Below are 57,671 nucleotides of genomic sequence, written 5' to 3' on the forward strand. Positions count from 1 at the left end.
CCGGCCCCTCTGAAGCAGATAGCTCACCGGGCTCTTCGGAGTGACCCTGCCGAGCGTTACCAATCGGTTGCTGAGATGCGTGATGACCTCCGCGCGTATCTACGCAGTCTCCGCCAGCCTTTCGGCGCATCCGAAGCAGCGGCGGAGCTGGCCGACATCTTCAAGAAAGCATCCGCCCTCAAGCGGAAAGCAGCGCACCCTGTCGAGATTGGAGTCCTCCCGTGGCCGAAGGCGCTGAGCGTCCAGTAACCCCTGGACCGAGCAGAACGCGCAGGCAGAACGAGAAGAAGAAACTGATGACCCACCTGGCAGCGGTCGTGCGCGAAGCTCGCAAGAAGGCTGAGCTGACCCAGGCGGATGTCGCGGATCGCGTTGGAATCGTCACCGAGGTTTTCGGTCGGCTGGAGCGAGGATACCTACTCCCGAGCGTTGCGACCTTTCGCAGGTTGTGCCGCGCCCTGCGCCTGGACGCCAACATCGTCCTGGGACTCGATGTCGAGAAGGCTCCTTCGTGGCTGAAGGAGCCTGAACCCGAGGCAGATGATCCGCCCGAGCTGCGCCGACTGGTGAGAACGATTCGCCGCATGGACGCTGCACAGGTATCCGTCATGCTCAGCACTGCCAATGCGCTGGTGAGACACACAGCGCAACAGCCAGACGATCAAGCCGAGTAGGCGGATGGCTCTACCTGGTTCAATCCTCGAAGGACGAAGCAAGTACGGTCAGAACCTTGCTGAGCACCTTCAAGCGCTTCGGCGACCACGTCCGGAGTTGGTGGAGGATGCGCCGCAGCTCCGGCGAGAGGTTCCCTTCTGGGGGAGCTTCATCCACCGTGGCCGCAACCTGAGAAGGGCTCACTCCCATCAGCGCGTCGGACGAGATGCCCAGGACGATGCTGATTCGCCGCAGGCTCGGGACGGATGGCATCATGTCGCCACGCTCGATCCGTCCGTAGACTCCCGGAACGAGCCCCACCTTCTGAGCAACCTGAGCCTGAGTGAGACCGAGGCGTTCTCGTGCAGCGCGAGCTACTTCTCCGAGAGAGCGCTGAAGTTCTTCGTCCATGGTGGCCGTCTACCACGGTGGACGGGGGCCGGGACTTTCGGCGTGCAGCTCGTTCTCCACGAGATTGGTAGGCTCCGCGTTCTCGGAGGTGCGTCGTGGGATTGGCCTACAGGTTGCCGGAAATCGGAGAGATGGTCGGGGACTACCGCATCGTCGAGAAGCTCGGCAGCGGCAGCTACGGCCACGTCTACAAAGCCGAGCAGGCCGGGCGCTTCTATGCCCTCAAGCTCCTCCGTGGTCGCCTGTTGAATGATCGGGCCAAGCGGGAGATCGGCATCCTGAACCACCTGACTCATCCCGATGTCGTCCGCTTCTTTGGATGCGGATTCTGGCCGGATCCATTCGTCGGTCACCCCTACATCGTCATGGAGTTCGCTGGGGGCAGGACCCTGGAGACGTATGTCTCGGAGGAGAACCCCTCGGCCAGGAAGTCCGCACGCATCGTGCTCGATATCGGGCTGACGCTCGGAGAAGTGCTCCGGCAAGGCGTCATGCACAGGGACCTCAAACCGGACAACGTCATCATCCGGGACGGGAACGCGAGGCCGCTCCTGATCGATTTCGGGGTGGGCACGCTCATGGGCTCCCCAGCCCTCACCACTTCGCGTCTTCCGCCAGGAACCATCGAGTTCCGCGCGCCGGAGGCGTGGCGCTTCAGCAAGGAGAACGACTCCGCGAGCTATAACTACGGCCCAGCGGACGAGCTTTGGGCCCTCGGAGTGTCGTTCTATTGGCTGCTGACGGACATCCTTCCGTTCGGAGACCGGGAGGACGAAGAAGAGGGCGGGCTCGCAGAGCGCATCCTCCATCAGAGTCCTGTTGCACCGCACATCCTCAACCCAAGGGTCCCACGAGCGCTCTCCGACATCTGCATGCGGATATTGGAGAAGGACCCGGCGGCGCGCTACGGGAGCGTGGTCGAGTTCTGCGCGGCGCTCGATGCAGCCATGACCGAGGCCGAGGCTGATGCAAGCTGGGACCTCCCGCTGTTCGAGCCGGACACGCCCCACACCAGGACGACGGAGGAAGATCCAGCGCTGGTGGATGTAGCCGACTCGAAGCGCTGGCTCCGGCGTTGGCTGAAGAAAGAGCGTCGGAGAGGACGGAAGCCACCGGACAAGGCTCCTGCTCCCGAGGTCGAAGTCCTCGCCGCTGTCCCGGAACAGAAGGCGCCCGCTGTTGCTGTGGTGCCTGCGCCGGAGCCGGTTTCACCGAAGCCGGTGCTTCCCCCTACATCCCAAGCCCCGGCCCCTTTCGAAGCGCCACGAGCGGCAGCAGCTCCGACCCCTCCGGTGTCGCGTCGTCGCTCTCGCTTCGCAGCAGCAGCGGGACTCGCGGCTGTGATGCTCGGAGCGTTCCTGTTCGCCACGTCGTTGCGCTCTCGCCCTGGGGCGGTGCCACTCCACACGTCATCCGAGGCCGCTCCCACCCGACAAGCCGAGTCCGGTCGTGAAGTGGCGCAATCCGCGAAGCCGCTGGATCCTCCAGGCGGAGAAGGCGCCGAGCCCGCGATGGGTTCCATCTCTGCGCCCGTAATGATCACGATGCTTCGCAAAGACGACAGCAGCGAGAAGCTCCAGGAGAAGAAGACAAAGGTTCTCGGACGCACGGGAAAGGCGCTTGGTTCAGCGGCCCTCTGTACGGCGCTGTCTGGCTGCCCAGCGCCACAAGTGCGGCCCACTCCGCAACCTGCTCCGTGTCCGGCGGGTGCGGTCGAGGCCATGGCCGACAAGCTCGGCGTCCGCATTGGGGAAAAGTTTTCGGCATACCTTAAAGAAGAAGGACCCGAACAGGACATCAGCGTCCACGACGGTTCCACCTCCGCCCAGTTGGGTCCCCGCCAACCGGGTGAATCAGGAGGCCGCATCTTCCTGTCCGGAACACTCACCATCGGAGAGGAGCGCGTGTACGGGCGATTCACCGAAGCGCGTGACCTCAAGGGAGATGGCCAGCCGTTTCCGGTGTGCTTTGAGATGTGGGACTCGTTGAAGGGTGGGAAAGGTGCCATCCGGGAACGCAACGGCAGCTTGGATTCTGCTCGTATCTACTCCACGGTGCGTGTGAAGGCCGTACGTAGCTTCGAGTGAGCGCCGGACAAGCGGACGGAAGTGGAAGGACTGGGCCCGAGCACAACCGGGTCCGGAGACGTGATAGAGGCGGGCACCGTTCCTGCCCTGGAGTGGGTGTCCCGTGTTCGCTCCGTCGATTGCTGCGTTCCTGATGCTGCTTCTCGCGGGGACTTCCGCCACCGCGCAGACATGTCCTCCTCCCGGAGAAGCGGAAGGCCGCTGCATCGAATTGACGGCGGACGAGACCAACGAGGTCTCCGAGGTACAGATCAGCCCGGGACAGCCCACCACCTTCGACTTCGACTCGGACGTGCGTGCGGACGGGCTGACGCTGGAGAATCGCGAGCGCTTCAAGGTGGCGCCCGGAATACGCCTCATCACGCTCGTCCCATCGGAGAAGCTGCGTGGTGAGAAGCCCAACGAAATGACGGTGTGCTTTGAGGATGGCGCGGCTCCTGACTGCGCCACGTTCCGACTGGTCGTCCATCCGGCGATTGGCGAGCGGCAGGTGACGATCTTCCGCCACGCGCGCCCGGTTGATTCCGTTCAGGCCGAGTTGAAGAAGTCTTACGAGGAGAACGCGAGACTGCGCGCGGAGATCCAACAACTGCGTGCGGAACGCGATGGGCCGGACGGACTCACCGGCTTGCTCGCTTCCGGCATGATGGGCGAGAAGGGCATTCCCTGCTCAACGGTTCGTAACGTTGAGCGTCCGGGAAATGCGCTGACCGCGCGAGATGTCACCACCTGCCGTGCTCGCGGGCGGATGGCGGTGCGCTTCGATTTGAAAAACGAGGGCACGGCCCCCTGGACTGCGCAAGGAGCGAAGCTCGTGGGTCCGAAGGGTGAAGAGTTGGAGGGGTCCATCTGGCCGCAAAAGCCCGTTCTCCCAGGTGAACCGCTCACCCTATACATCGAAGTGCGGGATGAGGACGTGCGGACCACTGGTCCCTTTGTCCTGAAGCTCTGGGACGCGGATGGACTGCGGACCGTCACACTCGGCAGCGTGACCTTCCCGGCTCTGACTGAGGGGCCGGGGCCTTGATGTGAGCCCGTCCGCGCGTCTCGACGCGGGAAGGCCCATCATCAGCAGGAAGCCCCGGCGCGTGAGTCCCGAATCGGGAACATCACATGTGCTTCCTCCAGTAGTCGTCGTGGCGCGGCCCGAACCAGAAGTTCTCCGGGTTGGCTCGGTCCATCAGGAGGGACGGGGTGAGGGTATCTGTCCCCGTTCTTCAAACCCATGGACCCCCATGTGGACAGGGGGTTCAACCTGGGATTCGTGGCACCCTCACCCCGTCCCTCTCCCGGAGGGCGAGGGGAAATGGGCGCAGTGTCCGCTCATGTTCCCAGGGACCTGGGCCGCTACCAGTGCCGGGCGAGTCCCAGGCTGCCTCGCACGGTGAGCGCCGCGGCGGACCGGCGTCCCTCGGGAGTCAGCTCCGGGAAGAGAAACGTCTGCCCGGCCAGCTCCAGCAGGAAGGCGAAGCCGAAGGGAAGGTCGTACGTGGCCCCCGCGCTCACCGCGAGCGTCCCCGCCATGGCCGTCCGGTCCGGAGCCTTCCCCATCGTCACGAAGGATTGGTGGAGCACCGCCGCCCCCGCCGAGGCCCCCACGCTCACCGTCACCCGGGGCAGATCCCACGCGTGCACCACCCCCAGCTCGGCGCCGAGCTCGTCCATGCGCGCGCTCAGGTTCTCGTTGCGGAAGCCACCCCGGCACACGCCTACCCGCGGCACCAGGCTCAGGTGCTCCAGCTCGATGGCCCACGCGGCCCAGGGTCCCTGGCAGTTGGACGCTCCCTGCCACAGCGCCGTGTGCACCTGGTAACCCACCTGGACCGCGTGCACGGCCCGCGCCTCCGCCTGTCCCTTGCGCACCAGCCGCGCGTAGTCGAAGCGCTCCAACTTCCCGTCCTCCACCGCCGTCACCGCCGAGGGCTTCACGGCCACCGTGCCCTCGAGCAGGAAGTCCGCGCCCCGGCCCCGCACGAAATAACGGCCCGCGCGCACGTTGATGCGGCGGACCCGATCGTGTGCCCCCACCTCGGCCACCACCGAGCCCGCCGAGGTGTCGGTGAACAGCAGGTACGTGCGCCCCTCGGGAAACACGAGGCTCCCCCGCCGCTCGGCGCGCCGGCCCAGGTCCGTCAGGATGACGTCCCCCTGCCCCTTCAGCTCATAGCGGAACGTCGGGTGCTGCGTGCCCGACAACGTCCGGCTCGAGGCCCGGAGCGTGTTCTCGTAGGAGAACCGGTACGCCTCCTCCAGCGCCACCTGCCCATCCTCGTTCCGGTCCGCGGCCCCCAGCAGCCCGGACACAAGGTAGTGCGTGAAGAAGGAGCCCCGCAGCGCCTCCGACTCCTGGGCGGACTCGCTCGCCGAACTCGAGGTGAGGAAGACCACGCCCTCCCCCGCCAGCTGTTGATCCAACCGGAGGAAGAACGGCGGCGCGCTGGTGCCTCCCTTCACCCGGGTGAGCGCACCCGAGCGGCACGCATCGAGCACCAGCACCCGGAAGGCCGCCGCCGAGCCTCGCACGAGCTGCTCCAGCTCGGAGATCTCCAGCGGTGTCGTCCCCAGGTGAAGCGCCTGCGCGTCCGCGTGGCCCGAGTAGTAGACGAGCAGCATGGCCTGCGTCCCCGGCCTGCCCGCCACCGAGCGGATGCGATCATTGAGCGAGATGAGCGCCCGGCGCGCCGTCGCCGCGTCCTCGCCGGACAGCATCACCAGGTTCTCGGGCGCGAAACCGCCGAGCTCCCCCAGCACGTCGCGCACCTTGCGCGCATCGTCCTCGGCGAACCGCAGCGGCTCCTCGCCGGCCTCGCCGAGGTTGTTGCCCATCACGAGCCCGAAGCGGACCACCTCCGCCCCGGCCGGACTGGCCACGCTCAACACCCCGGCGAGCGCCAGGAACAATGGGACCGCCCTCATGGACCCTCCTGCTTGTCCAGCTCTACCACGTCCACGTCGCAGCCCTCGGCCGGGGGCGGCCGGGATGGCTCCCGTTCCAGTGCCGAGACCAGAGGCTCCAGCGGAATCGGCGCCGGGCAGGCGAGCACGTAGACCGTCTCCAGCCCCAGCGTGTCATCGAGCACGGTGGACAACGGCAGGGGCACGTCCTCGCCCGCGGGCTGCAAGGCGGCGATGAGCTCGGCCGGGTAGTAGAGGCTGGCGCGCCGTGCACCATCGACGCTCAGCACCGCCACGTAACCCGGAGCGCTCAGCGACGTCGTGAACTGGAGCGCATCCCCGGGCCGGACGACCTCGCCCGGACCGCCCTCGCGCACCACTCCCTGGTGACGCACGTAGAACCCGGACCAGCCCGCCCCCTTCGTCTGGCCCACTTCGATCCCCTCGCGAGACGGCCTCCCCACCAGGACCACCAGCGCCACCGAGGCGGCCAGGGCCATCGCACTGCCCACCCACGCGGCCCGCCGGGGCGCCAGACGGCGCGGGGGCTCGGGGGCACGCAGGTCCAGCGGAGCCATCGCGGTCTGGAAGGCCTCCCGGTCCGCGTGGAGCTCGTCATACCGGGCGGAGCAGTCGGCACAGGTGGCGAGGTGCTCGCGCGCCCTCCCCTCTTCACCGTCGGCGAGCGCACGTCCCAGCAACAGGTCCAACTGGAGATCCGACAGGCACCCTTCGCGGCGGCTCATGACCTCTCCTTGCCAGACGCACCACCGAGGCGCAGCACCTGCTCGCGGACGCGCTCCAACTGGTTGCCCACGTGCCGCCGGGAGCAACCCATCACACTGGCGATCTCCTCGTGCGTCATCTCATCGAAGTAGTAGTAGACGGCCACCTCGCGCAGCTCCTCGGGCAGACGGGACAGAAGACTCCGCGCCTCGGCGAGCCGCTCCGCCCGAGGGGGCTCCACCTCGGACTGGCGCGGCGCCATCACCTCCTCCACCAGCTTCAACCGCGTCCGCCCATTGCGCAGCCGGTTGAGGCACAGGTGGGTCGTCGCCGAGTAGAGAAAGGTGATGGCCTGACTGCGGCCCTGGAACTGACCGGACCGGTGCAGCAACGAGGTGAACAGCTCCTGCAACACGTCCCGCGCCTCCTGCTCCTCGCCGAGCACCTGACGCGCCCGGCGCAGCACCAGGTGTCCGTGCTCGCGGTAGAGCTGCTCGATGTCCCCGTTGCTCCTCATGTGCCGACCGGTCCTCCGTGCCTCGCGAGCGCTCAGGTGAAGTTGGGCAGGCGCAGCTTGCTCGGGTCCTCGGGGATCCGGACATGGATGCTCGTGTTCAGACCCTCCTCGACCACGGACAAGTCGTCGAACGGGTCGGGGCAGGCATCCCACTCCTCGCGCGTGGTAGCCTGCCGGAGGCATTCCTGGCGCTCGAGGCGCTCCGCATCGGTCATGCGTTCGACGTGGATGAGGTGGTAGCCAGCCGGGATGGCGCGCGCGCCCCCATCCTGGTCGAGGAACTTCGAGATCTCGCTGCCCGCCTCGACGGGCTCGGGGAGATAGGCCAGCAGGTAGTTCTCGGAGCCCCCGAGGAAGCGCCGCGCGCTCTCGTCGAACACCCCGATAAAGGCGATGCCAAGCCGCCCATACGCGCTCTGGACGAGCGCGCTGTCGTCGGGAGGGCGATGGAGCGAAAGCGTGAAGTGGCTCGGGAACTGACCCTCCACGGGCACTGAATCCGTGACGATCGTCTCCTCACCCGCTCGGGGGACGAGCCAGACGAGCTCGACCGTCGGGGACGGCAGCGGCTCCGTCCGCTCGCTGGTGACGGTGCCGCTCAGGGTGAGCAGCGGCTCCCCGGGGTACTCCGGCGTGGCCAGGGGCTCGCCACACGCGGAGAGGACGAGGCCCGCGAGGCCGGTGATGAACATCGAACGCAGCATGCGCTTCATGGTGTCTCCCAGAGGAGAACGGGCCGGGAGGACCCGATAGGGGTCCGCCGCCCGTTCCATCCCTTGGGACCGCGAGCCATTATTTTCCGGCACGGAAAAATGAGCTCAGAAGCCGGACATCTTCGAGAGGATCTCCTTCATGACCTCGGAGGTGCCGCCGCCGATGGTGATGAGGCGGATGTCGCGCCAGGCCCGCGCGATGTGCGTCTCCTCGATGTAACCCATGCCTCCGAAGAACTGCTGGACGTCGTAGGCCACCTTCTGCGCCAGGTCTCCCGCGAACAGCTTCGCCATGGAGATCTCCCGCACCGGGTTCTCCTTCGCGTCGAACAGCGCCACCGCGTGGTACGTGAGCCGCTTGGCCGCCTCGATGGCCGCCATGTGCTCCACCAGCTTGTGCCGCCACACCTGGAAGCCCAGCAGCGGCCTGCCGAACGCCTGCCGCTCCTTCCCGTACTCGAGCGCGTCTTCAATCATCCGCTCCATCCCGCCCACCGCCGAGAGGGCTCCCACCAGGCGCTCGCCCTGGAAGTTCGTCATGATGTGGTAGAAGCCCTGGTTCTCCTCGCCCAGCACATAGCGGCGCGGAATCCGGCAGTCCTCGAAGTAGAGGATCGCCGTGTCCGAGGACAGGTTGCCCACCTTGTCGAGCTTCTTGGACACCGTGAAGCCCTTCACGTCCGTGGGGAACGTCACCAGCGAGATGCCCCCGTATCCCGGCCCGCCCGTGCGCACGCCCAGCGTGATGAAGTCCGCCCGCGTGCCGTTCGTAATCCACATCTTCGAGCCGTTGATGACGTAGTCATCCCCATCCACGCGCGCCGTCGTCTGCATGTTCGCCACGTCCGAGCCCGCTCCCGGCTCGCTCACGCCCAGCGCGGCGATCTTCTCGCCCGCGAGCGCCGGCGCGAGGAACTCCCGCTTCTGCTCGTCCGTGCCGATCTCGTTGATGATCGGCGTGGCCATCTGGCTCTGCACCAGCAGCGCCATGTTCACGCCCGCGTTGCGGCTGCGCGTCAGCTCCTCGGTGAAGGCCGTCACGTACCAGTAGTCCAGCCCGCTGCCGCCGTACTGGGGATCGTGGTTGATGCCGAAGAAGCCCAGCTCGCCACACTTCTGGAAGATCTCCCGGGGGAAGATGCCCGCCCGGTCCCACTCCAGGGCGTGCGGCGTCATCTCCTTCTCCACGAACGTACGCACCGTCTTACGGAAGGCCTCATGCTCCTCGGTGAACGGGTTCAGCATGGTCGCTGTGGCTCCTCGGGATGATTGATTGGAGAGTCGATAGTACAAGGGTCGTCCTCGCGGACAAGGACACCCATGACTTCTGTCACCCTGGCGCTGCTCGCGCTCCTGTCGGCCGCTCCGGCCGCACGCCCCTCGGCCGAGGAGGTGCTCCGCACGCAGTGCCGCACCTGGGCCGCGGACCCGAAGAACCCCTGGGCGCTCGCCCATGGCATCACCGCCGAGGGCCGCTCCTTCAAGGCCCGCGATGGCCGCCGCGCCGCGGACGTCATCGTCTCGGACTTCATCCTCCGAGAGGGCACGGACCTCCGCTTCGACGCCTTCGCCGCCGACGGCACGCCCGTGGAGCCCCACCCCAACCTCCTCGTGAAGACGCTGCTGCTCGCGGGCTTCCCGACCTCCCAGTCCTTCCGCGCCAGTGGTGGCTCCGTCACCCTCGGTGCGCTCGTGGAGGACCTGAAGCGCGATTTCCGCCGCGATGCCGCCCTCTCGCCCCACGGCGCCTGGACGCTCGATGCCCTCTCCCACGCCCTGCCTCCGGGCGCCACCTTCACCACCGGCGCGGGTGAAACGGTCCGCCTCGACACGGTGATGGACGAGGCGCTCGCCCTGCTCGAACGTGAGCAGGCGGAGCTGCTGGCCGGAATGAAGGCCGGACTGCCCCAGGTGCCCAAGCGCAAGCAGGGCATCTACGCGCACCCCTGTGGGGGACTGCACCTCTTCCAGGCCGTCGCCAGCCACGCGCGCCACCCCGCGGTGCGCAAGGCCTGGGGCTCCCGCCTCGACACCCAGGTGGACGTGCTCGTCTACCGGCTCGGCTCCGAGTCCCGCCAGTACGACGCCGCCCTCACCTCCGCTCCTCCCGCGTACCGCCTCCCCGTGCTCGTACAGATGGTGAAGTTCTACGGACACTTCCTGGAGGCGCTCGGCCGCTACCGCGAGGAGACGGGCTGGAAACCCACGCCCGAGCAGGCCCGGGCGGTGGAGCAGGCCCTCGCGCTGCTCGATGGCGCGGTGCGTCGACTCGATGCCTCGGGGGCCTTCCGCGACATGGCGTCCGTGAAGGCGGCGCAGTACCAGCTCTACCTGGACCTCATCGGCGACTCGTGCCACGCCGCCCACGGGCTGAGCTACTGGAGGAACCACCGGGGAGGTTGATACAAGCATCCATCATGTCCTCCCCCCTCCGCCTCCTGGCCGCGAGTCTCGCCCTGCTCGGGCTCACGCTCTCCGGCTGCAAGAAGGAGAGCTGCCTCGGCAACGATGAAGGCTGCCGGGTCGTCAGCCCCTGCGAGAAACTGAGCTACTCCTGTGAGGCCTCCTCCGGCTCCATGCTCGAGGTGCGCACCCTCACTCCCACGGACAAGCGCGTGGGCAGCCATGATCCCGTCGCGGGCCCCGAGACCGTTCCCGGTGGCCTCAACGCCCTCGGCGCCCGCGGCGACATCCTCCTGGGCAATGACCGGGCGGTGGCCGTCATCGCCGGCCTCGGCAACACGAACCTGCTGGATCCCAACGGCGGCTCGCTGCTGGACCTGAGCGCCCGCGGCAAGAACAACGATGGCCTCAACCAGGTGCTCCAGGTGGTGGGCATCCTCCCCGGGGACGCCGCGCACTACACGTCGATGAAGATCATCGACGAGCGCCCCGCCCGCGTGGCGGTGCAGTTCAACGGCACGCTCGACGGCAAGCCCGAGTTCCCCATCCACACGATTTATGAGATGCGCCCGTGCGAGCCCGGCATCCGCGTGCGCACCGAGGTCCTCAACACCGCCGTGGATCCGCAGCTGTGGGCCCTGGCGGACGGCTTCTATTGGAGCGGCCGCGAGGCCCTGCCCTTCACGCCCGCGGAGGGCTCGGGCTACCAGCACCCGTCCTTCAGCCTCCTCTCCATCGGGAACGCCTTCAAGAAGTTCCCCTACCTGACGGCCGCCATGGCCTCGGATCCGGCCTCCAGCTACGCCCACGTGGCCTGCGGCGAGGCGGACCTGCTCGAGGGCTTCCAGAGCGATCAGATCTCCTCCTCGGGCCTGGCGCGCACCGTGGTGCAGCCGCGTGACTACCTCGTCTTCGAGCGCTTCCTCGCCGTGTCCGAGCGCGGGGACGTGGCCGCCGCCGCGGACCTGGCGCTCGAGGCCCGGCAGAAGCTGCGCGGTGAGAAGTACGTGACGCTCAGTGGCGTGGTGACCCGGAACGGGGCGCCTGTCTCCACTTCGGGCCGCGAGGTCAGCGTCCTCGTCAGCGAGGGCGAGCTCACCACCGCCCAGGCCAACCGCGTCCCATGGACCCAGGTGACGCCCGATGGGGAGGGCCGCTTCCAGGCCCGCGTGCCCGCCGGCCGTGACTACGTGGTGGAGCTGCACGCCTTCGGCCGCAAGGTGGCCGACCGCCAGCTCGACAACGTGAACGCGGACACGGACCTGGGAACGCTCGCCGTGTCCTCGCACTCCAAGCTCACCGTGAACGTGGTGGATTGGGTCTCCAACGCGGGCCTCGACGCCGAGATCTTCCTCGTTCCCGTGGACGACACCACCCTGAAGGGCACCGAGGGCTCCCTGCATGGCCGTTTCGGCACCTGCGCGCCGTGGCTCGGTCCTCCTCCGGGCCCCTCGCCCGCGTGCAACCGCTTCCTCGTCCGCAACGGCACCGCCACCGTGGACGTTCCCGCGGGCCGCTTCTACCTCTACGCCTTCAAGGGGCCCTTCTGGACCATCGACCGGAAGACCGTGAGCTTCGGTATCGAGCCCACCACCACCGTGGAGTTCGCCCTGTACAAGCTGGCGATCCAGCCCCTCAACACCGTGGGCGCGGACCTGCACGTGCACGGCGCGGCCAGCTTCGACAGCTCCATCCCCGAGTACGACCGCGTGCTCTCCTTCTCCGCCACGGACCTGGACGTCATCGTCTCCACCGACCACGACGTCATCTACGACTACGCCGAGACGGTTCGCAGCCTGGGCCTGCAGAACAAGATGAGCGCCGTGGTGGGCCTGGAGACCACCGGCCACATCCTCTGGATGAAGCGCCCCGGCGCCACCGTGCCCCTCGTCGTGGGCCACTACAACTTCTGGCCGCTCGAGTACGACCCGACGAAGCCGCGCAACGGCGCCCCGCCGGACGAGCTCGTCGAGCCCGGTGAGCTGTTCGACCGCGTGAAGGAGAGCGCCCCGTCCGCCCTGCGCGACCAGCTCCTGGTGCAGCTCAACCACCCCTGGTCCGATGCCGAGTTCGGCCGCGATCTGGGCTACCCGCGCGCGCTCGCGCTCGACACGACGAAGAACCTGCCCGCGAACGATGACGGCACCAGCGCCGGCATGTACGTGCGCACGCCCAAGGGCGGCTTCGCCAACAACGGCCAGCACGCCCAGGAGGTGATGAACGGCACGCAGAACGACATGCTGCTGCCCTACCGCGCCTTCTGGTTCTACACGCTCAACCAGGGCCAGTTCGCCGCGGGCACCGCCAACAGCGACTCGCACAGCCTCACCGACAACACCGTGGGCGTGCCGCGCAACATCGTCTACACCAGCACCAGGCCCGGCACCTCGTTCAACACCGCCGAGTTCAACAAGGCCCTCAAGGCCGGTGAGTCCTTCGGCACCAACGGCCCCGTCATCGAGGCCACCGTGGAAGCCCCCGGCGTGATCCGCCGCTTCGGCTTCACCCCGTTCGCCCCCGCGGCCGACGCGCAGCTCCGTCTCAGGGTCTCCGCCGCCCCCTGGGTGCCCGTGGAGGAGGTGCGCATCGTCGTCAACGGCAACGTCGTGAAGGCGCTCAGCGGCACGGACCTCTTCCATCCGGAGGATCCGCTCAACCTCAACAACGTGGAGCTCAAACTCGTGCGCTACAACGGCAGCCTCGCGCTCTCCGAGCTGCTCTCCGGCGTGAGCGGGGATGCGTGGGTGGTGGTGGAGGCCGGCGCCCGCCTGCCGCTCGCCGCCGACTTCGGTGGCCCCGATGGCAAGCCGGATGGCATCCCCGACACCAGCGACAACAACGGCGACGGCAAGGTGGATCGCGCCGACATCGCCGAGGGCTCCAGCTACGGCCCGCTGCGTACCCCGGCTCCGCCCACCAGCGAGGCCAGTCCGCAGTTCCACTTCTCGCAGGTGGTCACCGGCGGCTACCCCATGTCCTTCACCAACCCCTTCATCCTCGACCGGAACGGCAACGGACGCTTCGATGCCCCCGGCGTGGCCGCCAAGTGAACCGAGGGCACACCGTGAACCCGTCCCGACTGCTCTCCGCGCTCGCCGTCCTGCTGCTGCTGCCCGCCACCGCTCGCGCCGAGGGCGCGTGTGAACAGTGGCTCTCCCCCGCGCTGGCCGAGGGCCCCATCACCTTCGGCTTCCTGTCCGCCGATGTCGCCACCGGCCGCCGCGCCTGCCCCCGCACCGAGGTGGGCTTCGGCGTCCAGGGTGGCGCCATCATCGAGACGGAGAACTTCTACGGCGCCGTCACCGGGGCCGCCCTCCTCAGCGGCAGCTACGCCGTGCGCCCGGACCTGGAGGTCTTCGCCACGCTGGAGGCCACGCGCTTCCAGTTCGTCCAGAACGCCACCCTCACCGGCACCACCCTGCACCTGGGCCAGCTCACCGTGGGCGGCACCTGGGTGGCGCTGACTCAGGGCGCCTTCGTCCTCGCCCCGAGCGCGCGGCTGCAACTGCCCACGTCCTTCGCGAGCCCGAGGACCCGCACGCTGGGCGCCGAGGTGGGCGCCGCCCTGCTGTACCGGCCCACGGACCGCTTCGAGGTGCACGGCTACGTGGGCCTGGATGGAGACATGGGCCTGGGGGCTGGCCCCGCGCAGCCCCGCGCCGGCTTCCTGATGAACGTGGGCACCGAGTACGCGCTCTGCAGCGGCTTCGCCGCCGTGCTCGATGCCAACCTGCACTTCGGCCACCGGGCCGTGCTGGACTACGTGGCACCCGCGCTCGGACTGCGCTTCCGCGCGGGCGAGAACTTCGGCGTGGAGCTGGGCGCCAGCCTGCCCCTGGTGGGGGCCGAGCGCGCACTCGCCATCGGCGGGCTGAAGGTCACGTACCGGATGTAGTGTATCCCGTCCTGGACATGCCCCGCATGCATCCAGGACGATGATGCCCCGGGCAGACACACCCTCCAGGCGGGCGGCCCCCCGTCCGCCCTCCAGCGGAATTCCCGGCTCGCATCTCGTGTCAGTGCGGCCAGATTCCTCATGCAGCCGACTTCCCGACTTCGCGATCCGCTGGCCCGCTCGACGCTCATCAAGATGGGCGCGCGCATCGCGGTCGTCATCGCCCTGACGACCTTCTTCAGCTACCTCCACATGCTGCACACGCTGCGCACGGAGGCCCTCGCGCACCTGGAGCAGCACGTCACCGAGCGCGCCCAGAGCGAACAGGCCATCTTCCGGCTGGCCGAGGACAACCATGTCTTCATCAAGCGGGTCCTGGAGGAGCGCATCCGGGCCCTCGGCCCCGAGGACCTCGGCCCCCGCTTCGATCGGCTGTTCGTGCGAATGGCCGATGGCTCGGTTCGCAGCCGTCCCGAGGGATTCGATGGCACGAAGACGGTGGGCCTCTTCGTGCCGCAGGGGGTGAAGGTCGACGAGGACATGCGCCGCCGGCTGCTGGCCTCGTACGACGTGCTCACCTCGTACGGCCCCGCCTTCCACGTCCGCTTCGCGAACACCTTCATCACGCTGCCCGAGGGGCCCATCGTCATCTACTGGCCCGAGCACCCCACCTGGATCCATGACACCACGCCCGGTTTCATGGTCACCCAACAGGTGTACTTCTCCACCAGCCTGCTGGAGAACAACCCGGAGCGGCGGACGCTCTGGTCCGAGGTCTATACGGACGATGTCAGCGGCAAGTCCATGTCCACGTCCACCACCCCGCTGGACCTCGACGGCCGGCATGCCGCGTCCATCAGCCAGGACGTGATGCTGGAAGAGTTGATGGCCCGCACCATCAACGATCACCTGCCCGGTGCGTACAACCTGCTCTTCCGCGATGACGGCACGCCCATCGTCCAGCCCCCCCCACGGATGGATGGCGGGCACCTGCGGAACATCATCGAGCGCGTGAAGACCCGTCCGCCCGGGGAGTCCGTGTTGAAGCTGCCGGAGCAGGACGAGTACCTCGCGGTGGCCCGGCTCCTGGGGCCCGGCTGGAACCTCGTCACCGTGCTCCCCGCGCACGTGGTGTCCCAGCCCGCCCTCCTGGCCGCCCGCTACGTGTTGGTGCTCGGCATCCTGTCGCTCGTCCTGGAGCTGGCCATCATGGCCTGGGTCCTCCGGCGGCAGATCACCCGGCCCCTGAGCACCTTCACCCAGGCCACCGACCGCATCGCCTCCGGTGAATTCCAGGTGGAGCTGGACACCTCGCGCAACGACGAGCTGGGACAGCTCGCCCACTCCTTCCAGTGCATGGTGGACGAGGTGCAGCGCCGCGAGAAGGCCCTGCGCGAGGCCAACGAGAGCCTGGAGCAGCGCGTCGAGGAGCGCACCCGCGAGCTCAAGGACGTGCACCGGCAGCTGGTGCAGTCGGCCCGGCGCGCCGGCATGGCGGAGATCGCCACCAACGTGCTGCACAACGTGGGCAACGTGCTCAACAGCGTCTACACCGCCGCCCAGCTCGCCCGGGAGCGCATGACGAACATGCGCCTGGAACACGTGAGCCGCGTGGCCAGCATGCTCCAGGAGAACCAGGGCGACATCGGCGCATTCCTCTCCCAGGACGAGCGCGGCAAGAACGTCCTGCCCTTCCTCGGCAAGCTGGGCCAGAACCTGCTCGAGGAGCGCAAGGAGATCGCCACGCTGCTGGATGACGTGGGCCGCTACACCGAGCACATCGGCGACATCGTGAAGGTGCAGCAGAACTACGCCCGCACGCCCCGGGTGCAGGAGCCCGTCCACCTGGAAGCGCTGGTGGAGGACGCCCTGCGCATCAACGCCGCCGGGCTCACCCGCCACCAGGTGAAGGTGGTGCGGCAGCTCGAGGCCCTGCCCCCGGTGCTCACCGACAAGCACAAGGCGCTGATGATCCTCGTCAACCTCGTCAGCAACGCCAAGTACGCCATGGACGGCGTGCCCCCCGTCGAGCGGATCCTCACCGTGAAGATGGAGCGCACCCCCACCGGGCTGGTGCGCATCCAGGTCCACGACAACGGCATGGGCATCGCGCCGGAGATGCTCACCCGCATCTTCCAGTACGGCTTCACCACCCGCGAGGAGGGGCACGGCTTCGGCCTGCACTCCAGCGCCCTGGCGGCCCAGGAGCTGGGCGGCTCGCTCACCGTGCACAGCGAGGGGCCCGGACTTGGGGCCACCTTCACGCTGGAGCTGCCCTACGCCTCGGCTCAACAGGTCGCCTGAGGGGACTCGCTCCGCCCCCTCAGCTTTGTAGTGCAAGACTTCGAGAAAAATCTTACAGTGCCACTATCTGTGGGGGACAGAACATTCCATCGATTTCCGGCAAACCGTCCCTTGAACCCGACTCTCGACGGGTGGTGGCCGAAAAGCGTCTGCCCGTGTCCCTCTATTGGCCTACAGGAGCGAGCATGAGCAATCCCACGGACAAGCGGCGGATCCTCGTCATCGATGACTCCGAGGCCATCCACACCGACTTCCGCCGCATCCTCAACCCCGAGCAGCGCCGCGGCCGGGATGATCTGGATCTGCTGGAAGAGGCCCTCTTCGGCCCGACGCCGTCGCGAACCCATGACGTCGAGCCGGAGTTCGAGGTGGACTCGGCCTTCCAGGGGCAAGAAGGGCTGAGCAAGGTGCGCGAGGCCCTGGAGGCGGGCCGCCCCTACACGCTGGTGTTCCTCGACTACCGCATGCCCCCGGGATGGAACGGCGCGGAGACGCTCCGGCGGTTGCGCGCGGTGGCGCCCACGTTGAACGTGGTGCTCTGCTCGGCCTACTCGGACTACTCGTGGACGGAGATCTTCCAGGAGTTCGGCGAGCAGCACACGCTGCGGGAGCTGCGCAAGCCCTTCAACGGCCAGGAGGTGCGCCAGCTCGCGCTCAGCCTCACCGCGCCGAAGGAATCCGCCGCGAAATCCGGGTGAACCCGGTGGCCCCCGCGAAACCCAGGGGCCCTCCTGACGAGCCCCAGCTCCGCTGAGGAATTCCCGTGACGGCTCCGTTGTCCATCTCTCGTCCCATGAGCGCGTGCGCGAACAAGAAGCGGGTCCTCGTCATCGACGACTCCGAGGCGATCCACACCGACTTCCGGCGGATCCTCAACCCCGAGCAACGCCGCGACCAGGATGATCTGGATCTGCTGGAAGCGGCCCTGTTCGGCCCGGCGTCCGTGCCCTCCCCGGCCCTCGTGGATCCGGAGTTCGAGGTGGACTCGGCCTTCCAGGGACAGGAAGGCGTGGCGAAGATCCGCGAGGCCCTGATGTCGGGCCGGCCCTACGAGCTGGTGTTCCTCGACTACCGCATGCCGCCCGGCTGGAATGGCGCCGAGACGCTCCGGCGGCTGCGCTCCGTGGCGCCCGCGCTGCGCGTGGTGCTCTGCTCGGCCTACTCCGACTACTCGTGGGGTGAGCTGCTCCAGGAGTTCAGCGATCTCCAACTGCTGAAGGAGCTGAGGAAGCCCTTCAACGGACAGGAGGTGCGCCAGCTCGCGCTCACCCTCACCACGCCTCAGGACGGCTCCTGCGCGCCCCCCAGCCAGTAGCGCTGGCGCTGGAAGGGATAGGTGGGTAGCGCCACCCGGCGCCGCGCGTACGGCGCATCGAAGGCGGCCCAGTCCACCTCCACGCCCTTCACGTACAGCTCGCCGAGCGTCTTCAACAGCCGCGGCCACTCCGCTTCCCCCGGGTGCAGGAGGAGAGCCTCGGTACCCTCCAGCGCTCCCGCTTCGGTCCGCCCCCGCGGCACCTGGCCCACCGCCCGCCTCAACCCCTCCTCCAGGCCGAGCACTCCCGCGTCCACCGCCGCCACGTCCTCGCCCACGCCCTGCCCCACGGACCTCCACGGCACCACGCCCCACGCGCGCCACATCCGCGCCAGGGCCCACTCCAGCGCGAACACCGCGGCCCCGCCGTAGGACGCATCCTTCAGGAGCGCGGACTCCGGGCCGAACATCACCTGCACCAGCGGCTTCTCCAGCACGCCCTTCAGGGCCGCCGCGCACTGCTCCAGCGCCTCCCGGAAGACGGGCTGTGTCTCGTACAGCTCCCGGCCCATGCCGCCAGGCCACGTGCCCTCCGCGCCAAAGACGAACGCCACCTTCGGCGCCACCGTGACCGGGCCCCGTACCTCCGCCGCCAGGAGCCGCTCTCGCATCTGAGCGGCGTCACGGCCCACCACCGCCAGCCGGTGCTCGAAGTGCGCGCGGCCCGCCGCCGCCGTGAAGCACACGTCTCCCAGTGGCTCACGGCCCTCCGCGAGTGCCTGGGCGTAACGGCCCACCTGTGCTCGCAGTGCCTCCTCGCTCCGAGCCGACAGCACCAGCACGTGCTCCGGCCGCTCCACCTCCCGCTTCACCTCCGGCCTCGCCGGTGCCTCCTCCAGCACCACGTGCGCCAGCGTCCCCGTCCTCCCGTAGGACGTCACCCCCGCGATGCGCCGGCCCAGCGCCGGCTCCCACGCCGTCAGCTCCACCGGCACCTTCACGCCCATGGACTTCCAGTCGATGTGCGGGTTGGGGTTCTTCAAGTGCAGGTGCGCCGGGAGCTGGCGGTGCCTCATCGACAGCACCACCTTCATCATCCCCACCACCCCCGAGGCCGCCTCCGGATAGCCCAGGTTCGTCTTCACCGAGCCCATCCACAGCGGCTCCCCGCCCTGCCGCCCCTCCTTCAGCACCGACCACGCCGCCTCCGCTTCGATGGAATCTCCCATCGCCGTCCCCGTGCCGTGCGCCTCCAGGTAGCTCACCTCGGCGGGCTGAACTCCCGCGCTCCCGAGCGCCTGACGGATGACGGACTGCTGCGCCACGCCATTGGGCACCGTGAACGAGCTGCTCGGGCCGTCATGCCCCACCGCCGAGCCCCGGATGACCGCGAGGATGTGGGCGCCCCTCGCCTTCGCGTCCGACAACCGCTCCAGCACCAGCACCCCACAGGCCTCGGCCCGGCTGTACCCGTCCGCGGAGGCATCGAACGTCTTGCACCGCCCGTCCGGCGCCAGCGCCCCACTGCTCGACAGGTAGACGCTCGCCTCCGGTGACAGGATGAGGTTCACCCCCGCCGCCAGTGCCATCGTGCACTCGCCATTGCGCAGGCTCTGGCAGGCCAGGTGCACCCCCACCAACGAGGAGGCGCACGCCGTGTCCACCACCAGGCTCGGCCCCTGGAAGCCGAACAGGTACGACAGCCTCCCGGAGATGGCGCAGTTGGCCTTCGCGCCGATGAAGTACGGATCGATCGCCGCCAGTCCTCCCTGGTCCAGCGCGAGCTGCCCGTAGTCGTTGTTCATCACCCCCACGAACACGCCCACCCGATCCCTCCGGGTGCGCTCCACCGCGTGCCCGGCCCGCTCCAGCGCCTCCCAGGCCACCTCCAGCACCAGCCGCTGCTGCGGATCCATGCTCTCCGCTTCCCGCTGGGAGATGCCGAAGAACCGCGCGTCGAACCGGTCCACGTCCTTCAGGAAGCCCCCGCGCTTCGTGCGGATCTTCCCCTTCGCCTGGGGATCCGGATCGTACAGGGCCTCGGCGTCCCAGCGGCCCGGTGGGAGCTCGCTGGTGGCGTCCACCCCCTTCACCATCAGCTCCCAGAGGTCCTCCGGGGCCTCCACGCCTCCTGACAGCCGGCACGCCATGCCGACAATGGCGATGGGCTCACGGCGCGCGGCCTCGGCCTGCTCCAGCCGGGCCTCCAGCTTGCGGATCTTCACCAACTGCTGCTGCAACAGCTGGCGGTAGTTGATCTCCTCGGACATGTCCGCCCCCTCACGAATCCTTGGCGAGATCCTCGGCCACCAGCCGCGCCAGTTCGGCGTCGGACAGCGCGTCGAGCGACTCCTCGAGTTGCTCCTTGGGCTCGGGCCGCGGCTCCTGGACCTCGAGCTTCAGTACGTTCTCCAGCAGGTGCCGCACCAGGAAGCCGATGGTGGGATGATCCAACGCCACCGTCGCGGGCACGGACACGCCGAGCCCCTTCTGCAACACGTTGCGCAGCTCGATGGCCATCAGCGAGTCCATGCCCATCTCGGCGAAGCCCTGGCGCCAGTCGAGCTGCCCGGGCTCCAGGCGGAGGATGCGAGCGACCTCCTCCTGGAGGCTGCTCTCCAGCACCTGGGCACGCTCGTGGGGCAGTGCCGCCTTGAGCCGCTCCGCGAGCGGATGACGCGGCTGAGAGGCGGCCACGGCCGCGCTCGGCCCGGCGGTGGGGCGAGCGGGAACCATGGCCTCGTAGAAGGACGAGCGCCCCCTGGCCCCGAGCACCTCCAGGTACACCGGCCACTGCACGGACATGAGGGCCAACTGGGGCCGGCCACTCGCGAGCGCCTCGCCGAACAGCGCCAGGGCCTGCTTCGTCGCGAGCGCACGGATGCCCCGGCGTTCGAGCGCGCGCGCCAACGTTCCATCCGGCGCGCCCACCATGCCCGTCTCCGCCCACGGGCCCCAGTCGAGCGATTGCGCCACCAGCCCGCGAGCACGCCGCTCGTGGGCGAGCGCATCCAGGAAGGTGTTCGCCGCCGCGTAGTTGGCCTGACCCCGCGAGCCGAGCATCGCGGAGGCCGAGGAGAAGAGGACGAAGAAGTCCAGCGGCCGGCCCTCGGTGAGCCGGTGCAGGTTCCACGCTCCCGCCACCTTCGGCGCCATCACGCGCTCGAAGCGCTCGAGGTCCTGCTGCGCGAGCGCCCCGTCATCCAGTACGCCCGCCGAGTGGACGATGCCACGCAGGGGCGGCGAGTCCGCGTCGAGGCGCTGGAGCAGCAGTGCCACCTCCGCCTCGTTGGAGACGTCCACGGAGGCCACGGTGACGTGGGCTCCCGCCTGCTCGAGCGCACGCACCGCCTCGGAAGCAGCGGCCGAGGGCGCACGGCGTCCCACGAGCGCCAGGTGACGCACTCCCTGCTCCACCATCCACCGGGCTACCTCCAGGCCCAAACCACCGAGGCCTCCCGTCACGAGGTAGGTGGCATCCGCCCGGAGCGGGATGGAGCCCGCACGCGAGCCCGTGTCCTTGCGCAGCACCGGGTGCAGGCGCACGCCTCCGCGGAAGGCCACCTCCCGCTCGGATGAGTGACCGCCACCGCCCAGCTCGGCGTACAGGAGCCGGACGCTGCCCTCGAGGTCCTCGGGGTCCAGGTCCACGCGGGTGCAGCGCAGCTCCGGGAGCTCCAGGTCGATCACCCGGCCGAAGCCCCACAGCGGCGCCTGCGCGAGCGCGAGGCCCGCCCGGGTGTCCTTCACCGCCTGGGCGCCCCGGGTGACGATCCACACGGGAGGCGCCTCGTCGCGGCCCGCCAGCCCCTTCATGAGGTGCAGGGCCCCACCGCTCGCCTCCAGCGCGGCCCGCTGCACCGATTCCGCCGAGGCGCCGTCCTCGGTCCGCTGGTCCATGCCCCACAGGTACACCACGCCCGCGCAGCGGGCTGGCACGAGCGTCTCGATGGACACTCGCGCGAAGCCCTCGGGACGCACGCGGAGCACGGGCGCGCCCTGCTCCTCCAGCATGCGTCCGAGCCGCTCGCCCACGCCCTGCGCATCCATCAGCAGCACCCAGGGCCGCTTGTCCGCCAGGGCCGCCGGGACGGGCTGGACCTCGGACGCGGGCTTCCAGGAGACCTCGTAGCGCGCCTCCTCCCGCCGCGCGTGCGTGCCGAACCGGACGGCCTCGCGGTTCGCCATCCGGGCCCGGAAGCCGATCACCTCCGCCACCAGTCCCTGCTCGTCGAGAATGCGCAGATCGCCCCCGATGAGCTCTCCCACCGTGGGCTGCCCACCGCCTTCGATGCGCGCATGGCACCACACCGTGCCCCGCGGCCTGCGGTAGACGGTGAAGCGCGAGACGCTGAGGGGAATGAGCATCGCGTCCGGGGGCCATGCCTGGGAATCCAGCGTCCAGCTCGTGAGCACCTGGAAACACGAGTCCACGAAGCCCGGGTAGAGCGGGTAGTCCTCCAGCCTGTCCGGCAACGGAGGCAGCCGCATCTCTCCGAGGAGCTCATTCCCCACCCGGACCACCGCGCGGATCCACTGGTAGCCCGAGCCCAGCGTGTAGCCCTTCTCCCGCATGCCCCGGTAGAGGTCTTCTCCCTGCACGCGCGCCTGGACGCGTGACAGCAGTTCCTCACGCGAGGTCCACGGCGCCGGCTGTTCCTCCCGGCCCACGCGCACCCCGCCGCTGGCGTGCAGCACCCACGTCTCCGCGCCGTTGTCGTCGCCCAGCGATTTCACCTCGAAGGCGTTGCCCCGCTCCTGAGGAGAGAGGATGACCTGGAGCGTGCGCTCCTCGTTCTCCGCGAGCACCAGCGCCTGCGGGAAGGCCACGTTCTCCAGGGTGCACGCGGGCGTGCCCCAGCTGTCCTCGATGACCGACAGGAGCAGCGACACGTGCGAGGACCCCGCCGCCACGATCGTCCCGTTGAGACGGTGGTCGTCGAGATGCCCCGGACGCGAGGGCCCGTAGGCCGTCTCGTACACGAGCGCATCGAGTGCCGGAGAACGCAGCCGGCGGCCGAAGTGCGGGAGGTTCTCCGTCTCGTGCCGGGGCGCGAGGGCCGCGCGAGGCGCCGTGCTCCGCCACCAGTAGCGCTGGCGCTGGAAGGGATAGGTGGGCAGCGTCACGCGGCGCCGCTCGTAGGGAGCGTCGAAGGCCGCCCAGTCCACCGCCACGCCCTTCACGTACAGCGCGCCGAGCGTCTTCAACAGCCGCGGCCACTCCGCTTCTCCCGGATGCAGGGGGAGGGACTCCATGCCCTCGGTCGAACCCGTCTCCGCGTGCAACCACGGCACCTTGCCCACCGCCATCCGCAGCCCTTCCTCCAGGCCGAGGACACCGGACTCCACCGCCGCCACGTACTCGCCCACGCCCCGCGCCACCATCGCCTGTGGCACCACGCCCCACGCCCTCCACATGCGCGCCAGGGCCCACTCCACCGCGAACACCGCGGCCCGGCCGTACGTCTCCTCCTTCAGCAGCGCGGAGTCCGCGCCGTACAGCACCTCCACCAGCGGCTTCTCCAGCACGCCCTTCAGCGCCTCCGCGCAGTGCTCCAGCGCCTCGCGGAAGATGGGCTGCGTCTCGTACAGCTCCCGTCCCATGGCCGTGGACATTCCGGCTTCACCGCCGAAGACGAAGGCCACCTTGGGCGCGGGGCTCACCGCACGCCCCGGCACCACACCCTCCACCTCGCGGCCCTGCTCCACCGCCAACAGCAACTCGCTCATCCGCTGGCCGCTGCCTCCCACCACCGCCAGCCGGTGCTCGAAGTGCGCGCGGCCCACCGCCGCCGTGAAACACACGTCTCCCAGCTCCGTGCCACCCTCCGCCAGGGCCTGGGCGTAGCGGCCCGCCTGGGCCCGCAGGGCTTCCGCGCTCCGCGCCGACAGCAGCAGCACATGCTCCGGCCGCTCCACCTCGCGCGTCCGCACGGGCCTCGGCGGCGCCTCCTCCAGCACCACGTGGGCGTTCGTCCCGCTGAAACCGAAGGAGCTCACCCCCGCGATGCGCCGGCCCTGCGTCGGCTCCCACGCCGTCAGCTCCACCGGCACCTTCACACCCATGGACTTCCAGTCGATGTGCGGGTTCGGCTTCTTCAGGTGCAGGTGTGCCGGGAGCTGCCGGTGCCGCATCGCCAGCACCACCTTCATGAGGCCCGCCACGCCCGCCGCGGACTCCAGGTGGCCCAGGTTCGTCTTCACCGAGCCCATCCACAGCGACTCGCCACCCTGGCGGCCTTCCTTCAGCACCGACCACGCCGCCTCCGCCTCGATGGGATCTCCCAGCGACGTGCCCGTGCCGTGCGCCTCCAGGTAGCTCACCTCCGAGGGCTTCACCCCCGCGCTCCCGAGTGCCTGGCGGATGACCGCCTGCTGCGCCAGTCCGTTCGGCACCGTGAGGCCGCTGCTCGCGCCGTCCTGATTCACCGCCGTGCCGCGGATGACCGCGAGGATGTCGTCCCCTCGAGCCCGCGCCTCCGACAGCCGCTTGAGCACCAGCACGCCCGCGCCCTCGGCCCGCGCGAAACCGTTCGCCGAGGCGTCGAACGTCTTGCACCGCCCGTCCGCCGCGAGCATCCGCGCCTTGCACACCGCCATCATCGGCTCGGGCGAGAGGATGAGGTTCACCCCCGCCGCCAGCGCCATCGTGGACTCGCCGTTGCGCAGGCTCTGGCAGGCCAGGTGCAGCGCCGTCAGCGAGGACGAGCACGCCGTATCCACCGCCATGCTCGGGCCTTGGAGGCCGAGTGTGTACGACAGGCGCCCGGCCACCACGTTCAGCGAGTTGCCCGAGGCGAACCACGCATCCACGTCCTCCGGCGCTCCCTGGAGGACGACGCGCGAGTAGTCCGCCGTGGTGATGCCCACGAAGACGCCCGTGCGCGTGTTGCGCAGCGCGCTCGCGTCCTGGCCGGCCCGCTCCAGCGCCTCCCAGGCCACCTCCAGCACCAGCCGCTGCTGCGGATCCATGCTCTCCGCTTCGCGCGGGGAGATGCCGAAGAACTGCGGCTCGAAGCGGTCCACCTCTCGCAGGAAGCCGCCGGAGCGCACGTACATCTTCCCCGGCGCATCCGGGTCCGCGTCGTACCAGGCGTCCACGTCCCAGCGGTCCGCCGGAATCTCCGAGATGGCGTCCGTGCCCTCGCGCAGCAGCCGCCAGAAGGCCTCCGGCGTGTCCGCTCCGCCCGGCAGCCGGCACGCCATGCCGACAATGGCGATGGGCTCGTCCGAGGCCGTGGGGGTATGGACCTCGGGCGCGGCGGCACGGGGCGCCTCCGACTCGAGCTGCGAGGAGAGATGCTCCGTGAGCGCCTTCACGGTCGGGAAGTTGAACGCCAGGGTCGCCGGCAGCGGGAGGGCCAGCGCCTTCTGCAGCCGCTCCTTCACCTCCACCGCCATGATGGAGTCCAGCCCCATCTCGTTGAAGCCACGCTCGTCATCCACGGACTGGCCGGGTGCCAGACCGAGGATGCGCGACACGGACTCCTGCACCAGCTTGCGCAACGCCTCGCGCCGGGCGGTGGCCGTGGGAGCCTCGCGCCAGGGAGCCGGGATGGTGCTCTTCGCCGCCGGGAGTTCCTTGGGCAGAGCACCCGTCTCGGCGCGGAGCCGGGACAGCATGGGCCGGGGACCCCGGGCCTCGAAGATGGGCAGGAAGCGCTCCCAGCGGATGGTGGCCACCATCGCCTGCGGCACGCGCGAGCCCACGAGCCGCTCCATCCAGCCCAGCGCGGCCTGCCGGTCGAGCACCTCCACGCCCATGTTCATCAGCCAGCGGCCCTGTTCCTCGGAGGCGGCGCCGCGGCCACTCCAGAGGCCCCAGTTGATGCTGGTGGCCGCGAGCCCCAGCGCGTGCCGGTGCGCCGCGAGCCCGTCCAGGAAGCTGTTGGCCGCGGAGTAGTGCCCCACGCCCGACGAGCCCCACACCGAGGAGATGGACGAGAAGAGGATGAAGAAGTCCAGCGGCTCGTCCCGCGTCAGCGTGTGCAGGTTCCAGGCACCGGCCACCTTCGGGGCCAGCACGCGCTCGAGCGTGTCCGCGTCCAGGTCCCGCACCCGCGACGTCGAGGACACCACCGCCGCGTGGACGACACCGCGCAGCGGGGGCATGGACGCGCGCACCCGCTCCAGCAGGGCCGCCATGTCGTCACGGAGCGCCACGTCCGCCTGGGCCAGCAGCACCTTCGCGCCCGCCGCCTCCAGCTCACGCACGCCGGTGATGCGCTCGGCCAGCTCTCCGCCCTCGGCCAGGGCCGCGTCCCACTGTGAGCGCTCGGGCATCGCCCTGCGCGCGGTGAGCACGAGATGCCGGGCACCCCGGCGCACCAGCCAGCGCGCCACCTCGAGTCCGAGCGCCCCCTGCCCTCCCGCGATGAGGTACGTGGCCTCGGCCTGGACGGGAACGGGCTTCGACTCCGGAGCCTCGCGCTCCACCAGCCGCGCCACGTACCGCTGGCCGCCCCGCAGCACCACCTGGTCCTCGTCCCCGGCCGAGCGCAATTCTTCCCAGAGTTGCCGTGCGCCGTCCTCGGGGCCCAGGTCGATCAACCCGCCCCAGCGGCCCGGGCTCTCCAGCGCCACGCTCCGCCCGAGTCCCCACAACGTCGACTGCGCGGGCTCAACCTTCTCCACGCCCGAGCCCACCCCCTGGGTGCTCCGGGTCACCACCCACAGCCGGCCACCGGGCTCCGGTGCGCCCTCCACGATGCGCAGCACGGAGGCCACGCTGGCGCAGGAGTCGCGGATGCCCGAGCCCTCCACGTTCGTCACGTCCAGGGCACCCAGGTACACAACACCCGCGCAGGGAGAGATCGCGGAGAACCGCTCGCGCCACACGCGCTCCAGCGCCGTGGCATCACCCGCGTCCACCTTCACGCAGGCGCCACCCTGGGCCTCGATGCTCGTGGCGAGCTGTTCGCCCACTCCGCCGCGATCACACAGCAGCAGCCAGGTGCCACTCGCCGGTGCGGGAGCGGACGCCGGACGCGCCGCGGACTGCCACTCCAGCGCGTACAGGTCACCCCGCGTGCCATCCGGTGCTTCCGTGGCGGAGTCCTGGCCCGGCGCGGCCTGTGCGGACTTTCCGGCGGAGGACGACTCCGGAATGGCCCAGTACCGCTGGCGCTGCCAGGGGTAGCGCGGCAGCACCAGCTTGCGGCGCGTGGGCTCGGGGTCCACCTTGCTCCAGTCCACCTGCTGGCCCCGGACGAACAAGCGGCCCAGGACGCCCAGCACCTGCTCCACGTCGTCCTTGCCCTTGCGCAACGAGGGGAGCCACTCGGGCCCGTCCCCCAGGCACGCCTTGCCGAGCCCCAGCAACGTGGTGTGCGGGCCAATCTCCACATAGGTGTCGATGCCCAGGCCGCGCAGCGACTCCATGCACTCGTGGAAGCGCACGGGCTCGCGGGCATGACGGCGCCAGTAACCGGGAGCGCCCAGCTCGTTGGGGCCCACCGGCCGGCCGGTGACGTTGGAGATGAGCGGCAGCTTCCCGGGAGAGCGGGCCATCCGCGACGCCCTCGCCTCCAACGCCTCGAGCATCGGCTCCACCAGCGGCGAGTGGAAGGCATGCGAGACGTTGAGCTTGCGCGTCGCGATGCCCTGGGCCTCCAGTGCGGCGGTGACGCGCTCCACGGCCTCGGCCGCACCGGACAGGGAGAGCTGGCCCGGCCCGTTGTACGCGGCGATGGACACGCGGTCCTGATACGGCGCGAGCAGCGGCGCCACCTGGGCCTCGGTGGCGAACACCATGGTCATGACACCGCCCGGAGGCAGTGCCTGCATGAGCCTGCCGCGCTCGGCGATGAGGTCCAGCGCGTCCTCCAGGGAGAGGATGCCGGCCACGCACGCGGCGGCGAACTCGCCCACGCTGTGTCCCATCACCGCGTCCGGCACCACGCCCCACGAGCGCCACAGCTCCGCCAGCGCGTACTGCAGGGCGAACATCGCCGGCTGGCTGTAGCCCGTCTGGTCGATGGGCGACGGGGCACCGTCCCTCGGGTACAGCACGGACAGCAGGTCCATCCTCGGCTCGAGCCGCGCGGCGCACCGGTCCAGCGCGTCGCGGAAGACGTCCGAGGTGTCGTAGAGCTTCCGGCCCATGCCCGCGAACTGCGCGCCCTGGCCGGTGAAGAGGAAGGCCACCCTGGGCGGGTTGTTGCCCGCCTTGCCCTGGGCCACCTGCTCCGGATTCGTACCCGAGGCGAAGGCGGACAGGCTCGCGGCCAGAGCCTGCGGGGAGCCGCCCACCACGGCCAGCCGGTGCGGCAGGCGCGCGCGGGTGGTGTTGAGGGTGAAGCACACGTCCGCCGCGTCCAGTTCCGGGTGGGCGGTGAGGTGCTCGGCCTGACGGCGCGCCAGGGCCGCCAGTGCCTCCTCCCCGCGAGCCGAGAGCGTCAGCAGATGCGTGGGGCGTGGAGCAGGCGCCCGCGCGGGAGGGGCCGGAGGAGGCGCCTCTTCCAGGATGATGTGCGCGTTGGTGCCGCTCATGCCGAACGCGCTCACGCCGGCCAGCCGGGGCACCGCCGAGCGCTTCCACGGCTGGAGCTCAGTGGGGACGTAGAAGGGAGTGCCCTCCAGCCGGATGCGCGGGTTGAGCCGGCTGAAGTTGAGGTGCTTGGGGATGGCCTCGTGCTGGAGCGCCAGCACCGTCTTCATGAGGCCGGCGATGCCCGCGGCGGCCTCCAGGTGGCCCATGTTCGTCTTCACCGAGCCGAGCGCGCACCGCGAGCCATCCGGCCTCGGCCTGCCCAGCACGTCCACGAGCGCCTCGACCTCGATCGGGTCTCCGAGCGGAGTGCCGGTGCCATGCGCCTCGATGTAACCGAGGGCGGACGGGTCCACCTTCGCGCTGGCCAGCGCCTGCCGCAGCAAGGCCTGCTGGGCGAGCATGTTGGGCGCGGTGAGTCCCTGCGAGCGTCCATCCTGGTTGACGGCCGAGCCGCGGATGACGGCGAGGATGGTGTCGCCCTGGGCCTGCGCGTCCGACAGCCGCTTGAGCACGACGAGGCCACAGCCTTCACCGCGCACGAAGCCATTGGCGCGGGCGTCGAAGGCACTGCACCGGCCGTTGGGAGAGAGCGCCTGCATGCGCAGGAGCGTCTCCGTGACGGACGGGTCCAACACGAGGTTCACACCGCCCGCGAGCGCCACGGAGCACTCGCCCGCGCGCAGGCTCTGGCAGGCCAGGTGGATGGCCACCAGCGAGGACGAGCACGCCGTGTCCACCGCGAGGCTCGGCCCCTGCAACCCGAGCGTGTACGAGACGCGCCCGGGCGGGAAGCAGTGGCCGTTACCGGTGCCGTAGTAGGCGTCGATGCGCTCGGGCTCGGTGGGCAGCAGCCGGTAGTAGTCGTCCCCGGTGAGCCCCACGAAGACGCCCGTGGCGGACTGCGCCAGCCGCTCGGGATCCTGCCCCGCGTGCTCCAGCGCCTCCCAGGCCACCTCCAGCAGCAGGCGCTGGCGCGGGTCCATGCTGGAGGCCTCGCGCGGGGAGATGCCGAAGAAGTCCGCGTCGAAGCCGCTCACGTCCTCGAGGTACCCGGCCCAGCGGGGCGCGCTCGCGTCCGAGCCCACGCCGCGTGAAGCGGGCTCGCGGCGGACGGCATCCCTCCCGGCCGACAGCAGCTCCCAGTACGCCTCCGGCGTGTCCGCTCCGCCGGGGAAGCGGCACCCCATTCCGATGATGGCGATGGGTTCGGTGCGGGCCCGCTCGAGCGAGTCGATACGGGCCTGCATCTTCTGCATCGCCATCACCGCACGAGCCAGGCGCTGCTTGAGCTCGTCCTTCACGTCTTCACTCACTGCGTGTCCTCCCAGCCCGCCAGCACGTCATCCACCATCTCGAGCAACTTCCCTTCCGACAGCTCCGCGAGCTGGTGGGCCTCGGGCTCCGCCTGGGCGGAGGGCCGGTTCATGAGGAGCGGCTGCTCCGCCGGGGCCGCGGGAGCCGGTGCATCGGCCTGCTTGGGGGTGAGCCCCAGTTGATCCAGCAGGTACACCGCCAGCGCCGCCAGGGTGGAGTGCGCCCACAGCAGCGTCACCGACAGCTTCAGCTCCAGCGTGGCCTCGATGCGGTTGCGCAGCTCCAGGCTCATCAGCGAGTCGAGCCCCAGGCCACGGAACGGCTCGTGCCGTCCCACGCGCGACGGATCGATGCGCAGCACCTGGGCGAGCCGCTCGCGCAGGTAGGCCTCCATCTTGCCCGTCCGCTCGCTCGCGTTGGCCCGCCGCAGCTCCATCAACAGGGCGGAGCGGCCGCGCTGGCCTTCGCCATGGCGTTCCGCGGCCAGTTCCTCCCAGATGCGCAGCGACGCCGCGCTCGGGAAGAACTCCAGCCACTGGCGCACGTCGAGCGCCACCGCGCCCACGTGCACCGCGCCCTCCTGCAACAGGCGCTCGAGCATCATCGCGCCCTGGCGCGGGGTGAAGCTGGCCATGCCCTGGTGCGCCAGCCGCTCGCCACGGTTGGCGTGCGCCGCGGCCAGCCCCACCTCGGAGAAGGGACCCCAGTTCACGCTCAGCGCCGGCAGGCCCCGCTGGCGCCGGTAGTGGGCCAGCGCATCCATGGCCGCGTTGGCCGCCGCGTAGTTGCCCTGGCCCGGCAGTCCCAGCAGCGCGGACATGGACGAGTAGAGGACGAAGAAGTCCAGCGGCTCGTCGCGGGTGAGCATGTGCAGGTTCCACGCGCCCTGGATCTTCGGGGCCATGACGGTACGGAAGCGCGCCGGCTCCTGCTGCTCCAGGGTGCCGTCATCGAGCACGCCCGCGCAGTGCAGCACGCCACGCAACCGGGGCATGTCCCCCCGCGTGCGTGCCACCACCTCGGCCAGGCGCCGGGCGTCCGCCACGTCCGCCCGTGCCACCTCGACACGTGCGCCCTGGGCCCGCAGCGTCTCCAGGTCCTTCTGGACGGCCTCGGAGGGAGTGCCACGGCCCGTGAGCAGCAGGTGCCGCGCGCCATGCTCCACCAGCCAGCGGGCCGCCTCCAGGCCCAGGCCGCCGAGGCCACCGGTGATGAGGTACGTCGCATCCTCGCGCACCCGGAAGCCCGCGCGCGGCGGCACCACGCGCAGGTGCGGATCGTCCATGGTGACGACGAGCTTGCCCACGTGCTGGCCCTGCGCCATCTCGCGGAAGGCCTCGGAGGCCAGCGACACGGGGAAGGCCCGGTGCGTCACGGGCTTCAGCGTGCCCGCGGCCATCTGCTCCACCACCTCTTGCAGCAGCCGCGAGCACAGCGCCGGGCGCTGCTCCCGCAGGCCCACCAGGTCGATGGCCGCGTAGATGAGGCGGCGGCTGAACTGCGACAGGTCCAACGCGCGTCCGGCGTGGATGTCGCGGTTGCCCACCTCCAGGAAACGGCCGTCCGGCGCCAGCACCTCCATGCTCCGGGTGATGGCGTCACCCGAGAGGGAGTTGAGCACCGCATCCACGCCCTCGCCATTCGTGAGGCGCATGACCTCGTCGGCGAAGGCCAGCGTGCGCGAATCCATCACGTGCTGGATGCCCAGCGAGCGCAGCAGCTCGCGCTTCTCCGGCGTGCCCGCGGTGGCGAACACCTCCACGCCCAGGGACTGGGCGATCTGCACCGCCGCCAGGCCGAGTCCGCCCGCGGCCGAGTGGATGAGGACACGCTCGCCCTTCTGCAGCCGGGCCAGGTGGTGCAGCGCGTACCAGGCCGTCATGAAGACACTGGGGATGGAGCTGGCCTCGGCGGCACTCATGCCCGAGGGACGGCGCACGGCGAAGCGCGCATCCGTGACGACGTGCGAGGCCATGGCCGAGGGCGTGAAGGCCACCACCTCGTCACCGGCCTTCAGGTTCGTCACCCCCGCGCCCACCGCCACCACGCGGCCGGCGCAGTCGAGCCCCAGCGGCAGGCCCTCCAGCGGCACGCCGGGGGCACCGCCCTTGCCCTTCATGACGTAGAGGCCCATGGTCTTCATCACGTCGATGAAGTTGAGGGCCGAGGCCTCGACGGCGATCTCCACCTCGCCCGGGCCGGGCTCGCGCCGCTCGGACATGCGCACGGACACGCCGCCGAAGGAGCCCGCCGGGGGCGTCTCCACCTGGAAGGGCCGTCCCGCCGCGGGCAGCAGCGGCTCCATGAACAGCTCCTTCGCGCCCGAGCGCCGCACGAGCCGCGCCACGAAGCGCGCACCGGCCCGCAGGGCCACCTGCTCATCCTCGGCCCGCGCGGCCAGCTCGCGGCCCAGGGACTCCACGTCCACCATGGGCGAGGAGGGGTCCAGGTCCACGCACGTGCAGCGCAGCTCCGGGTGCTCGTGGCCCACGGCGCGGCCCAGGCCCCAGAGGGCGGCCTGGAGCGCTCCCGTCGCGGGCGAGCCCAGCACGGGGTAGGCGCCCCGCGTCACCAGCCACAGACGCGGCGGATCCCTCCACCCGAGCCGCAGCACCTCCTGGACGATGCGCAGCGCGCCGCCGCAGGCCCGCACCGCCTCGTCGATGGCCTGCTCGCCCGGCATGTCCGGGGCCGGCATGTCCAGGCCCCACAGGTACGCCACGCCCGCGCAGGAGCCACCGGACGGCAGGCACTGCTGCAACATGGCGCGCAGGTCCTCGCGCGAGCCGGGTGTCACCGCGAAGTGCCGGGCCCCCAGCTTGCGTAGACCCTGGCCCGCCTCCACGCGGATGCAGGCACCACCCCAGGACTCCATCATGTCCGCGAGCGCGGAACCCACGCCGGACGCGTCCTGGAAGATGAGCCAGGGCGACTCGTCCGAGCCGGGCTCGAACACCGCGGGCAGACCCATCCGGCGCCAGGCCAGCTCGAAGAGGGAGCGATCCTGCTCCGAGCGGGCGCGGCCGTAGCGCGTGGGCAGCGCGGAGAGCTCCAAGCCCTCCACCTCGACGAGCGGCACGCCCTGCCCGTCGAGCAGCACGACGTCGCCCTCGAGGGGCGTGCCCTTGCGCCAGGACTCGGGCGGTGGCAGGCGCGCATGGGCCCACTTCGGCGTGCCCTTGCGCAGCACCTCCCTCGCGTACTGCGGCAGCAACTGCCCCTGCTCCGGCGTCCACTCCCGGAATGGCCTCGGCGAGGCGTAGCGGGCGGAGCTCTTCGACTCCTCCTCCCGCTCCGGCTTCTCGCTGGCGGCTACTTCCAACAGGGCGGCCTGCTCCGGCTTCTTCGTCGAGGTGGTGCTCACCCTCCACCTTCAACCAGAACTCGCCTCCCCTCTGAAGGACCACCTGGGGCGTCACCCCTCTGGTCCACCCTCTACGGTGGGATACTCCGACACGCTCCTAGTGGGAGCTCATGTTCACCCGCTCGCGTTTCCAGACGCACGACATGGAGGAGCAGCACTGCGAGGAGCAGCACTGCGCCCTGAATCAGGTGGCGGAATGGATCGACACGGGCCGCCTCCGCACGACGCTCACCGAGACGCTCTCGCCCATCAACGCCGCCAACCTCCGCGCGGCGCACGCCCGCGTCGAGTCCGAGAAGATGGTGGGCAAGCTCGTCCTCACTGGGTGCCGCAGACACCCACCTTACAACATTTACACGTTAATCCAGGATGAGCCTGTGCTACGTCCTGGCACGGGAACATCCCCTGGAGAACGCATGAGTCTGATTCCACGTGGTGCACTGGCCCTCCTCCTGGCCCTGCTGCTGCCGGCTCCTTTCGCCGCCGCGCATGGCCGGTATTTCAACGACTCGACGAGCATTCCCACACACCATCCCAACTGGATGCGCTGGGTGCCGGACAGCACCCGGGTGTCGGCGCTCTCGCTGCCGGGCACGCACGACACCATGGCGGATGAGACGGAATGGTATGTCACCGTCTTCGAGCGCGCGTGGATCCTCACCCAGGGCGCGAATCTGCGCCCGCAGCTCGACGCGGGCGTGCGCGCCCTGGACATCCGCGCCCGCCACATCGGGAATGCCTTCACCATCCATCATGGTGCGTACTACCTGATGACCAACTTCGGTGACGTGCTGAACACCACGGTGCAGTTCCTCCAGGCCAACCCCACCGAAACCGTGCTCATGCGCGTCAAGAAGGAGCACACCGAGGAGAACAACAGCCGCTCCTTCGCCGCGACGTTCGAGTCGTATCGCGACGCCTACAGTCCCTATATCTGGCGGGGCACGCACGTGCCGGCGCTGGGCGAGGTGCGCGGGAAGATCGTCATCCTCGACGACTTCGATGGCGGCGACCACGGCATCAGCTGGAACAGCATCCGCCTGCAGGACGCGTGGGAGGAGACCAACACCACGAACAAGTGGAACCTGGCGCGCAACCACCTCGTGGCGGCCAACACGGGAGACATCAACTCGCTGTACGTCAACTTCCTGAGCGCCGCGGGCGCCGGGGGAACGCCCGCGGGGATCGCGGACGAGGTCAACGAGCAGGCGCTGCACTATCTGATGGGCGCCAACGTGCAGCGCACGGGCGTGGTGATGATGGACTTCCCGGGCGCGGGGTTGATCGACGCCATCATCGCCCACAACTTCCGTCTGGCCCCGAACGCGGCCGCCATCGGCGCGGACTTCAGCACGGCCTTCAACAACATCTCCTACGGCTGGCACGCCGATGGTGATGACAAGGCGAGGGATCGCCTCATCGAGGCGCGGACGTTCCTGGAGCACAAGCTGCCGGGCATGTACTGGCACGTGATCGTCTCGGGCACCCAGGGCGGCGACAACTGGGGCTACTCCGCGTCGCACCACGGGCTGTACCAGAAGTCGGATTGGGTGGATGGCTACAGCCACGTGGCCTTCAACACGCTGTCGGCCGACAGCGCGGTCAGCGAGAGCTTCCTGGCGAGCTACATCGACGGCCAGGTGGGAAGCCTGAGTGGTTCCGCGGAGAACCGGGCGGCGCAGCTGGCCTCCCGCGTGCGGGCCCGCTTCCCCTTCCAGTCCTGGACCGTCCTGGTGAAGCGCACCCCCGGTGGATTCAACAACTGGGCCTACACCTATTGGGGCGCCCACTACATGCGCTGGCACGGCGACTACGCCTACGCCGTGTGGGGCTACGGCGCCCAGGACGGCGTGTACCTGTACGAGCACGCGGGGTACCAGGGTGACGTCATCCACCTCACGGGTCCCACCTATGAGCTGGGCAGCCGGGGCTTCAACGATCGCACGTCCTCCGTGCGCCTCATCGGCAACTACCGGGCGAACATCTGGCAGCACGACAACTGGAGCGGCTCGGGACTGTACGTCACGCAGAACATCGACAACCTGGGCACCCAGTGGAATGACATCGCGTCCTCGCTGGAGGTCTGGCGCTACTGAGGACGCGGGCCACGGGCCACGCCCACGTGGGCGCTCGGACACACCCCGGGTGAAGCGAGAGGCCAGGGGGGCACCTATGGGGTGGCCCGCCAATTGCTGGTATGAGAGGGGCGCGCGGCCGCACCCCCTGTGCGGCACCTCTACCAGAGGGCCTCATGCTCCTCTCTCCTCTGTCACTCACCCTCCTGCTGCTCAACGCCGTCAGCCTCTCGCCCGCCTCCGTGCCGGCGAAGGGCAACCAGGAGTCGCTCGTCACGCTCGACCGCGCCTCGCGGGTGTTCATCACCGCGAGGACGCCCTCCGGCACCGCCTGTGAGATCGTCGATCACGTCCGCGGCCCCTTCGCCCAGAGTGGCGCCGCGGGGAGCTCCAACTGTGAGTTGGACCTCCTGCTGGACTCGGGCACCTACAAGCTGCGCCTGACGTCGCTGACGAAGGGCAAGGGCACCCAGGGCAAGGTGGACCTCAAGGCGGTGCCCTACACCGAGGACAACGCTCAGCCGGTGCTGCTGACGCCGGAGCGCGAGGTGCGCCAGGTGCTCGCCCCGCGCCACCAGGCCTCCTTCTGGTTGAAGTTGGACAAACGCCAGCCCGTCACCCTGCGGGTCTCCGGCCGCACCGTTGGCGATGTGCGGCTGTGGCGCAACGGCGCGTGGCTGGAGCCCGTGGCGGTGAAGGACGCCTCCACGCAGCCGCGCGCGGGGCAGCCCCAGTACGAGTGGTGGCTGGAGACCACGCTCGACCCGGGCACCTACCTGCTCACCACCTATGGCACGTCCCCGAAGCAGTGGACCGAGGGCCAGGAGGACAACACCCTCTCGGTGGCCTACGGATTCCCGAAGGCACCCGCGGAGCGCTCGCTGAGCGTCACCCTGCCCCCCTGGGGCATGACCGCGGTGGAGCTGCCCTCGGGGCCTTCCGCCGTCTTCCTGTCGCGGGACAGCGGCGGGCAATCCTCCAGCCGCGTGAGCCTCCACGGGGTGTCCGCCGAGGGCGCCAGCAACGTCACCGGGGGCTCGGAGGGGGGCTGCCAGATTCAGGGCAAGGCGCTCGTCCCGCAGTGCAGCGTGGTGGTGGGAGGCGCGGCCGCGAGCCGTCACGTGGCCATCCTCCGGGGTGAGCCCGGGACGCGGCTGACGTTGCAGTGGGCAGGCCTCCCCACGCGGGACCGTTACCTGGACGGCACCTACAGCCAGGGCGGGTCGACGCCGTACTTCGAGGCCCCCTCCAGCGGCGAGTTCCTGGTGGGACTGCACGAGGTGCCGTTGGATCCGGACAGCGCGCCCCTGGGGTGCATGCTGGAGACGACGTCCGGCATGGACTGGGTCCCCATGGGGTTCGACGGGCCCGAGGTGGGCCGCGAGCGCGCCTTCCGCCGGGCCTTCAACTACAACGGCTCGAACGCCACCGTCTGGTTCCGCGTGACGGGCTCCGGGCGCTACGTCTTCTCCACCAGCGGGGACCGCAAGAGCCGCTGCGAGCTGTACCAGGTGGACGGTGCCCGGCGCACGCGCATCACGGAGACGAATCCCTCGGGGCAGACGTGCCGCATCGCCCACACGGCCGGAGCCGGTCTGTATGAGCTGAAGCTGTACGGCGGCACCGAGGGCATCGAGCGGCTCACGCTGGCCCCCGAGGGCCGCGAGCCCCAGCAGGACACGCCCACCCGCACCGCGTGCCTCATGAAGGGCGTGAAGCTGCAGAAGGACTACGTCTACCGCGTCGTCGCCAACCGGAGCACGGGCAGCTCCCTGCGGGGACTCGTGCTGCGTCCGATGCCGCTCGCCCTCGGCGGACCCCTGCCGGTGGTGCTCGATGGCTCGCAGCCACTCGAGCTGCCCCTGGGCCCGGGCGGCGCCGTCGAGGTGCGCGCCTCCGGGAGCGAGCCCTTCACGTGTGCCCTGGGGAGCACCCGGGTGGAGGCACGGGACGGACGCTGCCAGCTTCCGGGCTCGGGCGGCACGCTCACGCTGTCCCAGCCGGGCGGCGCGGCCCTCAACCTGGTGGTGCACCGGCCCGGGCCGCCCCCGCCGCCTCCACCTCCGCTGAGCGCGTACTCGCCCGTCTTCCCGCCCCTGCCCTCGCTGAAGCCCTCCGAGCCCGCCTGGTTCGACTTCGAGCGCGGACAGTCGCACTCGCTCACCTTCGACGTGAAGAAGGAGGGCCTCTACCACGTGACGACGCAGGGCCTGCTGGCCACCGAGTGCAGCATCCGCACGCCGGTGGTGCCGCAGGTGGGCAGCGCCCAGGGTGGAGGGCGCGGGCGCAACTGCCTCGTGTCCACCTACCTGAGGCCCGGCCGCTACCTGCTCACCGCGAGGACGGTGAACCAGAGCAAGGGCCGCGGAGCCGTGCTGCTGGAGCGGCGCGAGCTGAAGACAGCCCAGGGCGTGCTCGCCGACGGCGAGGCCTTCTTCCGCGTGGAAGCGGGTGACCTCATCCAGCAGAAGCTCACGGTGCCGCGCGTCGCGGACTACACGCTGTCCACCGCCGCGCTGGGTGCGCGGCTCCAGTGCCGCCTGGATGACCCCCAGGGCTGGCCGGTGGTGACGGTGCCCACGCCCTGCGAGCAGCCGCTGCGGCTGGCCAAGGGCACCTACCTGTGGACGCAACTGCCGCTCACGGTGGAGTCCATGCGCCGCACCGCGCTGGAGCGCATCAAGCCCCCGGTGGTGCTCAAGGGCAACAAGGCGCATGCCGTGCGCTTCAACCAGTGGTACCGGGCGGACCTCGGCAAGGACGGCAAGGACGAGTTCACCTTCGAGGTGCCGGCGCGCATGGCCGTGTCCTTCTCCCTCAGCAATGGCATGCAGGGACGGCTCTACTCCACTGGCGCGGACGGCACGCGCAGGCCCGTGGACGTCATCGCTCCGCAGGGCACGTACACGCCCCCGCCTCCCGAGCCGGAGCCCGCGCCGGAGGGTGGGTATTCGGAGGCCCCCGAGTACTCGGAGGGCCAGCAGGAAGAGGAGTATTCCGAAGGAGAAGAGGCGCCTCCACCGAGCGAGGAGGAAGCTCCGGCCGCGCCCGTGATGCCCGTGCCGGTGATGCATGCCCAGCCCCCCTCGGGTCAGTCCCTCCAGCTCGAGCCCGGGCGCTACACACTGGTGTCCGAGCACAGCCGCGGGGACGTGGCCATCTCCTACACGCTGTACCTGCGCACGGAGGTGCTCGCTCCTTCCATGGTGAAGGACGTGAACGTCCCCGGCCGCCTGCCGCTGGTGCTGCCCGTGGACGGTACGCTGCGCCTCTTCACACGCGGCAGCACGGACGTGCGCTGCCGCCTCTTCGACGGCACGGGACGGCTCGCGGTGGAGAGCGCGGACCACGGCGCGGACTGGAACTGCGCCATCGCCGAGCCGCTTCCCGCGGGAAGCTACACGCTGGTGCTGGAGAGCCAGACGCAGCAGCCGGGCCCCTCGCGTGTCTCGGTGGAGCTGGCCACGGTGTCCGACGCCGGAGTGCTCGCCGAGGGTGGCACGCTGGACGTGGGCACCGGCGTGGTGCGCGCCACGCTGCCGCCCGTGCCCGCCGACACGCTGCAGCAGGTGGTGCTGAAGGCGAAGTCGGCCTTCTCCTGTGCCCTGGAGGACGAGCGCGGCGCGGTGGTGTCACGCGGCATGGACGTGCGCGAGTGCCGGCTGCTGCTCAAGCCGGGCACCTCGCCATGGCGCGTGCGCGTCTGGACGCTGGGCCAGCCCACGAAGGTGAGCACCAGCGTGGCCGCGCGGCCCCTGCGGCCCTTCTCCGGTGGGAGGATTCCGGCGGGCGAGGCCACGAGCGCACAGTTGCCGAAGCCCGGCCGCTACGAGACGGGCAACGGCGTCTACTGCCTGCCCGCCTCCTGGCAGGGACCCCTCAACCCGTGTGGCCCCGAGGCCTCGCTGGAGGCCGGTGACTGGGTGTTCGGCGTGCCCGGCGCCACCGCCGAAACGAAGCTCACCCTCTCCGAGCGCGTGGCCACGCTGGAGGACCCCGAGGAGCAGCGCGCCCCGCTGAGCCGGGACACCTCACTGCTGCGCCAGCGCTCGAAGCGGGAGGCCCTGCACCTGCTGCGCGTGAGCGTGCCCTTTGGAGATCCCGCCTACCCGGCGTGCCGGCTGGATGGAGGCGTGTCGCAGCAGCGCGGCTCCGCGTGCTACGCGGCCACCGGCCCCACCAGCGAGTCGCTCGCGCGCTGGTGGACGCCCGTGGCGGAGAAGGGCGAGGCCGCCGTCCAGCGGCTCTCCTTCCCCGTGCCCACGTCCGCCGTGCCGCTGACGCCCGGTCTGCAGGATCTGACGTGGAACGGCGGACCCGCCCTCCGCATGGTGATGCCCAGCGAGCCCGCGCGTGTGCAGCTCTCCCTTCCCCGGGAGGCGTGGGCCGTGCTGGTGGATGGCAAGGGCGCCGCGGTGGACCTGTGCCCACCCGGCGACACGCTCTCCCGCTGCATCCTGAGCGGCACGGGAGGCGCGGTGTTCCTCTGGTCCCCGTCCGAGTCCCGAGTGCAGACGGAAGTGCTCTCGGTGGAGGCGGCGAAGCCGGCCCTGCCGCTCGCGACCCTCTTCGAGGCCACCTCGCGCGTGCCCGGCCAGCAGGTGCTGGCCTTCGGAAGCTCGGAGGGCCCGCGCCAGCTGCGGGTGACGGGCGCGGAGCGGTGCATGACGACGCTCGACGACGGGACACGGCTGGAAGGCTGTGAGCTCCAGGTGCCACCCGGCCGCCGCGGCCAACTCCTGCTGGAGACGAACCCGGGCGGCGTGCGCGCGGTGCTCGCGGAGCCGGACGGGCTCGGCCTGGCCCTGCTGCCCCCGACGCCCAGGAGCAAGGTGCCCGAGCTGCACGCCGCGAAGGCCCTGGCTCTCTCCGGCGAGGTGGTGGAGCGCACCCTCACCGTGCCCGCCGACGCCGTCGTTCACCTGAGGGGCGACTCGGGCGTCTGCGGCCTCGCGAAGGACACCCACGTGCTCGTGGTGGCGGGCCTGGATCGCGGCTGCTCCGTGGATCGGCTGCTCACGGCCGGCACCTACCGGCTCGTGGTGCGAAGCTTCGCCAACCAGCCCCTCACCGGCAACGTCACCTGGACCCACGAGCCCGTGAAGGCGCTGACCGAGGGCGTGGCCCAGGCCGAGGGCTGGGTGGCCCCGGGCCAGACGCACTACTTCCGCTTCGACACCGCCTCGGCCGGCAACATCGGCCTGGGGCTGCAGGTGCCCGCCGAGGTGCTCCAGTGCACCGTGCTCGACACCGCCCAGCGCGTGCTGGGCGAGGGCTGCCAGCAATTCCTCGCCCTGGAGAAGGGCACGTACCTGCTCGCCATCCACGCTCCCAACACGCTGGAGCGTCCCCTCCCCTTCAAGCCCGTCCTCGTGGGACTCGCCGGTGCGAAGACCGGTGTCCCCGAGGAGTACCTGCGCGACTTCTTCAATCGCATCGGAGAGAACCCGTGATGCGCCTCGTGAACTCCCTGCTCTGCCTGCTCCTGGCGCTCGCGGCCGTCCCCGCGCGGGCGCAGGAGTACCGTCCGGCCGATGAGAGCCAGCGCCCCGAGGGCGGGGGGGTGAAGCTCCTCCCCGACCAGTTCCTGCGCGGCTTCGACCCGGTCACCGTCTACTTCCCCGACAACGCCGGCCCCGGCAAGCAGAGCGCGGACGATGGCGCGAAGCTGCTCAAGGTGGTGCCCTCGTGGCCCGGCCAGTGGTTCTGGGCGGACCGCAAGACGCTCCAGTTCCGTCCCGCCGAGCCCTGGCCCGCGCTGGCGCGCTTCTCCTTCGAGGCAGGCGGCACGCGCAAGATTCTCACCACGATGATGTCGGCGCCCTCGGCCATGTCGCCGCAGCCCGACAGCACGGACCTGAGGCCCTTCCGCACCCTCACGCTCACCTTCCCGCAGGCGCTGCCGCTCGAGTCGCTGCGCAAGATGCTCCGGCTGGAGGTGCGAGATCTGCCGGGCCTGGCGGACTCGCCCACGCGGGTGCTGAAGGACTGGACGCTGTCGCAGCTGCCGCGTGGCAGCCAGCGCGAGCAGGCCGTCTACGCCATCACGCTCGAGGAGGACGTGCCCGAGGGCAAGCAACTGCGCGTCAACGTCAGCCTCGCGTTGGGAGACGAGGACAAGGTGCTATGGGTGGGGCGGCTGTCCACGCGGCCGGCCTTCCACCTCCAGCAGGTGCAGTGCGGCAGGAGCCAGTTCTCGCTGACGGGTGGAGCCTCCACGCCCCGGGACATGGCGCTCGCGTGCGGCAACCAGGGAGACCTGCCGCAGCTCGTCTTCTCCGCGCCGGTGGAGGGCCTGTCGCTCACCACGCTCAAGAAGCTGGTGCGGCTGGAGCCCGCGGTGCCGGACCTGCACTACCAGGCGTACGGCAGCCGCGTGGCACTGCGCGGCCGGTTCGTCCCGGACACGCTGTACCGCATGCGCATTGGCGCCGCGCCCATCCGCGACGACAGCGGCCGGCCACTGAGGGACCCCGGCGATCTCCAGGTCTTCTTCCACCTGGACTTCAAGCAGCCCTTCCTGCGCTGGATGCAGGGCACCGCGCTGGTGGAGGCGAAGGGCCCGCGCATGCTGCCGCTGCAAGGCTACGGTGATGCGCGGGCGGACGTGCGCATCTACCGGGTGGATCCGCTGCACCCCGGCCTGTGGCCCTTCCCCAACCGGCCCATCGTCATCAACGAGCAGAGCGCCCCGCCCTTCCCCGGCGAGGAGCCCCAGGTGAGGCCCACGCCCGGCTACATCGGCGAGGACGAGCTGAGGGCGCACATCCGCCTGCTGGGCACGCCGCTCGTCTCCAAGCTGGTGGACCTGCCGCTGCCCAAGAAAGGTGGCACCACCACGTTCGGCCTGGACCTGGCGACCCTGCTCGATCCGGTGGTGGGCAAGGTGAGGCCGGGCACGTACCTCGTGGGCCTGCGGCGGCTCACCGGCGCCCCCGAGCGCTCCTACGTCCGGGTGCAGATCACCAACCTGTCGCTGAGCACGGTGGAGGAGCGGGACAAGGCCGTCTTCTTCGTGCGCACGCTGGACGGGGCGCAGGAGGTGAAGGGCGCGCGCATCGTGATCGAAGGCCAGCGCAACGTGCCGGATCCGAAGCACAAGGGCTCGTTCATCCAGGAGGCCTTCACGCACGAGCTCACCACGGACGGCACTGGCCGGGCGACGCTCGGCCCGCAGCCCTCGTGGATACAGCTCCAGCGCGTCACCGTGCGCAACGGCGAGGACATCCTCGTGTTGGATCCGCGCGAGGCCCCGGCGTCCTTCGCCAACAACCACTGGTCGCCGTCCTCGGGCTGGCTGGAGTGGCTGTCGCAGCAGACGCCGCCGCCGCCGAATGACGGGCTGCGCGGCTTCCTCTTCACCGAGCGCCCCATCTACCGGCCGGGAGAGAAGGTCTACCTCAAGGGCTTCCTGCGCAACGAGGTGGGCGGTGACTTCGTGGCCCCCGAGGAGGCGAAGAAGTACGCGCTGCGCGTGGATGGTCCGGGCGAGCAGACGTGGGCGCTGCCGCTGAGCTTCACCGCGCTGTATGGCTTCTCCGCCGAGTTCCAGGAGAAGGACGCGCCCACCGGCGAGTACTACGCGGTGCTCTCCGAGGTGCGCACGGGGCAGACGCTGGCGCGCCGGAAGTTCCAGATCGAGGCCTACCGCATCCCCACCTTCGAGGTGCAGCTGTCCAGCCCCGCCACGGTGCGGCTGGATGGGCCCTTCAAGGTGAAGGCGGTGGCGCGCTACTACGCGGGCGGCAACGTGGCCGGGCAGCCCATCGCGTGGACGGTGACGCGCCGCCCCTACTACTACGTGCCCAAGGGGCGCGAGGGCTTCCTCTTCGCCTCCAGCAACCAGTTCGCCCGCGAGGGACAGAGCCGCGCCCCCGAGGCGATGACGCGCAACGCGACGCTGGACGACAACGGCGCGGACGAGATGAGCGTCAACCCGGCGTTGGACCTGGACGGCTCGGCGCGCATCTACCGCTTCGAGGCCACCGTCACCGGCGCGGACAACCAGCCCGTCTCGGCGGCGCAGGACGTGAAGGCCCTGCCGCCCTTCGTGCTGGGCTTGAAGCTGCCGCGCTACTCGGACAAGCCCTTCACGCTCACGCCGGACATCATCGCCGTGGGCGTCAACGACAAGCTGGTGAAGGGCCAGGAGGTGCAAGTACGCCTCTACAGGCGCATCTGGCACAGCCAGCTGAGGGAGACGAGCTTCGCCACCGGCGATGCCCGCTACGTCACCGAGCAGGAGGACGTGAAGCTCGCCGAGAAGACGATCACCACCACGGAGGACAAGGCCGTGTCCCCGGCCTTCGAGCTGAAGGAGGCGGGCGTATACGTGGTGGAACTGGTGGCGCGCGACAAGCTGGGCCGCGTGCAGACGCTGTCGGCGGACCTGTACGTGGGAGGCCAGACGCCCATCGCGTGGCAGAAGTCGCGCCAGGGCGTGTTCGGGCTCACCCCGGACAAGACCTCGTACAAGCCGGGCGAGACGGCGCGCCTCATCCTCCAGAGCCCCTTCCAGGAGGGCCGCGCGCTGGTGGTGGTGGAGGAGCCGGGCGGCAACACGTACACCTGGCACGACGTGTCCGGTGGCAAGGCGGTGCACGAGCTGGCCATCCGGGCGCAGCACGTGCCCAACATCCCGGTGCACGTGTTGTTGATGCGGGGACGGCTCGGCGAGGGGGACAAGGACGACTCGCGCTACCGGCCGCAGACGCTCGGGGCATCGGTGGACGTGAAGGTGGAGCCGGTACGCAACCAGGTGCTGGTGGACATCAAGCACCCCGAGACGGCGCGCCCCGGGGCCACCGTCCCGGTGGAGCTGACGCTCAAGGATGACCAGGGCAAACCGCTGGCCGGAGAAGTGACGCTGTGGCTGGTGGACGAGGCCGTGCTGTCGCTCGCGCCGGAGGGGACGCTCAACCCGCTGGATGAGCTCATCAAGCCGAACGCGCGCGGCACCACGCTGCGCGACACACGCAACAGCCTGGTGGGCAAGCTCTTCGAGCAGGAGGAAACACCCGGCGGAGACGGCAGCGAGGAGGAGCAGGAAGGCGGCGGCAAGCGCGTGGTGCGCAAGAACTTCCAGACGGTGCCGTACTACCAGGCCACGTTGCAGGTGCCAGCATCCGGCAAGCTGACGGTGCAGGTGCCGCTGTCGGACGACCTCACCAACTTCCGCGTGCGCGCGGTGGCCATCTCCGGGCTGCAGCGCTTCGGGTACAAGCAGACGGTGTTGCGCGTGCGGCTGCCGGTGCTGGTGCAGCCGCAGCTCCCGCGCTTCGTGCGCCAGGGAGACCGCTTCTGGGGCGGCGCGGTGGGCCGCGTGGTGGAGGGCAACGGAGGCCCCGGCTCGGTGGCGGTGAAGGTGTCGGGTCCGGCGGACGTGCAGCCGCTGAACCAGAACGTGGAGCTGCAGGCCAACCGGGCCATGAGCTTCGTCACCCCCATCACCGTGAAGAACGCGGACGTGTCCGAGCCGCAGTCGCTGAAGGTACGCGTGGATATCGAGCGCAAGGCGGACAAGGCGGGAGACGCCTTCGAGGTACAGCTGCCCGTGCTGCCGGACCGCACGGTGGAGCACTTCGCGTACTTCGACACGCTGAACGCGGGCACCACCCCGCTCAAGCCGCTGCCCGAGCCGGCGCGTCCGGGCACGGCGTCGCAGGATGTGTTCATCACCGCCATCCCCGGCGTGCTGGAGATGATCTCCGGCATGGAGTACCTGGCCGAGTATCCGCACGGCTGCCTCGAGCAGAAGCTGTCACAGCTCTACCCGGACGTGGCCATGGCCGCGGTGCTGAGGGACCTGGGAGTGCGCACTCTCTTCGGCAAGCAGATCGACAAGAACGTGCAGCGCATGCAGGACGAGATGCCGCTCTACCAGGATGACCAGGGGCTGATGGCCTTCTGGCCGGGAGGACCGGGCGACGTGCAGGTGACGGCGCTGGCGGTGGAGTTCCTGGACGCGGCGCGGCGCGCGGGCCTGAAGGTGGACGAGAAGGTGCAGACGCGCGCGGTGGAGGCCCTCAAGCGCTCGCTGCGCAGCACCTATCCGGGCCTGGTGCAGGAGTGGCGCTACAACCAGCAGACGGCGGCGCTGCGAGCCCTCACCCGCGTGGGTGCGCTGGACCAGCACTACCTCGTGGACCTCTTCCAGCTGCGCGAGCGCCTGGACATCCAGAGCCTGGCGGACCTGGCCTCGACCATGCTCTCCCAGCCCTCGGTGTACCGCTCCAACCTGGATGCGCTGCGCAACGAGCTGTGGGACAGCGTCATCATCAAGCTGAACAAGGGCAAGCCCGTCTTCGAGGGCCTCAAGTGGCGCCGCGACGCATGGGGCTACTACGGCTACCTCGGCTCGCGGACCGCCAGCGTGGCGGCCGTCTTCGAGGCCCTGGTGCGGCTGTCCCCGGAGGACTCGCGGCTGGATCAGCTGCGTGACGCGCTCCTGTCCTACGGGAACGCGGAGAAGGGCTTCGGCAGCACCTTCGAGAACCGCCGGGCCATCGGCGCGCTGGCGCTGTACCTGGAGAAGGCGAAGCCCGCGGTGCCGGACACCACGGTGACGCTGACCTCGGGCGCCGCGCTCAAGGTGAACAAGAACACGAAGACGGCCCGCGCCGAGGTGGCCAGTGACGCTCAGCAGACCGCCACCGTGAAGGGAGGGCCCGTGGGCATGCGCATGGAGGCCCGGTACATCCCGGCCACCCCGGGAGACAAGGTGACGCCGCTCAAGCAGGGCTTCATCGTCTCGCGCGGCGCCACCTGGCTGCACGCGGATGGCTCCGAGGAGACGCGCTTCGACGACGCCTCGGGCGAGGTGAAGGAGCTGAAGGTGGGCGACATCCTCGAGCTGCACACGCGCATCGTCACCGAGGAGGATCGCGTCCACGTGGCGCTGGTGGTGCCCTTCGCGGCGGGCCTCGAGCCCCTCAACCCGGAGCTGGCGAACGCCTCCTCGGACGCGAAGCCGTCGCAGGCGGACTCGCTCAAGCCGGCCTACGTGCAGCGGCTGGACAACGAGGTGCGCTACTACTTCCTGCAGATGCAGCGCGGTACGCACACCTTCCACTTCCGGGTGCGCGCCGCCACCGAGGGCTCCTTCGTGCACCCGGCGCCCTGGGCCGAGCTGATGTACCGCGAGTCGATCCGTGGCCGCGGCGAGGGCCTGCGCATCGTGGTGAAGGGAGAGCATGAGAAGTAGGCGGACACGCGGGGCGGCGGTGCTCGCCCTGGTGCTGCTGGGGGCGGGGGTGTGGTTCGCCTCCAGCCTCCAGAAGGGGCTGCTCGGCTACGAGCCCTCGCGCCTCGTGCTGGACCGGCGGGGCGCGTACCTGGGCGAAGTGCCCGGGACGGGCGGAGAGCTCGGCTACTGGCCGGTGCCCTACGTGCTGCCCGAGCGCATCGTCCAGGCGACGCTCATCACCGAGGACCGGCACTTCTACGAGCACCCGGGCGTCCACCTGCCCTCGGTGGGGCGGGCCCTGGTGCAGAACGTGCGCAACCTGCGCGTCATCTCGGGGGCGTCCACCCTGGCGATGCAGGTGGCGCGGATGCAGACGCCCGGGGAACGCACGGCGTGGCGCAAGGTGCGCGAGGCGGTGGAGGCACTGCTGCTCGTGCACGGACACGGCCACGAGAAGGTGCTCCGCCAGTACCTGGCCATCGCTCCGTATGGAAACCGGGTGCACGGCGTGGCACGTGCGGCGCGGCTCTACTTCGACAAGCCGGTGGAGGACCTGTCCTGGGCGCAGGCCGCCTTCCTCGCGGGGCTGCCCCAGCTCCCCGGGCGGATGAACCCATACACCGAGGATGGCCTGCGGCGCGCCCGCAAGCGCAGCCACCGCATCCTCCGCGCGCTGCACGAGCGGGGCGCTCTGTCCCGGGAGGAATTGGAGCAATCACTCCAGGCGGACCTGGGCCTGGTGCCCCGGCCCCAGCGCATGCCCGAGGCGCTGCACGCGGTGCTGGAGTGGAGCGGGCTGGCCAGTGCCCGGGCCGAGCCCATCTCCACGGCCACGCTGGACCTGGAGGTGCAATCGAAGGTGGCGAGCATCCTCCAGCGGAACCTGAACCGGCTGGACGGCGCGGGAGCGGGCAACACGGCGGCGCTGGTGGTGGACACGGAGACGGGCGACATCCTCGCGTACGTGGGCTCCCGGGACTTCTTCAACCAGGAGCACCGGGGCGCCATCGACTTCGTGAAGCAGCGGCGCTCTCCCGGCTCCACGCTCAAGCCCTTCATCTACGGGCTGGCGCTGGAGAAGGGCATCGTCACCGCCGCCACCGAGCTGGCGGATACGCCCATGGACGTGCGGGTGGAGAATGGCCGCTCTTACCTGCCGGAGAACATCAACCACTCCTTCCTGGGGCCCATGCTGCTGCGCGAGGCGCTGGGCAACTCACGCAACATCCCCGCCCTGCGCGTGCTGGAGCGGGTGGGCGTGGAGCCAACGCTGCGCTTCCTGGAGAAGGCGGGCGTGGGCGGCATCTCCTACGAGCCGGACCGCTACGGCCTGGGCCTGGCGGTGGGAAACCTGCACGTCACGCTGGAGGAACTGACGGAGCTGTACCTGGTGCTCGCCCATGAGGGGGAGACGCGCTCGCTGCGGCGCTTCACCGACGAGCCCAGGGTGCCCTCGCGCAGGTTGATGACGCGCGAGTCGGCCCAACTGGTGCGCCACATGCTCGCGGACCCACTGGCGCGGCGGCCGTCGTTCCCCGTGGGCAGCTCGCTGGATTACCCCTACGCGGTGGCGGTGAAGACAGGCACCAGCCAGGGCTACCGCGACGCCTGGGCCATGGCGTTCAGCGACCGGCTGCTCGTGGCGGTGTGGGTGGGCAACCACGACTGGCGCCGGATGAATGGCGTGGGCGGGCTGCTCGGCGCGGCCAACGCGGTGCACGAGATTTTCGACGCGGTGATGCCGGACTGGCGCCCGTACCGGCCGGTGCTCGACACCTTCCCGCCCCCCACGGGCGCGCTGGCCATGGACGTGTGCCCGCTGTCGGGCCGGCTGGCGGGGCCGGAGTGTCCCCACCGCAAGAGCGAGTGGTTCGTCCCCGGCACGGCCCCGGCGGAGAGCTGCCCCTTCCACGCGAAGGTTCGGCTGGATCGGCGCAACGGCCTGAGGGCGGGCCCCTCCTGCCCGGAGCGCGAGGTGGTGACGCGGGTGATGCTGGCCCTGCCGGAAGAGTACGAACAATGGGCGCGGCGGCAGCACCTGGACATCGCGCCGCTGCGGGAGAGCCCGCTGTGCCCGAGCCACCCCGAGGAGCTGGAACCCAAGGTGGCCATCCGCGAGCCGCGGGGCACGGTGCGGCTGCTGTATGACCCGGACACGCCGGCCTCGGCCTCGACACTGAGGCTGGCGGCGGATGTGACGCCGAGTACGGAGCCGATTGTCTGGATGGTGGATGGCGTGCCGGTGGCGGAGGTGGGCTACCCGCACGAGTTCCGCTGGAGCCTGCGGCCGGGGCAACACGTCATCACCGCGGCCATGGTGCACCGCCCCCAGGTCAGCCAGCCGGTGACGGTGGTGGTCGAGGACTGACGGAGTAGAATCCGTTGCCCCTTCTGGACCTGCCCATGAGCCTGCCCCTGAGGTTCCACCTCGATGATCTCTCCGGAGAGCCGGCCCGCGCCCTGATCGCGAGGCACCTCTCCGGCATGCACGCGAACTCTCCCCCGGAAAGCGTGCACGCCTTCGACATCGACAAGCTGCGGCAACCCGGCGTGACGTTCTGGTCCGCCTGGTACGGAGAGGAGATCGCCGGCTGCGGAGCGCTCAAGCACCTCGACGCCTGGCGCGGTGAGCTCAAGTCGATGCGCGTGGCCGATGCCTTCCTTGGCCGTGGGGTCGGAAGGGCGATGCTCGAGCACCTCATCGCGGAGGCGAGGAAGAGGGGTATGCGAAGCCTGTGGCTGGAGACGGGCTCGTCCGCGGCGTTCATCCCCGCGCTCCGGCTCTACGAAAGCGCGGGCTTCGTCCGCTGCGGTCCGTTCGACGGTTACACCGACGACCCCTTCAGCGTCTTCATGACGCGGGAACTCTGACCCAGGAGCCGTGAAGGACTGACCCGGCGAGTCTGTTCGAGCCCGGAAGTGGGTGCTATAGCCCAGCCCGTGACTGCAAACGCCCTGAGCTGGTCCGTCTGCCCCGTCTGCGAAGCGCGAGAGGCCACCTCCTACGTCTCCTTCCCCGAGCTGGAGTTCGGACGCTGCGTCGCGTGTGGCGTCGTCTACAAGCGCTCGGAGCAGCCCAACATCCGGCCCGCCGGGTTCTACGAGCAGAGCTACTTCCACGGCCGCAAGTCGGGCCGGGACAAGCGCTTCGAGCACCGCGTGCACAAGGCCATGCGGCACCTCCAGGGCCCTCTCCAATTCGTCCAGGCCCGCAGCCTGCTCGATATCGGTTGCTCCTTCGGGTACGTCATCGAAGCCGGCCGCCGGCTGGGTCTGGAGAGCGCCGGATGTGACATCTCCCAATACGCCGTCAACGTCTGCAACGAGCGCGGCTACCGGGCCAAGGTGGCCAATCTGGAGCAGCTGCCCTTCGAGACGGGCGAGTTCGACATCGTGGTGATGAAGCACGTGCTGGAGCACACCCCCCAGCCCCGCCAGGCGCTCCAAGAGGTGACGCGCGTGCTGAGTCCCGGAGGCGTGGTGATGGTGGCGGTGCCGGACCTGGGATACTGGAAGGGTGATTACCAGAGGAAGAGCTACCGTTATTTCCGCCCGGATGATCTGGGACAGCAGCACTACGTCTATTACACGGACGACAGCCTGCGGCGGTTGCTGGAGCACAGCGGCTTCGAGGTGCTGGCGCAGTCCAAGGCCGTCTTCCACGAGAAGCGTGCGAGGAAGAATCCCCTCCTGCGCGTGGGCGAGGCCCTGCGTTTCGGGGGGGTGTGGGCCTGGGCGAAGAGCGCCAAGGCTCTGAGGATGCGGCGCGAGCTCTTCTTCATCGCCCGGAAGAAGTAGGCTCCCAACGCATGTACCAGCTCCTCACCTCGCTCGAGGTGAAGCGCTTCGACGTGGAGGCCGCCTACCTCGGCTGATCTAGGATCGGGGTCCATGAGAGTGATTCCCTGGCTTCTGATGGCCTTCCTCGTTCCCGCCTGCCATGCCCCACGGGCGGACACGGTCCCGGGAGAGTCCCCGGCCTGTGTGCTCGACGCCCAGCCCGAGGTCATCGCGGTACCCAACCCCAAACCGGGCGAGCTGAACGAGTTCTTCGATCTGCCCGACTCACCCGCGTGGTGGGCACCAGCGCCGATGGACGCCGAGCGCGAGCAGTACCGGGCGGCGCTCGTGGCCCGGCTCGGTGCCGAGGGCCTGGAGCAGCGTGCCCTGATGGAGCGGCAGCACGCCCTCCATACCGCGATGACGGGCAAGCCCATGCAGCGGGAGGCGGAGAACACCGGACGTGTCCTGGATGGAAGCGCCGGGAAGAAGGGCCCCGCGAGTTGCCTGGAATGGCGGCTATTCCAGCGTCAGGCGCGGCGCTACCCCATGCTCGAGCGCCCCACCGAGTTCGGCGCCTACATCCTGCGCGGGCACGGGCGGCTGCGGGTGTACCTCTCGGGAGGCGACAGCGTCGGTGGGCCGCTGCGGCACGAGGTGAGCGGCCGGGTGGCGGCGGATGCCTCCAATGGTTTCGCGCCCCTGGCACATCTCCACAACCACCCCTTCATGTTCGACCGGAAGGTGGGAGACCGCACCTACGCCAACGAGGACTCGGTGAAGGACATCGGCGGAGCGCTCGCCCCCAGCCTCACGGACGTACATGCCTGGCGCAACATGCGCGAGGGGTTCGGCCTGAAGGGGGCATGGTTGACCAACGGGCTGGACAGCATCCACTACACGTCCGAGGATTTCGACCGGCTCTCCGCCTGGGATTGAGCACCCGCAATCCAGGGGGGTTGACGCACCCCACCCGCTCTTCGCAGCATGGATACCCGCGCATGCACGTCCCTCCCGTCTACCGCCGATGGGTCACCTGCCCCGAGCCGCGCCCCAAGGCCAGCTTGCGGCTGTTCTGCTTCCATTTCGCTGGAGGTGACGCATCCGTCTTCCGGCTGTGGGCCAAACAGCTGCCCATCTCCATCGAGGTCTGCCCCATCGAGCTGCCGGGCCGCGCCACGCGCCAGAAGGAAGCCCCCATCACCCGCTTCCCCGAGCTGCTCGACAAACTGGCGAGCATGATGCTCCCCTTCGTCAAGCAGAAGCCCTTCGCCCTCTTCGGGCACAGCTTCGGCGGCGTCACCGCCTTCGAGCTGACACGCTGGATGCGGCGCAACAACGCCCCCCTGCCCGTGCACCTCTTCCTGTCGGCCAGCCCGGCCATGCACCTGCGCAAGGGCCCCCCGCCCCCGCTCAGCCACCTGTCGGACAAGGAGTTCCTCAAGGAGGTCGCCGCCCGGTTCGGCACGCCCCTGGAGGTGCTCTACAGCGAGGACTTCCGGCTCGGGGTGCTGCCCGCGCTGCGCACGGACGCGCTCGTCGGCGAAAGCTACCGGTATGCCCCCGAACCCCCGCTGAACGTGCCCATCTCGTCCTTCGGCGCCAAGGAGGACAAGGAAGTCAGCCAGGAGGAGGCCGAGTCCTGGCGCCAGCAGACCACCGGGCGCTTCCAGTTGCGCATGTTCCAGGGCAGCCACCTGTTCCTCTCCACCGAGCGGCCCCGCATCTACAAGGCCCTGCTCGAGGACCTGGCGCCGCAATTTCAGTGACGGGGCACGTGTTTCCCGGCATCTACCGCCCGCCCCCGGCCTCTCCGGTCACCAGGCGGGCGGCCTCCGAGGAAAGCGCACGTGCTCATCCGGTATTCCGAGTGGAAGAAACCCACCGACGCGGCCTACGCCTTCCAGCTCCGCGCCGTGGGTCCCGGGCAGGCGGGCGCCTTCTCCCCGGCCATCCCCGGTACCGGCCTGCGCCGGGACATCCGCGAGGTGGCCCGCGAGGTCCTCACGGACGGTGAGGCGGAGCGCTTCGAGCAGCGGGTGCAGCGGTGGCAGGGCCCCGAGGACGTGCTCGGAGACGCGGGCGAGAAGCCCTACGAGGGCCAGCAGCTCACCTTCGAGGAGTCCCCGTGGCGCGACACGCTGACGATGCGTGACGTCGACGCGGTGATGCGCGGCCACGTCCAGGTGATGCGGAGCCCCACCGGACAGGCCGACTACGTGCTGCGCGATCACCACATGCTCGACGTGGCCCTGTACCACTACCGGACGACGGGCGAGCTGCCGCGCACCCTCTTCCACGCGGACCGGCACTCCGACTGGTGCAAGGACAGCTTCCTGGAGTCGCGTGTGCCGCCACAGGCCGCCACCTGGTGGAGGCTCTTCGAGGGGCTGAAGCGGCCGGAGGGCTCGGCGCCCGTCCTCACCGAGGAGGACATCTTCTTCACCACCGCCAAGGCCGATCCGACGGCGAAGATGACGGGCCGGGACGTGGGCTTCTCCACGCTCGTCCCCTGGTTCGTGGATACCTCGGCGCTGCACTGGCGGCAGGTGCTGGAGCGGCCCGAGGTCCCTCGAGCCGATTGGGTGTCGCTGGACCTGGACTACTTCCAGCCCGCGCCGCAGTTGCGGTTGAGCGGGGGGCTGATACGGGACTCGCGCTTCCACGGGATGATGGCGCGGGCACGGGTGCGCGTCTTCGTGCTCTCGCCCCAGTTCACCAACGGGGGCGACAAGGTGGACCCGTGGGAGGTCCAGGGCAGCCTCCACTCGTCGCTGCGGCTGTTGAACCTGCTGCGCCGGCTGCCCGGCAACGTGCGTCGCCGCCCCTGAAAAGCGGAACGGGCGGCCCCCCCGCGTGGAGAGAGCCGCCCGCCCTTCACTCCCTACCGTCCGCCAGGACTACGGCTGGGTGTAGTTGATGGCCAGGTTGTAGCTGGCGGTGCCCGAGCCGGCGCCGCGGACCATGATGTGCGCGGTGCTCTGGCCCGCCGGCACGGTCAGCTCGCACGTCTCGGAGGCGCCGGACAGGGACGGCCGGCAGTCATAGGCCGAGGTGGTGGGGGCCGCGCCGAAGCGCACGTACAGGTTGGGGTTGCGCGTGCCCGTCATCACCACCTTGAAGGTGGTGCCGGCCACCACGTTGTACGGGCCGAAGCGGTCGTTCTCGTTCTTGGCCACGGTGCCGCTGGCCGTCGTGGACACGGGCGTACCACCGCCGCCGCCACCACCACCGCCGTACGTGCCCTTGAGGGTGACGCCGGAGTAGGAGGAGTAGGCGTTGAGCATCACGTACCAGGTGCCCGCGGCCGGGTTGGTGAAGGGGCAGGACTCGGCGTTGCCGCTCGCGTACGGACGGCAGTCGTAGGTGCTGGCGCTGGGGACGGCACCGTTGCGGACGTAGAGGTCCGCGTCACCCGTGCCACCGCTGATCTCGAAGGACAGGCTCGTCTGGCCCGCGGGCACCTCGAGCGAGTAGTACTTCTTGTTGCCGGAGCTGCCCGACAGGCTGCTCACCGGCACGCCGTTGGACAGCGGGTTGACCACGGGCGGCGGAGGCGGCACGCCCACGGCCTTCCAGGCCTCGTTCACCGCGGAGGCCTCGGCCGAGCCCGCGCCATAGAGCGCCTCGGCGGCCTGGAGGGTGTACGTCTTGGCCTGCTCGAAGGTGGTGCTGGCCGTGAAGAGGTCCGTGTTGGCCTTGTAGAAGATGCGGCCGGCCTTCTCCGGGCCAATCGCCGGCACCACGTTGGTGGACTTGCCGCGCGGGTGCACGCCGCCCTTGCTCAGCAGCGAGAACACCAGGTTGCTGATGCCCGAGCTGTAGTGCACGTCCACGCCCGAGGAGTAGTCGCCGTAGAAGTCCAGCGAGACGTCGTCCTTGGCCGGGTCATCCATGTAGCGCAGCGCGTCGTTGGGAGTGCCCGGCGTCCAGATGTCCTCGCCGATCATGAAGACGTCCGCGTCCACGGCCCAGTTGCGCGTCCAGCTCTCGCACACGCCGGCGAAGATGTCGGACATGGACTCGTTGAGGCCGCCGGACTCACCCGAGTAGATGAGGTCCGACTCGGTGTCCGTCACGGCGTGGGTCAGCTCGTGGACGGTGACGTCCAGGTCCTTGCCCAGCTCGATGGAGTCCGAGTTGTTGCCATCGCCGTACACCATCTGGGTGCCGTCCCAGTAGGCGTTCACGTAGTTGCTGCCGTAGTGGACGGTGCTGATGAGCGTGGCGCCCGCGTTGTCGTACGAGTCGCGGCCGAAGAGCGTCTGGTAGCAGTTATAGGTGGTGCCCAGCATGTCGTAGTTCATGTCGACATGGGCGTCGCCGATGGGCGCCTGGCCCTCGCTGCGCTTGAGCGTGCCCGGCGTGGTGGAGCCGTTGTTGGCCGAGTACACCCGGCGGTTGAGCGCGTCGTGGATGAGCGGATTGACGAGCAGGATGCCGCCGCGCTGCGCGTCCACGTAGACGAGATCGTGGACGGGCATGCCGTCACGCTCGCCCTTCAAGCGCACCTCGTAGGCCAGCCGCGGCTCGGAGCTGCCCTCGGAGCGCAGGTAGACCAGCTCCGCGCTCTGGGTGGCGGCGATGCGCGCGGTGGTGTTCTCCACGGCGGCCACCTCCGCGGCCTCGGGCGACACCTTCGCGACGGAGGAAGCGTTCGAGCCATCCCGCGCCGAGCCGTTGGCCGCGTAGACGTTGCCCGCCGCGTCCACGTGCATGACGAGCTCACCGCCCACCACGCGCAGGCCGTTCTTCGTCTGCTGGAAGCGCAGGTGCTGGTGGCCCTGCGCGTCCACGGTGGCACGACGGAACACCAGGTCGTTCTCATCGAGCCGGAACACCGGCGCCACGAGGCTCAGCGCCCCCCGTACGTCCGGCTGCGCGCGCAGCCCCGCGGCCTGGGATGCACGGCCGAACTGGCCCTTCACCGCGTAGGGAACGCCGTCGTCGGTGCCCAGCACCCGGGCGCCCTGGATGCGGGCCAGCGCGGCCTGGATGTCGGCGTCATCGCCCCCCTGCACGGGCGCCTCGCCCTCCTGCATCGAGCCGCACGCGGCCAGGCTGGCTCCCAGCCACGCCACGCAGAACGTCCTCACGAACCGGTTGCTCACGGAGCACTCCTCTGAAGTAGAGGTGACTTTCTTGACATACCCATTGGTTGCACTTCAAGGCGCTGTGATGCTTTTCACGACTTCACCTGATTGCGTTGTGCACACGCGGACGGGTGGCCCCTTGGTTGTTCACCGCTGACGTGGCACGGTGCGCGATTTTTCTCTTTCCGAGAAAAAAGAGGCACGTTGGCACCGCCATGAAGCTCACGAAGCTCCACATCCATGGGTACCGGGACGTCGCACCGGGCACCGGGCTCGTGTTCGGTCCGGCAATCAACCTGATGCTCGGAGAGAACGGCACCGGGAAGACCACGCTGCTGGAGCTGATCTCGCGCGTGCTCGCCTCGGACTTCTCCGGGCTCATCCGCGAGGAGTTCTCGCTGGAGTACGCCCTCGACTTCCCCGGGATGGAGCTCCACATCACCGTGCGCAACACGCGGGCCACGGGCAAGCCCCTTCCGGCGGGCACCTCGAGAGCGAGCTCGGCGCTGCTGCCGCCACGTCCCCCGGAGCCCACCGCGGAGCTCGAGCCCTACATGGAGCTGGTGCTCGAGCTGGACGCGCCCGGCCCCCGGCTGGTGATGCGCGCCGACGCCACCGGCGTGGCCTGGGAGGTGGACGGAAAGCCCGCCTATTCGCAGACCATGTACTGGTCGCTGCTCGACCGGACCGTCTGGGTGGTGCTCTTCATGACGGCCCAGCGGCTGGAGCCCGAGGTCCGCGAGCCGCTCAAGGAGCTGCTGCGCCGCACCTTCCTGCTCGCCCCCGCGCGCTTCGACGAGGCGCTCGGGACGTTCCAGCAGATGGGCAACACGCAGTATGGAATGGAGATGCGGGGCGACGAGGTGTTCCCGCTCGGGTTGATGTGGCTGCCCACGTGGATGCCCGGGCTGTTGCGAGAGCGGGTGGCGCGCGAGATGCCCCCGCCGGCCGGCCACATCGACATCCGCCATGACGAGGTGGAGCGGAGCTTCCTGGCGAGGTTCATCACCCTGGCCGGCTTCAGCGCGGGCACGTTCCGGGTGGAGCTGCTGGACAAGCGCAGCTACGAGGGCGGCGGGAGGCTGGAGTTCGGCCGCTTCGGCTTCCACTTCACCCGGCGCGACGGCGTGGTGCTGACGCAGGAGCAGCTCGGCCACGGGCAGAAGCGGCTGCTGTCCTTCCTCTACTACCTGGACGTCAACGAGGACTTCGTCATCGCCGACGAGCTGGCCAACAGCCTGCACCCGCGCCAGGTGGAGGCCTGTGTGAAGGAGCTGGGCCGCCGGCAGTCCTTCCTCACCAGCCAGAGCCCGTCCCTCTTCGAGCACATCCCCCTGGGCTCCCCCGAGGAGGTCCGCGCCTCGCTGCACCACTGCGGGACGGAGCTCCGGGAGGGCCGCGAGTGGAAGGTGTGCGCCAACCCGTCACCGGAGACGGCCGCGAAGCTCTTCGGCGCGTACCAACGGGGAGACACCCCGCTCGCCACGCTGCTGCGCACTCACGGGTTGTGGTGAGGCGCGTGCGCCTCGCGCTCCCGCTCGAGCTCCTTCCGGAAGAACGCGCTGTGCTGGGCGAGCGTCTCCATGTAGGGCCGCACGTCCTCGCGGGCCTCGGGTGAGAGCTGCGCGTAGGGCGTCACGTGCTCGTCCGGCACGTAGCGGAAGGTGAGGTTGATGCGCCGGGTCTTGAAGTCCGGCAGCTCGGGCGGAAGCTGGTGGCCGGCGCGCGTGTCCACCCGCTGCACCCGGTGGAACGTCTGGTCCTTCCAGCGCGCGCCCCCGAAGAGCTGGAGCGACCCATCATCGAGCCACTGCTCCAGCACCACCTCGTCGCGCTCGCCCGGGCGGGTAGAGGTGACGAACTGGATGAGGGCGCGCTCACCGAAGGACAGCGAGGCCACGGGCCCGGGCTCGAAGTCCTTGTGCTCGCCCACGCGCGCGGTGTCCACCCAGCGCCCATCCTCGAGGCGGCTGCCGTAGAAGTTCACCAGGCAGGTGTTGAGGTGCCAGCGGGGCGGCATGTCCGGGCCGCGGAACATCCGGCGCGCCAGAGCCTCCACCTTGTCCACCTGGCGCTGGAGCACCGCCGGGAAGGGCTCGGCCTTGACGCAGCGGTCCTTCACGCCCTTGGGCGGCCGGTAGTAGTCGAGGCAGGCGAACTGCCAGTTGCCCAGCCAGTACACCGGCCGCAACAGCCTCCGCTGCTCCTGCCCCGGCGGAGGGGGGAAGTGCTTGGAGTAGCGCTGCTCCCACAGGGGATGGAGGGCACCGAGCCACGCGAGGATCTCCGCGCGCTCCGCCGCCGGGAGGAAGCTCGCGTTGTAATGGTGGCCCGGAGTGCGCTGGCGGGCCTTGTGGGCCAGGGAACGGCCATAACGGGGAGGAGGCGCCATGGAAGTCTCTCCCCTACCACACCGCGGCGGCCCCGCGGATTCCCCAGGCACCACCAGGCTCAGAAGGTGGCGAGCACGCCGGCGCTGAAGCCGGTCCCCGAGCCGCTCTTCGCCCA

Annotated in this window: 32 protein-coding genes (2 of these 32 cut by a window edge); 20 read left to right on the forward strand and 12 right to left on the reverse strand. The window is 69.9% G+C overall.

Annotated features, from left to right (window positions below; translation table 11 throughout):
• Positions 1-249, forward strand: partial view of a protein kinase gene (locus tag BO221_RS33260; protein WP_073564896.1) — the end only. Its footprint begins 912 nt before the window's first position; the window shows 249 of its 1,161 coding nt (coding positions 913-1,161); its start codon lies off the left edge, out of view; its stop codon occupies positions 247-249.
• Positions 222-674, forward strand: a complete 453-nt coding sequence (locus BO221_RS33265; protein ID WP_233166360.1) for a helix-turn-helix domain-containing protein — start codon at positions 222-224, stop codon at positions 672-674. The genes BO221_RS33260 and BO221_RS33265 overlap by 28 nt, the downstream gene beginning before the upstream one ends.
• A gap of 19 nt (positions 675-693) precedes the next feature.
• Here BO221_RS33265 and BO221_RS33270 read toward each other — a convergent pair whose 3' ends face one another.
• Positions 694-1,065: a helix-turn-helix domain-containing protein gene (locus BO221_RS33270; protein ID WP_043401278.1), complete on the reverse strand. Its 372-nt coding sequence runs from the start codon at positions 1,063-1,065 to the stop codon at positions 694-696.
• 95 nt (positions 1,066-1,160) lie between these two features.
• Here BO221_RS33270 and BO221_RS33275 point away from each other — a divergent pair, with 95 nt between their 5' ends.
• Together BO221_RS33275 and BO221_RS33280 are read left to right on the forward strand one after the other, a co-directional pair.
• The gene (locus BO221_RS33275) at positions 1,161-3,152 is read left to right on the forward strand and encodes a serine/threonine-protein kinase (RefSeq protein WP_073564898.1); all 1,992 of its coding nucleotides are present in this window, start codon (positions 1,161-1,163) and stop codon (positions 3,150-3,152) included.
• Positions 3,153-3,255: 103 nt separating this feature from the next.
• A complete protein-coding gene (locus tag BO221_RS33280; RefSeq protein ID WP_083681735.1) occupies positions 3,256-4,179 on the forward strand; it encodes a DUF2381 family protein in 924 nt (307 codons plus the stop codon).
• Between the two features lie 320 nt (positions 4,180-4,499).
• On the opposite strand, the gene BO221_RS33285 is transcribed toward BO221_RS33280, so the two are convergent.
• The 5 genes from BO221_RS33285 to BO221_RS33305 all read right to left on the reverse strand — a co-directional run bounded on the left by BO221_RS33285 (position 4,500) and on the right by BO221_RS33305 (position 9,248).
• On the reverse strand, positions 4,500-6,068 hold the full coding sequence (locus tag BO221_RS33285) for a caspase family protein (protein ID WP_073564899.1): 1,569 nt from the start codon (positions 6,066-6,068) through the stop codon (positions 4,500-4,502).
• Positions 6,065-6,793: a DUF4384 domain-containing protein gene (locus tag BO221_RS33290; RefSeq protein ID WP_073564900.1), complete on the reverse strand. Its 729-nt coding sequence runs from the start codon at positions 6,791-6,793 to the stop codon at positions 6,065-6,067. Before BO221_RS33290 ends, BO221_RS33285 begins: the two co-directional genes overlap by 4 nt.
• Entirely contained in the window at positions 6,790-7,290 is a 501-nt protein-coding gene (locus BO221_RS33295; protein ID WP_073564901.1) for an RNA polymerase sigma factor, read from the reverse strand. Before BO221_RS33295 ends, BO221_RS33290 begins: the two co-directional genes overlap by 4 nt.
• A 32-nt stretch (positions 7,291-7,322) precedes the next feature.
• A complete protein-coding gene (locus tag BO221_RS33300; RefSeq protein ID WP_073564902.1) occupies positions 7,323-8,003 on the reverse strand; it encodes a hypothetical protein in 681 nt (226 codons plus the stop codon).
• A 105-nt stretch (positions 8,004-8,108) separates the two neighbouring features.
• Complete coding sequence (locus tag BO221_RS33305; protein WP_073564903.1) at positions 8,109-9,248, reverse strand: acyl-CoA dehydrogenase family protein; 1,140 nt, start codon at positions 9,246-9,248, stop codon at positions 8,109-8,111.
• Between the two features lie 75 nt (positions 9,249-9,323).
• On the opposite strand from BO221_RS33305, the gene BO221_RS33310 reads away from it, so the two are divergent.
• From BO221_RS33310 to BO221_RS33335, 6 genes are all read left to right on the forward strand, one after another.
• Positions 9,324-10,406: a hypothetical protein gene (locus BO221_RS33310; RefSeq protein ID WP_073564904.1), complete on the forward strand. Its 1,083-nt coding sequence runs from the start codon at positions 9,324-9,326 to the stop codon at positions 10,404-10,406.
• A 14-nt stretch (positions 10,407-10,420) separates the two neighbouring features.
• Entirely contained in the window at positions 10,421-13,456 is a 3,036-nt protein-coding gene (locus BO221_RS33315) for a CehA/McbA family metallohydrolase (RefSeq protein WP_073564905.1), read from the forward strand.
• A 14-nt stretch (positions 13,457-13,470) separates the two neighbouring features.
• The gene (locus BO221_RS33320; RefSeq protein ID WP_073564906.1) at positions 13,471-14,301 is read left to right on the forward strand and encodes a hypothetical protein; all 831 of its coding nucleotides are present in this window, start codon (positions 13,471-13,473) and stop codon (positions 14,299-14,301) included.
• Positions 14,302-14,442: 141 nt separating this feature from the next.
• On the forward strand, positions 14,443-16,605 hold the full coding sequence (locus BO221_RS33325; protein WP_233166361.1) for a PAS domain-containing sensor histidine kinase: 2,163 nt from the start codon (positions 14,443-14,445) through the stop codon (positions 16,603-16,605).
• Between the two features lie 185 nt (positions 16,606-16,790).
• Positions 16,791-17,303: a response regulator gene (locus BO221_RS33330; protein WP_073564907.1), complete on the forward strand. Its 513-nt coding sequence runs from the start codon at positions 16,791-16,793 to the stop codon at positions 17,301-17,303.
• Between the two features lie 65 nt (positions 17,304-17,368).
• Positions 17,369-17,920 (forward strand): response regulator, encoded by a 552-nt coding sequence (locus BO221_RS33335; protein WP_369865921.1) that lies wholly within the window; start codon positions 17,369-17,371, stop codon positions 17,918-17,920.
• Here BO221_RS33335 and BO221_RS33340 read toward each other — a convergent pair.
• The 3 genes from BO221_RS33340 to BO221_RS33350 are packed head-to-tail and all read right to left on the reverse strand — an operon-like array spanning position 17,887 to position 33,030.
• Entirely contained in the window at positions 17,887-20,130 is a 2,244-nt protein-coding gene (locus BO221_RS33340) for a type I polyketide synthase (protein ID WP_073564909.1), read from the reverse strand. The two genes, BO221_RS33335 and BO221_RS33340, sit on opposite strands and share 34 nt — an antisense overlap.
• A 10-nt stretch (positions 20,131-20,140) precedes the next feature.
• Positions 20,141-29,665, reverse strand: a complete 9,525-nt coding sequence (locus BO221_RS33345; protein ID WP_073564910.1) for a type I polyketide synthase — start codon at positions 29,663-29,665, stop codon at positions 20,141-20,143.
• Complete coding sequence (locus BO221_RS33350) at positions 29,662-33,030, reverse strand: SDR family NAD(P)-dependent oxidoreductase (protein ID WP_073564911.1); 3,369 nt, start codon at positions 33,028-33,030, stop codon at positions 29,662-29,664. The genes BO221_RS33345 and BO221_RS33350 overlap by 4 nt, the downstream gene beginning before the upstream one ends.
• Before the next feature lie 110 nt (positions 33,031-33,140).
• On the opposite strand from BO221_RS33350, the gene BO221_RS33360 reads away from it, so the two are divergent.
• The 9 genes from BO221_RS33360 (at position 33,141) to BO221_RS33400 (ending at position 52,901) form a co-directional block, all read left to right on the forward strand.
• Positions 33,141-35,126, forward strand: coding sequence for a phosphatidylinositol-specific phospholipase C domain-containing protein (locus tag BO221_RS33360; RefSeq protein WP_083681738.1), 1,986 nt, complete (start codon positions 33,141-33,143; stop codon positions 35,124-35,126).
• A gap of 155 nt (positions 35,127-35,281) precedes the next feature.
• On the forward strand, positions 35,282-40,558 hold the full coding sequence (locus tag BO221_RS33365; RefSeq protein WP_073564912.1) for a hypothetical protein: 5,277 nt from the start codon (positions 35,282-35,284) through the stop codon (positions 40,556-40,558).
• Complete coding sequence (locus BO221_RS33370; protein WP_073564913.1) at positions 40,558-46,308, forward strand: MG2 domain-containing protein; 5,751 nt, start codon at positions 40,558-40,560, stop codon at positions 46,306-46,308. Before BO221_RS33365 ends, BO221_RS33370 begins: the two co-directional genes overlap by 1 nt.
• A complete protein-coding gene (pbpC, locus tag BO221_RS33375; RefSeq protein WP_083681740.1) occupies positions 46,298-48,658 on the forward strand; it encodes a penicillin-binding protein 1C in 2,361 nt (786 codons plus the stop codon). Before BO221_RS33370 ends, pbpC begins: the two co-directional genes overlap by 11 nt.
• A 35-nt stretch (positions 48,659-48,693) precedes the next feature.
• On the forward strand, positions 48,694-49,161 hold the full coding sequence (locus BO221_RS33380) for a GNAT family N-acetyltransferase (protein WP_233166362.1): 468 nt from the start codon (positions 48,694-48,696) through the stop codon (positions 49,159-49,161).
• 69 nt (positions 49,162-49,230) lie between these two features.
• Positions 49,231-50,088, forward strand: a complete 858-nt coding sequence (locus tag BO221_RS33385) for a bifunctional 2-polyprenyl-6-hydroxyphenol methylase/3-demethylubiquinol 3-O-methyltransferase UbiG (RefSeq protein ID WP_073564915.1) — start codon at positions 49,231-49,233, stop codon at positions 50,086-50,088.
• Between the two features lie 93 nt (positions 50,089-50,181).
• Positions 50,182-51,009 (forward strand): hypothetical protein, encoded by an 828-nt coding sequence (locus BO221_RS55030; RefSeq protein ID WP_158079957.1) that lies wholly within the window; start codon positions 50,182-50,184, stop codon positions 51,007-51,009.
• Positions 51,010-51,071: 62 nt separating this feature from the next.
• Complete coding sequence (locus tag BO221_RS55035; protein ID WP_073564917.1) at positions 51,072-51,839, forward strand: thioesterase II family protein; 768 nt, start codon at positions 51,072-51,074, stop codon at positions 51,837-51,839.
• An 81-nt stretch (positions 51,840-51,920) separates the two neighbouring features.
• On the forward strand, positions 51,921-52,901 hold the full coding sequence (locus tag BO221_RS33400; protein ID WP_233166363.1) for a hypothetical protein: 981 nt from the start codon (positions 51,921-51,923) through the stop codon (positions 52,899-52,901).
• 69 nt (positions 52,902-52,970) lie between these two features.
• On the opposite strand, the gene BO221_RS33405 is transcribed toward BO221_RS33400, so the two are convergent.
• Positions 52,971-55,181: a M4 family metallopeptidase gene (locus BO221_RS33405; protein WP_233166364.1), complete on the reverse strand. Its 2,211-nt coding sequence runs from the start codon at positions 55,179-55,181 to the stop codon at positions 52,971-52,973.
• 197 nt (positions 55,182-55,378) lie between these two features.
• Between BO221_RS33405 and BO221_RS33410 the strand changes: the two genes are divergently transcribed.
• On the forward strand, positions 55,379-56,677 hold the full coding sequence (locus tag BO221_RS33410) for an AAA family ATPase (RefSeq protein ID WP_143195825.1): 1,299 nt from the start codon (positions 55,379-55,381) through the stop codon (positions 56,675-56,677).
• On the opposite strand, the gene BO221_RS33415 is transcribed toward BO221_RS33410, so the two are convergent.
• Complete coding sequence (locus BO221_RS33415) at positions 56,662-57,555, reverse strand: alpha-ketoglutarate-dependent dioxygenase AlkB (protein WP_073564918.1); 894 nt, start codon at positions 57,553-57,555, stop codon at positions 56,662-56,664. The genes BO221_RS33410 and BO221_RS33415 overlap by 16 nt on opposite strands.
• A gap of 59 nt (positions 57,556-57,614) precedes the next feature.
• Positions 57,615-57,671, reverse strand: partial view of a caspase family protein gene (locus tag BO221_RS33420; protein WP_143195826.1) — the end only. The gene runs 1,767 nt beyond the window's last position; 57 of the gene's 1,824 nt are visible here — the last part of the coding sequence; its start codon lies off the right edge, out of view; its stop codon occupies positions 57,615-57,617.

Origin of the sequence: Archangium sp. Cb G35 (assembly GCF_001896145.1) — a bacterium.
Classification (GTDB): domain Bacteria; phylum Myxococcota; class Myxococcia; order Myxococcales; family Myxococcaceae; genus Archangium; species Archangium violaceum.

Bases quoted from the DNA above. Each gene is read 5' to 3' on its own strand.
- BO221_RS33360 (WP_083681738.1), top strand. From the start codon at position 33,141: ATGTTCACCCGCTCGCGTTTCCAGACGCACGACATGGAGGAGCAGCAC.
- BO221_RS55035 (WP_073564917.1), top strand. From the start codon at position 51,072: ATGCACGTCCCTCCCGTCTACCGCCGATGGGTCACCTGCCCCGAGCCG.
- BO221_RS33300 (WP_073564902.1), bottom strand. From the start codon at position 8,003: ATGAAGCGCATGCTGCGTTCGATGTTCATCACCGGCCTCGCGGGCCTC.
- BO221_RS33295 (WP_073564901.1), bottom strand. From the start codon at position 7,290: ATGAGGAGCAACGGGGACATCGAGCAGCTCTACCGCGAGCACGGACAC.
- BO221_RS33325 (WP_233166361.1), top strand. From the start codon at position 14,443: ATGCAGCCGACTTCCCGACTTCGCGATCCGCTGGCCCGCTCGACGCTC.
- BO221_RS33285 (WP_073564899.1), bottom strand. From the start codon at position 6,068: ATGAGGGCGGTCCCATTGTTCCTGGCGCTCGCCGGGGTGTTGAGCGTG.
- BO221_RS33310 (WP_073564904.1), top strand. From the start codon at position 9,324: ATGACTTCTGTCACCCTGGCGCTGCTCGCGCTCCTGTCGGCCGCTCCG.
- BO221_RS33370 (WP_073564913.1), top strand. From the start codon at position 40,558: ATGCGCCTCGTGAACTCCCTGCTCTGCCTGCTCCTGGCGCTCGCGGCC.
- BO221_RS33380 (WP_233166362.1), top strand. From the start codon at position 48,694: ATGAGCCTGCCCCTGAGGTTCCACCTCGATGATCTCTCCGGAGAGCCG.
- BO221_RS33340 (WP_073564909.1), bottom strand. From the start codon at position 20,130: ATGTCCGAGGAGATCAACTACCGCCAGCTGTTGCAGCAGCAGTTGGTG.
- BO221_RS33270 (WP_043401278.1), bottom strand. From the start codon at position 1,065: ATGGACGAAGAACTTCAGCGCTCTCTCGGAGAAGTAGCTCGCGCTGCA.
- BO221_RS33410 (WP_143195825.1), top strand. From the start codon at position 55,379: ATGAAGCTCACGAAGCTCCACATCCATGGGTACCGGGACGTCGCACCG.
- BO221_RS33315 (WP_073564905.1), top strand. From the start codon at position 10,421: ATGTCCTCCCCCCTCCGCCTCCTGGCCGCGAGTCTCGCCCTGCTCGGG.
- BO221_RS33305 (WP_073564903.1), bottom strand. From the start codon at position 9,248: ATGCTGAACCCGTTCACCGAGGAGCATGAGGCCTTCCGTAAGACGGTG.
- BO221_RS55030 (WP_158079957.1), top strand. From the start codon at position 50,182: ATGAGAGTGATTCCCTGGCTTCTGATGGCCTTCCTCGTTCCCGCCTGC.
- BO221_RS33330 (WP_073564907.1), top strand. From the start codon at position 16,791: ATGAGCAATCCCACGGACAAGCGGCGGATCCTCGTCATCGATGACTCC.
- BO221_RS33290 (WP_073564900.1), bottom strand. From the start codon at position 6,793: ATGAGCCGCCGCGAAGGGTGCCTGTCGGATCTCCAGTTGGACCTGTTG.
- BO221_RS33415 (WP_073564918.1), bottom strand. From the start codon at position 57,555: ATGGCGCCTCCTCCCCGTTATGGCCGTTCCCTGGCCCACAAGGCCCGC.
- pbpC (WP_083681740.1), top strand. From the start codon at position 46,298: ATGAGAAGTAGGCGGACACGCGGGGCGGCGGTGCTCGCCCTGGTGCTG.
- BO221_RS33365 (WP_073564912.1), top strand. From the start codon at position 35,282: ATGCTCCTCTCTCCTCTGTCACTCACCCTCCTGCTGCTCAACGCCGTC.